Annotated in this window: 48 protein-coding genes, 2 tRNA genes and 1 pseudogene; 6 read left to right on the top strand and 45 right to left on the bottom strand. The window is 58.8% G+C overall.

Annotation, left to right across the window (positions count from 1 at the left end; genetic code table 11):
- From AC0969_RS18345 to AC0969_RS18310, 8 genes and pseudogenes are all read right to left on the bottom strand, one after another.
- Positions 1 to 115 (bottom strand): annotated as a pseudogene (locus AC0969_RS18345) (S-(hydroxymethyl)glutathione dehydrogenase); the annotation flags it as partial.
- Between the two features lie 166 nt (positions 116 to 281).
- Positions 282 to 497 (bottom strand): TOBE domain-containing protein, encoded by a 216-nt coding sequence (locus tag AC0969_RS18340; protein WP_479625592.1) that lies wholly within the window; start codon positions 495 to 497, stop codon positions 282 to 284.
- A gap of 26 nt (positions 498 to 523) precedes the next feature.
- Complete coding sequence (locus AC0969_RS18335; protein ID WP_479625591.1) at positions 524 to 1,345, bottom strand: ATP-binding cassette domain-containing protein; 822 nt, start codon at positions 1,343 to 1,345, stop codon at positions 524 to 526.
- 9 nt (positions 1,346 to 1,354) lie between these two features.
- Complete coding sequence (ssuC, locus tag AC0969_RS18330) at positions 1,355 to 2,209, bottom strand: aliphatic sulfonate ABC transporter permease SsuC (RefSeq protein ID WP_479625590.1); 855 nt, start codon at positions 2,207 to 2,209, stop codon at positions 1,355 to 1,357.
- A gap of 14 nt (positions 2,210 to 2,223) precedes the next feature.
- Entirely contained in the window at positions 2,224 to 3,408 is a 1,185-nt protein-coding gene (ssuD, locus tag AC0969_RS18325) for an FMNH2-dependent alkanesulfonate monooxygenase (RefSeq protein WP_479625589.1), read from the bottom strand.
- Between the two features lie 133 nt (positions 3,409 to 3,541).
- The gene (locus AC0969_RS18320) at positions 3,542 to 4,492 is read right to left on the bottom strand and encodes an aliphatic sulfonate ABC transporter substrate-binding protein (RefSeq protein ID WP_479625588.1); all 951 of its coding nucleotides are present in this window, start codon (positions 4,490 to 4,492) and stop codon (positions 3,542 to 3,544) included.
- An 88-nt stretch (positions 4,493 to 4,580) separates the two neighbouring features.
- Positions 4,581 to 5,159, bottom strand: a complete 579-nt coding sequence (gene ssuE, locus AC0969_RS18315; RefSeq protein WP_479625587.1) for an NADPH-dependent FMN reductase — start codon at positions 5,157 to 5,159, stop codon at positions 4,581 to 4,583.
- A gap of 10 nt (positions 5,160 to 5,169) precedes the next feature.
- On the bottom strand, positions 5,170 to 6,189 hold the full coding sequence (locus AC0969_RS18310; protein ID WP_479625586.1) for a sulfate ABC transporter substrate-binding protein: 1,020 nt from the start codon (positions 6,187 to 6,189) through the stop codon (positions 5,170 to 5,172).
- 343 nt (positions 6,190 to 6,532) lie between these two features.
- On the opposite strand from AC0969_RS18310, the gene AC0969_RS18305 reads away from it, so the two are divergent.
- Together AC0969_RS18305 and AC0969_RS18300 are read left to right on the top strand one after the other, a co-directional pair.
- Positions 6,533 to 7,084: a C40 family peptidase gene (locus AC0969_RS18305; RefSeq protein ID WP_479625585.1), complete on the top strand. Its 552-nt coding sequence runs from the start codon at positions 6,533 to 6,535 to the stop codon at positions 7,082 to 7,084.
- Positions 7,085 to 7,164: 80 nt separating this feature from the next.
- Entirely contained in the window at positions 7,165 to 8,055 is an 891-nt protein-coding gene (locus tag AC0969_RS18300) for a dienelactone hydrolase family protein (protein ID WP_479625584.1), read from the top strand.
- 85 nt (positions 8,056 to 8,140) lie between these two features.
- Here AC0969_RS18300 and AC0969_RS18295 read toward each other — a convergent pair.
- The 13 genes from AC0969_RS18295 to AC0969_RS18235 form a co-directional block, all read right to left on the bottom strand.
- Positions 8,141 to 8,217, bottom strand: a tRNA-Pro gene (locus tag AC0969_RS18295).
- A 26-nt stretch (positions 8,218 to 8,243) separates the two neighbouring features.
- On the bottom strand, positions 8,244 to 8,693 hold the full coding sequence (locus tag AC0969_RS18290) for a MerR family transcriptional regulator (RefSeq protein ID WP_479625583.1): 450 nt from the start codon (positions 8,691 to 8,693) through the stop codon (positions 8,244 to 8,246).
- A 141-nt stretch (positions 8,694 to 8,834) separates the two neighbouring features.
- On the bottom strand, positions 8,835 to 9,146 hold the full coding sequence (locus tag AC0969_RS18285; protein WP_295956877.1) for an integration host factor subunit alpha: 312 nt from the start codon (positions 9,144 to 9,146) through the stop codon (positions 8,835 to 8,837).
- 41 nt (positions 9,147 to 9,187) lie between these two features.
- Positions 9,188 to 11,629: a phenylalanine--tRNA ligase subunit beta gene (gene pheT / locus AC0969_RS18280; protein ID WP_479625582.1), complete on the bottom strand. Its 2,442-nt coding sequence runs from the start codon at positions 11,627 to 11,629 to the stop codon at positions 9,188 to 9,190.
- A 20-nt stretch (positions 11,630 to 11,649) separates the two neighbouring features.
- Positions 11,650 to 12,702: a phenylalanine--tRNA ligase subunit alpha gene (gene pheS, locus AC0969_RS18275; protein WP_479625581.1), complete on the bottom strand. Its 1,053-nt coding sequence runs from the start codon at positions 12,700 to 12,702 to the stop codon at positions 11,650 to 11,652.
- Positions 12,703 to 12,805: 103 nt separating this feature from the next.
- Positions 12,806 to 13,165, bottom strand: a complete 360-nt coding sequence (gene rplT / locus AC0969_RS18270; RefSeq protein WP_479625580.1) for a 50S ribosomal protein L20 — start codon at positions 13,163 to 13,165, stop codon at positions 12,806 to 12,808.
- A gap of 26 nt (positions 13,166 to 13,191) precedes the next feature.
- A complete protein-coding gene (gene rpmI, locus AC0969_RS18265; RefSeq protein ID WP_479625579.1) occupies positions 13,192 to 13,395 on the bottom strand; it encodes a 50S ribosomal protein L35 in 204 nt (67 codons plus the stop codon).
- 192 nt (positions 13,396 to 13,587) lie between these two features.
- The gene (gene infC, locus AC0969_RS18260) at positions 13,588 to 14,190 is read right to left on the bottom strand and encodes a translation initiation factor IF-3 (RefSeq protein WP_479625594.1); all 603 of its coding nucleotides are present in this window, start codon (positions 14,188 to 14,190) and stop codon (positions 13,588 to 13,590) included.
- Positions 14,191 to 14,279: 89 nt separating this feature from the next.
- Positions 14,280 to 16,187, bottom strand: coding sequence for a threonine--tRNA ligase (gene thrS, locus AC0969_RS18255; protein WP_479625578.1), 1,908 nt, complete (start codon positions 16,185 to 16,187; stop codon positions 14,280 to 14,282).
- A gap of 93 nt (positions 16,188 to 16,280) precedes the next feature.
- Positions 16,281 to 17,846 (bottom strand): DHA2 family efflux MFS transporter permease subunit, encoded by a 1,566-nt coding sequence (locus AC0969_RS18250; protein ID WP_479625577.1) that lies wholly within the window; start codon positions 17,844 to 17,846, stop codon positions 16,281 to 16,283.
- 7 nt (positions 17,847 to 17,853) lie between these two features.
- The gene (locus AC0969_RS18245; RefSeq protein WP_479625576.1) at positions 17,854 to 19,164 is read right to left on the bottom strand and encodes an EmrA/EmrK family multidrug efflux transporter periplasmic adaptor subunit; all 1,311 of its coding nucleotides are present in this window, start codon (positions 19,162 to 19,164) and stop codon (positions 17,854 to 17,856) included.
- A 49-nt stretch (positions 19,165 to 19,213) separates the two neighbouring features.
- A complete protein-coding gene (locus tag AC0969_RS18240; protein ID WP_479625575.1) occupies positions 19,214 to 20,653 on the bottom strand; it encodes an efflux transporter outer membrane subunit in 1,440 nt (479 codons plus the stop codon).
- Positions 20,643 to 21,176, bottom strand: coding sequence for a MarR family winged helix-turn-helix transcriptional regulator (locus AC0969_RS18235; RefSeq protein WP_479625574.1), 534 nt, complete (start codon positions 21,174 to 21,176; stop codon positions 20,643 to 20,645). The genes AC0969_RS18240 and AC0969_RS18235 overlap by 11 nt, the downstream gene beginning before the upstream one ends.
- Before the next feature lie 78 nt (positions 21,177 to 21,254).
- On the opposite strand from AC0969_RS18235, the gene AC0969_RS18230 reads away from it, so the two are divergent.
- The 3 genes from AC0969_RS18230 to AC0969_RS18220 all read left to right on the top strand — a co-directional run bounded on the left by AC0969_RS18230 (position 21,255) and on the right by AC0969_RS18220 (position 26,747).
- Entirely contained in the window at positions 21,255 to 23,069 is a 1,815-nt protein-coding gene (locus AC0969_RS18230) for an ABC transporter transmembrane domain-containing protein (RefSeq protein ID WP_479625573.1), read from the top strand.
- Between the two features lie 75 nt (positions 23,070 to 23,144).
- Positions 23,145 to 25,337 (top strand): YccS family putative transporter, encoded by a 2,193-nt coding sequence (gene yccS / locus AC0969_RS18225; protein WP_479625572.1) that lies wholly within the window; start codon positions 23,145 to 23,147, stop codon positions 25,335 to 25,337.
- A gap of 114 nt (positions 25,338 to 25,451) precedes the next feature.
- Positions 25,452 to 26,747 (top strand): Glu/Leu/Phe/Val family dehydrogenase, encoded by a 1,296-nt coding sequence (locus tag AC0969_RS18220; protein WP_479625571.1) that lies wholly within the window; start codon positions 25,452 to 25,454, stop codon positions 26,745 to 26,747.
- Positions 26,748 to 26,877: 130 nt separating this feature from the next.
- On the opposite strand, the gene AC0969_RS18215 is transcribed toward AC0969_RS18220, so the two are convergent.
- From AC0969_RS18215 to ypfJ, 24 genes are all read right to left on the bottom strand, one after another.
- Positions 26,878 to 27,345: a DUF1178 family protein gene (locus AC0969_RS18215; protein ID WP_479625570.1), complete on the bottom strand. Its 468-nt coding sequence runs from the start codon at positions 27,343 to 27,345 to the stop codon at positions 26,878 to 26,880.
- Positions 27,346 to 27,351: 6 nt separating this feature from the next.
- On the bottom strand, positions 27,352 to 27,954 hold the full coding sequence (locus AC0969_RS18210) for an NUDIX domain-containing protein (protein ID WP_479625569.1): 603 nt from the start codon (positions 27,952 to 27,954) through the stop codon (positions 27,352 to 27,354).
- 42 nt (positions 27,955 to 27,996) lie between these two features.
- Positions 27,997 to 28,308 carry a DUF2818 family protein gene (locus AC0969_RS18205; protein WP_479625568.1) on the bottom strand — a complete coding sequence of 104 codons (312 nt, stop codon included), beginning with the start codon at positions 28,306 to 28,308 and terminating at the stop codon, positions 27,997 to 27,999.
- Between the two features lie 23 nt (positions 28,309 to 28,331).
- Entirely contained in the window at positions 28,332 to 29,819 is a 1,488-nt protein-coding gene (gene nuoN, locus AC0969_RS18200; RefSeq protein WP_479625567.1) for an NADH-quinone oxidoreductase subunit NuoN, read from the bottom strand.
- 24 nt (positions 29,820 to 29,843) lie between these two features.
- A complete protein-coding gene (locus AC0969_RS18195; RefSeq protein ID WP_479625566.1) occupies positions 29,844 to 31,319 on the bottom strand; it encodes an NADH-quinone oxidoreductase subunit M in 1,476 nt (491 codons plus the stop codon).
- A 16-nt stretch (positions 31,320 to 31,335) separates the two neighbouring features.
- A complete protein-coding gene (gene nuoL, locus AC0969_RS18190; protein WP_479625565.1) occupies positions 31,336 to 33,360 on the bottom strand; it encodes an NADH-quinone oxidoreductase subunit L in 2,025 nt (674 codons plus the stop codon).
- A gap of 5 nt (positions 33,361 to 33,365) precedes the next feature.
- Positions 33,366 to 33,674, bottom strand: a complete 309-nt coding sequence (gene nuoK / locus AC0969_RS18185) for an NADH-quinone oxidoreductase subunit NuoK (protein ID WP_315185702.1) — start codon at positions 33,672 to 33,674, stop codon at positions 33,366 to 33,368.
- Positions 33,671 to 34,336, bottom strand: a complete 666-nt coding sequence (locus AC0969_RS18180; RefSeq protein ID WP_479625564.1) for an NADH-quinone oxidoreductase subunit J — start codon at positions 34,334 to 34,336, stop codon at positions 33,671 to 33,673. The genes nuoK and AC0969_RS18180 overlap by 4 nt, the downstream gene beginning before the upstream one ends.
- Before the next feature lie 56 nt (positions 34,337 to 34,392).
- Positions 34,393 to 34,902, bottom strand: a complete 510-nt coding sequence (nuoI, locus tag AC0969_RS18175) for an NADH-quinone oxidoreductase subunit NuoI (protein ID WP_479625563.1) — start codon at positions 34,900 to 34,902, stop codon at positions 34,393 to 34,395.
- Positions 34,903 to 34,914: 12 nt separating this feature from the next.
- Positions 34,915 to 35,997, bottom strand: coding sequence for an NADH-quinone oxidoreductase subunit NuoH (nuoH, locus tag AC0969_RS18170; RefSeq protein WP_479625562.1), 1,083 nt, complete (start codon positions 35,995 to 35,997; stop codon positions 34,915 to 34,917).
- Positions 35,994 to 38,141, bottom strand: a complete 2,148-nt coding sequence (gene nuoG, locus AC0969_RS18165; RefSeq protein WP_479625561.1) for an NADH-quinone oxidoreductase subunit NuoG — start codon at positions 38,139 to 38,141, stop codon at positions 35,994 to 35,996. Before nuoG ends, nuoH begins: the two co-directional genes overlap by 4 nt.
- Positions 38,142 to 38,156: 15 nt before the next feature.
- Complete coding sequence (gene nuoF, locus AC0969_RS18160) at positions 38,157 to 39,512, bottom strand: NADH-quinone oxidoreductase subunit NuoF (protein ID WP_479625593.1); 1,356 nt, start codon at positions 39,510 to 39,512, stop codon at positions 38,157 to 38,159.
- The gene (nuoE, locus tag AC0969_RS18155; RefSeq protein ID WP_479625560.1) at positions 39,509 to 40,012 is read right to left on the bottom strand and encodes an NADH-quinone oxidoreductase subunit NuoE; all 504 of its coding nucleotides are present in this window, start codon (positions 40,010 to 40,012) and stop codon (positions 39,509 to 39,511) included. Before nuoE ends, nuoF begins: the two co-directional genes overlap by 4 nt.
- 7 nt (positions 40,013 to 40,019) lie before the next feature.
- A complete protein-coding gene (locus tag AC0969_RS18150) occupies positions 40,020 to 41,273 on the bottom strand; it encodes an NADH-quinone oxidoreductase subunit D (RefSeq protein ID WP_479586253.1) in 1,254 nt (417 codons plus the stop codon).
- 14 nt (positions 41,274 to 41,287) lie between these two features.
- On the bottom strand, positions 41,288 to 41,896 hold the full coding sequence (locus AC0969_RS18145) for an NADH-quinone oxidoreductase subunit C (RefSeq protein ID WP_479625559.1): 609 nt from the start codon (positions 41,894 to 41,896) through the stop codon (positions 41,288 to 41,290).
- Between the two features lies 1 nt (position 41,897).
- Entirely contained in the window at positions 41,898 to 42,374 is a 477-nt protein-coding gene (locus AC0969_RS18140) for an NADH-quinone oxidoreductase subunit NuoB (protein ID WP_315185685.1), read from the bottom strand.
- Between the two features lie 4 nt (positions 42,375 to 42,378).
- Positions 42,379 to 42,738 carry an NADH-quinone oxidoreductase subunit A gene (locus tag AC0969_RS18135; RefSeq protein WP_479625558.1) on the bottom strand — a complete coding sequence of 120 codons (360 nt, stop codon included), beginning with the start codon at positions 42,736 to 42,738 and terminating at the stop codon, positions 42,379 to 42,381.
- Positions 42,739 to 42,796: 58 nt separating this feature from the next.
- Positions 42,797 to 42,881: transfer RNA gene (locus tag AC0969_RS18130), tRNA-Leu, on the bottom strand.
- A gap of 114 nt (positions 42,882 to 42,995) precedes the next feature.
- On the bottom strand, positions 42,996 to 43,394 hold the full coding sequence (gene secG / locus AC0969_RS18125; protein ID WP_479625557.1) for a preprotein translocase subunit SecG: 399 nt from the start codon (positions 43,392 to 43,394) through the stop codon (positions 42,996 to 42,998).
- A 52-nt stretch (positions 43,395 to 43,446) separates the two neighbouring features.
- Complete coding sequence (gene tpiA, locus AC0969_RS18120; RefSeq protein WP_479625556.1) at positions 43,447 to 44,190, bottom strand: triose-phosphate isomerase; 744 nt, start codon at positions 44,188 to 44,190, stop codon at positions 43,447 to 43,449.
- Between the two features lie 4 nt (positions 44,191 to 44,194).
- On the bottom strand, positions 44,195 to 45,184 hold the full coding sequence (locus tag AC0969_RS18115; protein WP_479625555.1) for an NAD(P)H-quinone oxidoreductase: 990 nt from the start codon (positions 45,182 to 45,184) through the stop codon (positions 44,195 to 44,197).
- Positions 45,185 to 45,244: 60 nt separating this feature from the next.
- Positions 45,245 to 47,365 carry a polyribonucleotide nucleotidyltransferase gene (gene pnp / locus AC0969_RS18110; protein ID WP_479625554.1) on the bottom strand — a complete coding sequence of 707 codons (2,121 nt, stop codon included), beginning with the start codon at positions 47,363 to 47,365 and terminating at the stop codon, positions 45,245 to 45,247.
- Between the two features lie 209 nt (positions 47,366 to 47,574).
- Positions 47,575 to 47,841: a 30S ribosomal protein S15 gene (gene rpsO / locus AC0969_RS18105; protein WP_315203918.1), complete on the bottom strand. Its 267-nt coding sequence runs from the start codon at positions 47,839 to 47,841 to the stop codon at positions 47,575 to 47,577.
- Positions 47,842 to 47,944: 103 nt separating this feature from the next.
- The gene (gene ypfJ, locus AC0969_RS18100) at positions 47,945 to 48,823 is read right to left on the bottom strand and encodes a KPN_02809 family neutral zinc metallopeptidase (protein WP_479625553.1); all 879 of its coding nucleotides are present in this window, start codon (positions 48,821 to 48,823) and stop codon (positions 47,945 to 47,947) included.
- Between the two features lie 146 nt (positions 48,824 to 48,969).
- On the opposite strand from ypfJ, the gene AC0969_RS18095 reads away from it, so the two are divergent.
- A complete protein-coding gene (locus AC0969_RS18095) occupies positions 48,970 to 50,184 on the top strand; it encodes an adenylate/guanylate cyclase domain-containing protein (RefSeq protein WP_479625552.1) in 1,215 nt (404 codons plus the stop codon).
- Positions 50,185 to 50,303: the final 119 nt, after the last annotated feature.

Raw genomic sequence — 50,303 nt, 5'->3', positions numbered from 1 at the left:
TGCCGGTGGCCTTGATTTCGACCAGCACTTCACCGAATTTGGGGCCTTGCAGGTCCACGGTTTCGATGGTCAGAGGCTGGCCTGCTTTCCAGGCGACGGCGGCTTTGGTTTTCATGGAGGGATCTCTCGCTTACGGTCAATGGACATGTTCGGGTTTGGCATGCTGTGCTGCCACCGCCGCGAATGTAATGCCGCATAGCCCCACGCCACGTTACAAGCGCCCTGCCCGGCCCGACTTGGCCGCCCTGGTGCGCAAGTTGGCCGAAATGAACCGCTGCGTTCTACAGCTTGGCAATCGACACTTCGGTCGATTTGACCAGCGCCACCACTTCGCTGCCAACCTTCAGCTCCAGATCAACGACCGAGCGGGTGGTGATGACCGAGGTGACGATGCCCCAGGGGGTTTCGACATCGATTTCGGAGACGACATCGCCCTGGATGATTTCTTTGATCTTGCCGCGAAACTGGTTGCGGACGTTGATGGCTTGGATGGTCATGGAAATACTCCTTGGTGGTTAAAAAATCAAATAGCCCAGTTCAGGCCAAATATGGGGATCAAATCGCCTCCCCGCGCATGTTCTATATGCGCAGGTAGCTCCTTTTTCTGTAGCACCCGGTCAAGAATGCGTTTTTCGATGCGGGCGAACTCCGGGTCGCCATGCCAGCGTGGGCGGGCCAAGGCGATGTTTTCATCCAGCGCGATGCGGCCGTCTTCGATCAGGATCACCCTGTCCGCTAGGGCCACCGCCTCTTGCACGTCGTGGGTGACCAGCAGCGCGGTGAAGCGGTGCTTCTCCCATAGGCCTTCGATTAGGCGGTGCATCTCGATGCGGGTCAGCGCATCCAGCGCGCCCAGGGGTTCGTCCAGCAGCAACAGGCGCGGGTTGTGCACGAGAGCGCGGGCCAGGGCCACGCGCTGGCGCTGGCCGCCGGAGAGCTTGGCGGGCCAGTCCTGCTGGCGGTCGGCCAAGCCCACCTGGGCCAGCACTTTGTGGCCCAGCGCCCGGGCCGACTTGGGCAGGCCAATCAGCACGTTGTCGATGACCTTGCGCCAGGGCAGCAGGCGCGCATCCTGGAACATGATGCGGGTGCTTATATGGGCATTTCGGCGGATGCCGTCGATAGCGTCTGCGTCCAGTTGCAGGCTGCCGCTGCTGGCCGCCTCCAGCCCGGCCACCAGCCGCAGCAAGGTGCTTTTGCCGCAGCCGCTGCGCCCGACGATGGCAACAAACTGGCCGGGGGCTATGGTGAGCTGGGTGTTGTGCAGCACCGTGCGGTCCCCGTAGCGCTTGGTTAGCGATTGCAGTTGCAGGCGTACGCCGTTGGACGATGTGGAATCAGACATGGTTTCCCCTCAATGGGTCGAGGCTTGGTAGCCTGGATGCCAACGTAAAAAGTAGCGCTCTAAACCGCGTGCAAACACGTCTGCAAACTTGCCCAGCAAGGCGTAGAGCAGGATGCCGACCAGCACAATATCGGTCTGCAAAAACTCGCGGGCGTTCATCGTCAGGTAGCCGATACCGGCCTGGGCCGAGATGGTTTCGGCCACGATCAGAATCACCCACATCAGCCCCAGCGAGAAGCGCAGGCCCACCAGGATGCTGGACAGCGCGCCCGGCAAGATGATGTCGCGGTACAGCTGCCAGCGCGTCAGGCCGTAGCTGCGGCCCATCTCGATCAGGGCCGGGTCCACATTGCGGATGCCGTGGAAGGTGTTCAGATAGATCGGAAAAAACACCGACACCGAGATCAAAAACAGCTTGGCCGTCTCGTCAATGCCAAACCACAGAATCACCAGCGGAATCAGTGACAGCGCCGGGATGTTGCGCACCATTTGCAGGCTGGAATCGAGCAGGGTTTCGAAGAACTTCACCGAGCCGGTCAGCAGACCCAGCAGCAGGCCCAGCCCGCCGCCGATGGCCAGACCGGTCAGCGCGCGCCAGGCGCTCACGCCCACGTGCTTGGCCAGCTCGCCCGAGGCAGCCAGGGTCCATGCGGCCTTGAACACGTCCAGCGGCGCGGGCAGGATGCGCGTGGCCAACCAGCCGCTGCTGCTGGCGATTTGCCAGGCCACCACCAGCACGATGGGCAGCAGCCAGGGCAGCAAGCCCTGGCCTACGCTGGCGGCAAAGGCTTTGAAAGGTAAGGCCGTGGTGTGTGCCGCACGCCCAAGGCGGCTGGACGGCAGTGGATGGAGTTTGACGTTCATCGCATCGCCTCGGTTCAGCTCTGTGCGGCACGGGGGTGGTAGCTGTTACCCACCACCTCGCCAAATCCGCCTATCGTCCGCTGTGCCCGCCGGTCGTCCTGTGGGTCTTGCAGCTTTTCCTGCAGCCGTAGTGGCAGCAGCGGAAACACCAGTTCGGCAAAGCGGTAGGCCTCTTCCAGGTGCGGGTAGCCCGACAGCACAAAGGTGTCCAGCCCGATGTCGGCGTACTCCTGCATGCGGGCGGCCACGGTTTGCGGGTCGCCCACCAAGGCCGTGCCCGCACCACCGCGCACCAGGCCCACACCGGCCCACAGGTTGGGGCTGATTTCCAGGTCGGCCCGGGACCGTTTGCTGCCCCCGGCGTGCAGGGCGGCCATGCGGCGCTGGCCTTGCGAATCCATCTGGGCGAATGCCGCCTGGGCGCGGATCACGGTGTCGTCGTCCAGCTTGCTGATCAGGCTGTCGGCGGCGGCCCAGGCTTGCGCTTCGGTTTCGCGCACGATGACGTGCAGGCGGATGCCGAACTTCACCGTGCGGCCATGCTTGGCAGCGCGGGCCCGCACATCGGCCACCTTTTTAGCCACCTCGGCCGGCGGCTCGCCCCAGGTCAGATAGGTATCGACCTGCTCGGCCGCCAGGTCGTGCGCCGCGTCGGATGAGCCGCCAAAGTACACGGGCGGATACGGTTTTTGCACCGGCGGATAGAGCAGCTTGGCCCCGGTCACGCTGAGGTTTTCGCCTTCAAAGTCGAAGGTCTCGCCCTTGTGGCTGCGGGCCAGAATCTCGCGCCAGATGCGGATGAACTCGGCCGACTGCTGGTAGCGCTGGGCGTGCTCCAGGTAGACCCCGTCGCCTTCCAGCTCGGCCTGGTCGCCGCCGGTCACCAGGTTGATCATCAGCCGCCCGCCAGACAAGCGGTCGAACGTGGCGGCCATGCGGGCCGCCAGACTGGGCTGGTGCAGGCCGGGGCGCACGGCCACCAGAAACTTCAGCCGCTGGGTCACCGGCAACAGGCTGGCTGCCACCACCCAGGGGTCTTCACACGAGCGGCCGGTGGGCAGTAGCACGCCTTCGTAGCCCAGGCTGTCTGCGGCCTGCGCGACTTGCCTCAGGTAGTCGTAGTCGATTTCGCGCGCGCCCTGCGCCGTGCCGAGGTAACGGCTGTCGCCGTGGGTGGGGATGAACCAGAAAATTTGCATAGGAACCTCGCTGCTTAGACGCTTCCCGTTTTTAGGAGCGTCATATTTACTATATTTTTAATAGCTGCTTACGCATATGGAATAAGCGCTAGATGGCTTAAATACTCTTATTTCTCAAAGGGCCCGAGATGGCTCAGGCCACGCCCGCCTGGGCGGCTTCCAAAATGTTGATCTTCTTGGGCAGCAGCTTGAGCGCGTAGAAGGTGTCGGCAATCTGCTGCTGCTCGGCCAGGATGGCTTTGGTGATGGGCACGGTGCCGATGGCGCGGCGTTGCAGGGTTTGCTCGGCCACGCTGCGGTCCAACCCCAGGATGGCGGCGTACTCGGTTGCGGCAGCGGCGCGGTCGGTGCCAAACCAGGCGTCGATGGCCCCCACCTCTTCCACCGCAATGCGCAGGATGTCGGCGTTCTGGTCGGCAAAGCTGCGCGAGCTGAAGTAGTAACCCCGGTTGTTGACGACACCCCGGGCATCGGCCAGCAGGCGTGCGTCCAGCGTTTTTTGCGCGGCGGCGAAGAACGGGTCCCAGATCACCCAGGCATCCACCGCGCCCTGCGTAAAAGCAGCGCGGGCATCGGCGGGAGCCAGGTGCACGTGCTGCACATCGGTGTAGGCCAGGCCGTTTTTTTCCAGCAGCTTGGCCAGGAAGAACTGCACGTTCGAGCCCTTGTTGTAGGCCACTTTTTTACCTTTGAGATCCGCAATCTTCTGGACTGTTGAGCCTTTGGGCAGGATCACGGCCTCGCTGCTAACCAGGGGCACGGTAGCCGCTACATAGACCAGCGGCGCACCGGCGGCCTGGGCAAAGATGGGCGGGGCTTCGCCCACATCGCCGAAGTCGATGGCACCGACGTTGAGCGCTTCGAGCTGCACCGGCCCGGCGTTGAACTCGGTCCAGGTGACGCTGACGCCCAGTGGGGCCAGGCGCTTTTCCAGCGTGCCACGGGCTTTCAAAAAGCTTAGTACGCCTTTCTGGTTGCCGATGCGCAGGGTGCGTGGGGCCTGGGCGAAGGCGTTGAAAGCGGGCACGGCCAGCGCGGCGGTGGCCAGGATGTGGCGGCGGGAAATCAGGTGCGATACGGTCATAAAAAGTCCTTGGGGTGGTGCGTAGGCAAGGCTTCGCCCTGCCGCGCTTGCAGCCCTATCAAAAAAGCGGAAAAACCGGAAGGCGCGTTTAAACGCTACAGCGCACGTGCGAGAAATGGATAGGCGCGTTGGCCGCATGTTTGCCCCAGTCCTTGGACACCGGTAGCAGGCCCGCCGCACGCTGCAGGCGCTGGGCCAGGTCGTCGTCCAGCTGGTGGCCGTCAGGCAGCAACACCACTTGGCCGTCGGTGGCAAACACGCCCGGCAAGATGTGGTCGGCCCCCAGCGCTTGCAGCACCGGCCGCAGCGCGTAATCCAGCGCCAGCATGTGGTTGGGGCTGCCGCCGGTAGCCAGAGGCAGCACGGTTTTGCCCTTGAAAGCAGTCTGTGGCAGCAGATCCAAAAACAGCTTCAGCACGCCGCTGTAGGCCGCCTTGTAAATGGGCGTGGCCACCACGATAGCCTGCGCCCGCGCCACCTTGGCCACCGCCTGCGCAATGCTGGGGTGGCCCACATCGGCCAGCACCAAGGCCTGGGGTGACAGGTCGCGGATCAACACCCGCTCCACCTGTGCGCCACGCAATTCGAGGTGCAGCTGCACCGCATCGAGCAAGGCGGCGGAGCGCGAGCGCTCAGACGGGCTACCGGCAATCAGAAGAATGGACATGCGGGGCTCCTTACTTCTTGCTATAGATTTGGTCGAACACGCCGCCATCGGCGAAATGGGTTTTCTGCGCCTGGGTCCAGCCGCCGAAGAGTTCGTCGATAGTGAACAGGTTCACATGGCCAAACTGCTTGGCGTATTTGGCGGCGGCCGCCTTGTCGCGCGGGCGGTAGAAGTTCTTGCCCGCCAAGTCCTGGCCCACCGGGCTGTACAGGTACTGCAAATACGCCTCGGCCACCTTGCGGGTGCCGCGCTTGTCCACCACTTTGTCCACCACGCTCACTGGCGGCTCGGCCAGGATGGACAGGCTGGGGGTGACGATCTCGAACTTGTCTTTGCCAAACTCTTGCAGCGCCAGGTAGGCTTCGTTCTCCCAGGCAATCAGCACGTCGCCCTGGCCACGTTCGGTGAAGCTGGTGGTGGCACCACGGGCGCCAGAATCCAGCGTCACCGCGTTGCTGTACAGGGCTTTGACGAAGTCGCGGGCATGGGCTGCGTCGGCACCGTTTTTCTTCACGGCGTAACCCCAGGCGGCCAGGTAGTTCCAGCGCGCACCGCCCGAGGTCTTGGGATTGGGCGTGACGATGCCGATGCCGGGGCGTACCAGGTCAGACCAATCGGCTATTTTTTTGGGGTTGCCCTTGCGCACCAGGAACACGATGGTGCTGGTGTAGGGCGCGGCGTTATGCGGCAGGCGTTTTTGCCAGTCGGCAGGAATCAGCTTGCCGAAAAGGTGGAGCGCGTCCACGTCGTAGGCCAGGGCCAGGGTGACCACATCGGCCTCCAGCCCGTCAATCACCGAGCGCGCCTGCTTGCCCGAGCCGCCGTGCGACTGCTTGATGGTGACTTCTTGCTTATTCTTGGCCAACCAGTCTTTGGCAAAAGCAGCGTTGAAGTCTTTGTAGAACTCGCGGGTCGGGTCGTAAGACACGTTCAGCAAGCTGATGGGTGCGGGGGCCTGGGCGTGGGCAAAACCAGCCACAGAAAGGGCCGCAGTAAACAGGGCTTGGGAGAGAGTGCGGCGGGTCAGCATAGAGATTCAGAGTTCCAGAGTTGTGCGATGGGTTGGATTCTGGAAGCGCATCGTCAAAACTGGAACGAATGAATTATTGATTGTTTATTACTTAAATGTCTCAACCATCCATCCTGGCACGTACGTGCACCGCAAATATGACGCTGTCGGACATAGTTGGCAGGCAGTGCAACAGCGCCGCTGGCACTTTCATGTCGGTGCCAGGTCGCATCACCCTTGGCACCCAATGGCCCGTCCGGTTGCCATAAATTTACCCGCCGCATGGTAAAGTTCATTACGAATCAACAGCTTACGAAGCCCCTCCAACTTGACTAAACGCTTCCCAGCCTCTAACCTTCGCCCGATGCAAAAATGGCTAGCAATATTCTTTCTGGTGTGTGCAACGGCACACGCCGAGCCCAATCCCCCCGGCACCGATGACATGGACAAATTACTGGCCGAGCGCAGCCTGCTAAGCCACACCATTGGCCAGCTCGCGCAGGTACGCCAAAACGTCAGCAGCAAGGCCTCCGATCTGGTGGTCAACGCGATGGGTTTTCTGGGTGTGCCGTACAAACGAGGAGGCACCTCGGCCGAGACCGGCTTTGATTGCAGCGGCTTTGTCCGCGCCATGTACGAGCAAACCGTCGGCATGGTGCTGCCGCGCCGCGCCAACGAGCAAGCCGCCGCCACCGACCGCATCGACAAAAGCGAGTTGCGCCCCGGCGATCTGGTGTTCTTCAACACCATGAAGCGCGCCTTCAGCCATGTGGGCATCTACCTGGGCGACGGTAAATTCATCCACTCGCCCCGCACCGGCTCCGAGGTGCGCGTAGACGATATGCGCGCCGCCTACTGGCAACGCCGTTTCGACGGAGCACGCCGCGTCACGCCCAGCGCCGAAACCAATCCCTAAAAACATCGAAGACCCGCACCATCTGACGGTCTTTGCGGAAATCTGGCCAGCCGATATGCTCCTATTTTTAGGAGACCACCATGCAACGCAAAACGGCCCAAGATTTTGACCAAGAACTGCTGATACTGTTCGATGCCTACGTACACGGCACGCTGGACCGCCGGGGATTTCTAGAGCGGGCCCAAAAATTTGCCGTCGGCGGGGTCACCGCCACCATGCTGCTCGGCGCGCTCAGCCCCAACTTCGCAGCCGCCCAGCAAGTCGCCCCCACCGACCCACGCATCGCCACCGAAACCCTCTCCTTCCCCTCGCCCACCGGCTCTGGCACGGTCAAAGGCTATCTGGCCCGGCCCGCCAAAGCCTCCGGCCCCTTGCCCGCCATTTTGGTAGTCCATGAAAACCGAGGCCTGAACCCCCACATCGAAGACATCGCCCGGCGTCTCGCACTAGACAACTTTGTGGCCTTTGCCCCGGATGCACTCACGCCCCTGGGTGGCTACCCTGGCGATGAAGAAAAAGCCCGCGAGCTGTTCGCCAAACTCGACCAAGCCAAAACCACCGAAGACTTTATTGCCGCAGCCGCCTTCCTCAAAGCACATCCGGCCGTCACCGGCAAGATAGGTGTGGTCGGCTTCTGCTATGGCGGCGGTGTCGCCCACATGCTGTCCACCCGCCTGCCTGACCTGGGAGCCGCAGTTCCCTTTTATGGCAACCACCCCGCCCCCACAGAAGCCGCCAAAGTCAAAGCCCCGCTGCTGATCCACTTTGCCGCCGTAGATGAACGTATCAACGCCGCCTGGCCCACCTACGAAGCCGCCCTGAAAGCCGCCGCCGTGCGCTACACCGCCCACCAGTACCCTGGCGCACAACACGGCTTCAATAACGACACAACCCCCCGCTTTGACGCAGCCGCAGCGAAGTTGGCCTGGGACCGCACACTGGCATTCTTCAACCAAAACTTGCGAGCCTAATGGCCCCAAATATCCGCAGCAGGCTTTTTCAGACGTGAAAAAGCCCTCTAAGAAATGACTTCTTAGAGGGCTTTTTGAAATTAAATGGTCGGTGTGAAAGGATTCGAACCTTCGACCCCTTGCACCCCATGCAAGTGCGCTACCAGGCTGCGCCACACACCGATCAAGCCTCGTATTATAGCCTGCGCTTAGAGTACTTCTGAAAGCAGGTCACGAATTTCAAATAATTCTTGGCGAACAGATAAAAGCTGCTGGACCGCAGCCTCGTCATAGTCGAGTGTGACTACATCTTCCAGCCGCTCAAAAGACATATCGCCTTCGTCCAGGCTGTCCATGCCGTCCAACACCAGCCCACTGCTGCGCTGTTTGTCACGTTCGCCCTGCACCAGTTCTTGCAACTTGTTGCGGGCGCCGCTGATCGTAAAACCCTGGTCGTACAACAGGTCACGGATGCGGCGGATCATCAGCACTTCATGGTGCTGGTAATAACGCCGATTCCCACGCCGCTTCATGGGGCGCAACTGGGTAAATTCTTGCTCCCAGTACCGCAGCACGTGCGGCTTGACACCACATAACTCCGCCACTTCCCCGATGGTGAAATAGCGTTTGGCAGGGATGGACGGGAGGTAATTCCCCATAAAAATCAACCAGGTTGTTTCAAGTACAAGAACAGCCGAAGAGGTTAACCCAAGTCACAGATGGACAGAAAACTACTTGGCATGCAGCGTGACCATTCTCACGCCAGCCCAGGCCACTCCCCTCTGAGCCAGATATGGCGTTCAGCCCTGGATTTGCTCTTTGAGCTTGTGGCTGGCGTGGAAGGTGACAACCCGGCGTGCATCGATGGGGATGGCCTCGCCGGTACGCGGGTTGCGCCCTGGCCGGGGGGCTTTGATGCGGATTTGGAAGTTGCCAAAACCGGAAATCTTGACATCCGTTCCCTCGACCAAGCTGGTACTCACCAAGTCAAAAAAAGCATCCACCATGTCTTTGGACTCGCGCTTGTTCAAGCCGATTTGCTCAAACAGCAAGTCGGCCAGTTGGGCTTTGGTCAGGGCTGGGGTTTCCAGACTTTCAACCGCAATTTCCACGGCTCTCTCCAGGTTGTCGTGTGGGGTCAAAACCGTTCTGCTCAGGCACGCAACCGCGCGCCGCATTGCGTGGACAACTGCGCCAGCACCGCTTGCACAGCGGACTCAATTTGCGGTTCGGTCAACGTGGCATCTAGGCTATTGAGCGTCAGGCGCAGTGCCACACTCTTCTCGCCCTGCGCCAGGCCGCCTGTAGAGACCGGCTCAGCAGCTTTGGGAGCAGGCTTGGGGCGATAGATGTCAAATACCACGGCGTCGCGCAGCAAACCGTTGGTGGCCGCAGCGTGAGTTGCCGCGAGCAACGCGCCATGCCCCACCGCCTCATTCACGATCACGGCAATATCGCGCTCGACCGCCTGGTGCTTGGCAACCGGTGCAAACACCGGTACTGGGCGTTGTAATACTGGATCCAACTCCAGTTCAAACAGCATCGGGGCCTGCGCCAAGTCATAGGCTTGGCGCCATTGCGGATGCAACTCACCAATAAAGCCAATCGCCTGCCCGCCCAGCAACACCCGGGCGCAACGGCCAGGGTGCAGAGCGGGGTGTTCAGCGGCCTCAAACTGGACGGACAAAGGCGCCAGCAGCGCCTCCACGTCGCCCTTCATGTCGAAGAAGTCAGCAGCCTGCTCGCTGCGCCCCCATTGCAGGCGGTCCGCCGCACCGAAGCTAATGCCCGCCACCCGCATGGGCTGGTGAAAGCCTGCGACAGTGGTGTCGGAGTTGACCACGCTGGCATCGCGCAGAAACACCCGACCCAGCTCGAACACCCGCACCCGCTCCGCCTTGCGGTCCAGGTTGAACTTCAAAACTTGTAGCAAAGATCCCATCAAGGACGAGCGCATAACGCTCATTTGGCTTGTAATCGGATTCAGCAGCTGGATCGGGTTGGGGTTGCCCGCCAATTCGTGCTCCCAGCGCGCCTCCACGAAGCTGAAGTTGATGGTTTCCTGGTAGCCCAAACCTGCCAACGCACGGCGTACCGCGAAAGGGCTGCGCTGTGCTTCAGAGCGGATTTTGGCGGTGATCGGGGCCAACGGTGGCGTGGTGGGCAACTGGTTGTAGCCCACCATGCGCACCACTTCTTCGATCAGGTCTTCTTCGATGGCCAGGTCAAAACGGTAAGACGGTGGGGTAACGGTCAGCACGCCATCGCCCTCCACCACCGGCAAACCGAGACGGGTCAACGCGTCGGCGCACTGCGCCTGGGTCAATGGCATACCGATGACTTTGACCGCCCGCGCCACGCGCAAAGTGACGGGCGTAGCTTGCGGCACATTGACCTGCGTGTCGTCCATCGGACCGGCTTCGCCACCGCAGATATCCAGAATCAACTGGGTGATGCGCTCCAGATGTTCCACGGTATGGCTGGCATCCACGCCGCGTTCGAAGCGGTGACCGGCATCCGTCGAGAAGTTATAGCGGCGCGAACGACCGGCAATGGACTTGGGCCACCAGAAGGCCGCTTCGGCATAGATGTTGACCGTATCGTCCGACACGGCCGTCGCATCGCCACCCATGATGCCAGCGAGCGATTCCACCTGTTGGTCATCGGCAATCACACCAACTTTTTCATCGACGGTGACGGTGTTGCCATTCAACAGTTTGAGCTGCTCGCCGGGCTGGCCCCATCGCACATCGAGTCCGCCGTGGATTTTGTCCAGGTCAAAGATGTGCGACGGGCGGCCCAACTCGAACATCACGTAATTGGAGATGTCCACCAGTGCTGTCACGCTGCGCTGTCCACAACGCGCCAAGCGGTCCACCATCCACTGCGGGGTGCTGGCTTTGGGGTTGACGTTGCGCACCACACGGCCCGAAAAACGACCGCACAGGTCAGGGGCACTAATTGCGACCGGCAGGCGGTCGGCGATTTGCACCGCCACCACCGGGAAGCTGGGCTGTAGCAAGGGTGCACCGGTCAGCGCGGCGACTTCGCGGGCCACCCCAAACACGCTCAGGCAGTGCGCCAGATTGGGCGTGAGTTTGAGGGTGAACAAGGTGTCGTCCAGCGCCAAATGTTCGCGGATGTTCTGACCCAGAGGCGCATCGGCCGCCAGCTCCAGCAGGCCGCCTTGGTCGTCAGACAGCTTAAGTTCACGCGCCGAGCACAGCATGCCCTGGCTTTCCACACCGCGCAGCTTGCCAACCTTGATCAGGAAGGGTTTTCCATCTTCACCGGGGGGCAACTCGGCGCCCACCAGTGCGCAAGGCACGCGGATGCCGACGCGGGCATTTGGTGCGCCGCAAACGATATTCAGCAACTCGGCCTGGCCCACATCCACGGTGCAGACGCGCAGACGGTCGGCATTGGGGTGTTGTTCGGCCGTTTTGATTTCGCCCACGACGATGCCGGTGAACGGCGGAGCAACGGGTTTAAGCTCTTCGACTTCCAGCCCGGCCATGGTCAAGGTGTCGGCCAATTGCTCAGTGGTCAGGTCGGGGTTGCAGAAGGCGCGCAACCAGGATTCAGGAAATTGCATGTTCGGTACTCGTGAATGGGTTATTGGAACTGGCTCAGAAAGCGAATATCGCCATCAAAAAACAGTCGCAAGTCGTTCACGCCGTAGCGCAGCATGGTCAGACGGTCGGGGCCCATGCCGAAGGCAAAGCCGATGTATTTTTCGGGATCCAGGCCCATATTGCGCACCACGTTCGGGTGCACCTGCCCGGAGCCTGCCACTTCCAGCCAACGGCCCGACAGCGGGCCGCTCTGGAACTGGATGTCGATTTCGGCGCTGGGCTCGGTGAACGGAAAAAAGCTGGGGCGGAAGCGCAGCACCAAGTCATCTGATTCAAAGAAAGTGCGGCAGAAATCGGTAAAAACCACTTTCAGGTCTTTAAAGCTGACGTTTTCGCCAATCCACAGGCCTTCGCACTGGTGGAACATTGGGGAATGGGTGGCATCGCTATCGACACGGTAGGTGCGGCCGGGCGCGATCACGCGGATCTCGGGCATCACCTGCCCTGCATCGATGGCCGCACGATGTTTCTTGACATGCGTGACGGCATGGCGGATCTGCATCGGACTGGTGTGGGTGCGCAGCAGGTTGGGCGCGGTGGCGGTGCCGCCTTCGACATAAAACGTGTCGTGCATGGACCGTGCAGGATGGTCTTCGGGCGTATTCAGCGCGGTGAAATTGAACCAGTCGGATTCGATCTCGGGGCCCTGGGCAACTTCAAAACCCATTGAACCAAAAATGGCCTCAATGCGTTCCAGCGTCAAGGACACAGGGTGCAAACCTCCCTGCCCACGCTGGCGGCCCGGCAAGGTCACGTCGAGCGCTTCGGCCTTGAGTTGCTGCTCCAGCTCGGCATCCGCCAAGGCTTTGCGGCGCGCAGTCAAGGCGGCTTCGATGGCTTGTTTGGCCAAGTTGATGGAAGCACCGCGTGATTTTTTTTCTTCTACGCTCAAGGCCCCCATGCCCTTCATCAGCTCGGTGATGCGGCCGGATTTACCCAAAAACAGGGCTTTGGCATTCTCCAGATCGGCGGGCGTGCTAGCCCCCTGGAAACTGCTGTGTGCTGCACTGACAATCGCGTCCAACTCGTTCATAAGATCTCTTGGAAATGACAAAGGGCTAGTGCCTTTTCAAGCTCTAGCCCTTGGTTTACTTGCACAGAATGCTACTCAAAGAATAGCAAACTAGCGTGGGGAATCAAGCAGCCAGACGGGCCTTGACTTGCTCCACGATGCTGGCAAAAGCTGCCTTGTCGTGCACAGCGATATCGGACAGCACTTTGCGGTCGATCTCGATGGCTGCCTTCTTCAGGCCATTGGCGAACTGGCTGTAGGTCAGACCGCATTCACGCGCAGCGGCGTTAATACGGGCAATCCACAGCTGACGGAACACCCGCTTGCGGGTCCGACGGTCACGGTAGGCATATTGCCCAGCCTTCATTACCGCTTGCTTGGCAACACGGTAAACATTACCACGGCGACCGCGGAAACCTTTTGCAAGGGCGAGAACTTTTTTGTGGCGGGCGCGAGCCGTTACACCACGTTTGACGCGAGGCATGTATTTACTCCTTGTTCGTCGTTAAATTAAATACCACGGCCGGGCAGCATCTGCGCCATGTGACCCATATTGGTCTCATGCACTGCAGCAGAACCGCGCAACTGGCGTTTATTTTTGGTGGTCTTCTTGGTCAAGATGTGACGTTTGAAGGCGTGGCCGCGTTTAACGGTACCACCTGGACGAACGCGAAAGCGTTTTTTCGCCGCGCTCTTGGTCTTCATTTTGGGCATTTCAATGCTCCTGTTCATTGTGCTCGTGAGGCGCTGGAAACCGATCCCAGACTTGTTGGCCCCGAGCCACTTTTAGTGGTGGATTTGCATCCCCCACTGCGAGCGGTGAGTTTTCACTCTCCACTCCATGCAGAGAAAAATACATTTCTCTGCATTTACAACCTGCAAGCCGAAACCGGCAGGTTGAAATTCTTACGATGCGACTGCGGGCGCTGGTGCAACCTCTGCCGCAGGCTTGCTGGACGCTGGCTTTTTCTTGCCGGGCGCGATCATCATGATCATCTGGCGGCCTTCCAACTTGGGAAACTGCTCCACGATGATCAGATCTTGCAAGTCGTTGCGGATGCGTTGCAGCAAGGCCATACCGATTTCCTGGTGGGTGATTTCTCGCCCCCGAAAACGCAAAGTGATCTTGCACTTGTCGCCATCGGCCAGGAAACGCTTGATATTGCGCATCTTGATGTTGTAGTCGCCATCGTCGGTACCGGGACGGAATTTGATTTCCTTGATCTCGATCACCGTTTGCTTGGACTTCGCGTCGGCCGCTTTCTTTTGTTCCTGGTACTTGAACTTGCCGTAGTCCATCAAACGACAGACGGGCGGGTTCGCCGTGGCAACAATTTCAACCAGATCAACGTCATATTCACCGGCTAAGCGCAAAGCCTCCATCAGGCTGACGATGCCCAAGGGTTCATTTTCAGGGCCGGAAAGACGGACTTCCGGGGCCATGATTTCACGGTTCAGACGGTGTTTGCGTTCTTCGCGGTGACGGCGGTCACGAAATTCAGTAGCGATGGCTCAAATCCTTCAAAATTAGAATGCTATATTTTAAATAGCAATTACCGTAAGCAGGGCGTGCACTAAAGCCTAGGTTTATTTAAAAACTACAGTTTTAGAGCGATGTCGCTGGCAATTTTGGACTGGAAGTCCTTTAGCGACATCACACCGAGGTCAATATTGCCCCGGGCGCGCACTGCGACGGACCCAGCTTCTTTTTCCTTGTCGCCAACGACCAGGATGTAGGGAAGCTTTTGCATCGAATGCTCACGTATTTTACGCGTAATTTTTTCGTTGCGTAAATCGAGTTGGACCCTAAGCCCTTGATCTTGCAGCGTTTTGGCAATTTCGCGACAGTAATCGTCCTGCGCCTCGGAAATATTGAGGATGGAAACCTGTGCCGGGGCCAGCCAGGTGGGCAACGCACCCGCGTGTTGCTCGATCAAAATACCGATGAAACGCTCCAGACTTCCGACGATGGCGCGGTGCAGCATGATGGGGTGGTGGCGTGCGCCATCTTCCCCCACGAACTCGGCATCCAGCCGCTCGGGCATATTGGGATCCACCTGGATCGTGCCGCACTGCCACGGACGGCCCAGTGCATCTTTGAGGGTGTACTCGATCTTGGGGCCGTAGAAAGCCCCCTCGCCGGGCAGGTATTCAAAGTCACAGCCGGAAGCGCGCAAGCCCTCAGCCAATGCCTGCTCGGCACGGTCCCAGCTCTCCTCAGAACCAATGCGTTTTTCAGGCCGGGTCGAGAGCTTGTAGATGATGTCGGTAAAGCCGAAATCCTTGTAGGTCTTCTGCAACAGCGCGGTAAAGGCAATCACTTCCGCCTGGATCTGGTCTTCGGTGCAGAAAATATGGCCATCGTCCTGGGTGAACGCGCGCACCCGCATGATGCCGTGCAGGCCGCCTGTGGGCTCGTTGCGGTGGCATTGGCCGAATTCGCCAAAACGCAGCGGCAAATCACGGTAGCTTTTGATGCCTTGCTTGAAGATCAGGATGTGGCCGGGGCAGTTCATCGGCTTCAGCGCGTAGTCGCGCTTTTCCGATTCGGTGACAAACATGTTTTCGCGGTATTTGTCCCAGTGGCCGGTTTTCTCCCACAGGCCCTGGTCCAGAATCTGCGGGCCTTTGACCTCTTGATAGCCGTTGTCGCGGTAGACGCGGCGCATGTACTGCTCCACCTCCTGCCACAGCGTCCAGCCCTTGGGGTGCCAGAACACGGTACCGGGCGCATGCTCGTCGATATGGAACAGGTCCAGCTCGCGGCCCAGCTTGCGGTGGTCGCGCTTCTCGGCTTCTTCCAACTGGGTCAGGTAGTTTTGCAGATCGTCTTTGCTGGCCCAGGCCGTGCCGTAGACGCGTTGCAGCATTTCGTTGTTGTGGTCGCCGCGCCAGTAGGCACCGGCCAGCTTCATCAGCTTGAAGAACTTGAGCTTGCCGGTGCTGGGCACGTGGGGGCCGCGGCACAGGTCTTCAAACGCGCCTTCGCGGTACAGCGATACATCTTGGTCGGCCGGGATGCTGGCGATGATCTCGGCCTTGTAGTGTTCACCCAGGCTTTTGAAGTAGGCCACAGCCTCGTCGCGCGGCAGCACGCGGCGGGTCACGGGCTCGTCCTTGGCGGCCAGGGCGGTCATCTTTTTCTCGATGGCCACCAGGTCGTCCGGCGTGAACGGGCGCTTGTACGAAAAGTCGTAGAAGAAGCCGTTTTCGATCACCGGGCCGATGGTGACCTGCGCGTCGGGAAACAGGTCTTTGACGGCGTAAGCCAGCAAGTGGGCGGTGGAGTGGCGGATCACGTCCAGGCCGTCGGCATCTTTGGCGGTGACGATGGCCAGCGGGCTGTCCTGGGTGATCAGGTAGCTGGTGTCCACCACGGTCCCATTGATCTTGCCGGCCAGCGCGGCCTTGGCCAGGCCGGTGCCGATGGAGGCGGCTACTTCGGCCACCGTCACTGGTGCAGGAAATTCGCGAACGGAACCATCGGGGAGCGTGATGTGGATCATGGGTGTCTGGAGTTAGAAAGCAAAAAGCGCGGTGGATAACGTAAAAGTTAGACCGCGCCTGGCTGTTGCGCAACAGCGGATTTTAGCCGTGCTTCAATGCGCGCCTGCAGCTGCCTCGGCAGCTGCTTTGCCCATCGCTGCGGGGCGCCTGGTGATCCACACCAGCGGGATCAGCGCTACGAACAGCACCGACGAGGCGAAGAACACGTCGTTGGCGGCCAAGGTGGCTGCTTGCTGGCCGATCAGCAGGTTGACCTGGGCCAAAGCCTGCTGCGGGTCCAACCCGGCGCTGGCCAGGCCGCCCAAAGTGTTGCTGGCCACCTGGCGGCCCGGGGTGATGTACTCGACCAGCTGGGCATGGTGCAGCGCGGTGCGGCTTTCCCACACGGTGGTGACCAGCGAAGTGCCCATAGCACCGGCGGTGATGCGCACAAAGTTAGTCAGGCCCGAGGCGGCGGGGATGCGGTCGGGCGGCAGGCCACTCAGCGTCAGGATGCTCAGCGGGATGAAGAAAAACGCCATCGCAATGCCTTGCACGATGGTGGGCACCATCAGCGTGGCCTCATCGGCCTGCACATTGAAGCGCGAGCGCATCCACAGCACCACGCCGAAGACGATGAAGGCCAGGGTGGCGAACAGGCGCGGATCGAACTTGGCGATGTTCTTGCCCACCAACGGCGACAACACGATGGCCAGCAGCCCCACCGGGGCCAGCACAAAGCCGGCCTGGGTGGCGGTGTAGCCCATGTACTGTTGCAGCCACAGCGGCAGCAGCACCACGTTGCCAAAGAACAGGCCGTAGCCCACCGATGTAGCCACCGTACCGGCCCAGAAATTGCGCCGGGCGAACAGGCTTAGGTCCACTACCGGGTGCTTTTCGGTCAGCTCCCAGGCCAAGAAGAACAGGAAGCCAACCACGGCCACGGCGGCCATGATCTGCACCTCGGTGGAGTGGAACCAGTCCAGCTCTTTGCCTTTGTCGAGCATGATTTGCAGCGCGCCCACCCACACCACCAGCAGGGCCAGGCCCACGCTGTCGATGGGGAGTTGTTTGGTGGGTGTCTCACGTTTGCGGTACAGGCTCCAGGCGGCGGCGGCGGCCAGCAGGCCCACCGGGATATTGATGTAAAAAATCCACGGCCAAGAGATGTTGTCGGTGATCCAGCCGCCCAGCAGCGGGCCCATTACCGGGGCGACCAGGGTGGTCATGGCCCACATCGCCATCGCCGTGCCCGCCAGCGCCTTGGGGTAGCTGGACAGCAGCAGCGCCTGCGACAGCGGGATCATCGGCCCGGCCACAAAGCCTTGCAGGATGCGGAAGGCGATCAGCGTGCCCATGTTGGGGGCCAGCCCGCACAGCCACGAGGCCAGCACGAACAGCACGATGCTCAACACAAACAGCCGCACCTGGCCAAAGCGCTGCGACAGCCAGCCGGTAAGCGGCACCGAGATGGCGTTGGCCACGGCAAAGCTGGTGATGACCCAGGTGCCCTGGTTGGGGCTGACACCCAGGTCGCCCGCGATGGCCGATAACGACACGTTGGCGATGGAGGTGTCCAGCACGTTCATGAACGTGGCGGTAGACAGGGCAATGGTGCCCCACATGCGGGCCGAACCTTCCAGCGGCGGCGGTGGCGTGTAGGTGAAAGCGGTGGCCATGGCGGGTTTATTGCACCTGTGCGGCAGAGGCATTGGGCACGGCGGCCAGCTTGACCGGGGGATGCGCAACCGCACTGCTACGACCCAGGTTAGCGGCGATCACGCGCTGCACATCCGTCTCGGCGGCTTTGTCGAGCGTGGGGCCGACCTGCATGGTGGCCTGGGCGGGGCTGCGCGGGGCATCGGCCAGCATCTTGCCGTCTTGCTGGCGCACGTCCACCGTGGCCACCATCGACAGGCCGACACGCAGCGGGTGGGCCGCCACCTGGGCCGGGTCCAGCGCGATGCGCACTGGCACGCGCTGCACCACCTTGATCCAGTTGCCGGTGGCGTTCTGCGCGGGCAGCAAGGCAAAGGCGGCGCCGGTGCCGACACCCAGGCCCTGCACGCTGCCGGTGTACTCCATCTTTTTGCCGTACAGGTCGGCGGTCAGGGTGACCGGCTGGCCGATGCGGATGTTGCGCAGCTGCACTTCCTTGAAGTTGGCATCCACCCACACCTGGCTCAGGGGAATAATGGACATCATGGTCGTACCGGCGGCGATGCGCTGGCCGAGCTGGATGGTGCGCTTGGCCACATAGCCATCCACCGGGGCCAGCACGGCGGCGCGCTGGCTGGCCAAAAAGGCCTCGCGCAGCTTGGCGGCGGCGGCCAGCACATTCGGGTGCTGGGCGATGCTGGTGCCGTCGGTCATGGCCTGGTTGCTGGCCAGCTGCTCTTTGGCGGCCACCACACCGGCCTGGGCGGCGGCAATGCTGGCCTGCACGCCGGACAGGCCGCTTTGGGCGGTGGCCAGCTGGGTTTGGGCGTGGCTGAGTTCTTCTTTCGACACGGCGCCGTTACCGCTCAGGGCCTGGCGGCGGCGCAGGTCGTCCTGGGCGCGGGCAACTTCGCTCTGGGCGCGGGCAGTGTCGGTTTGCGAGCGGGCCACATCGGCGCTGCGCAGGGCCACCTGGGCGGCCAGGGTGGTGTTGTTGGCGTACAGGGTGCGCACCTGGCGCACGGTCTGGGCCAGGTTGGCCTCGGCCTGGTCCAGCGCCAGTTTGGAGTCGGCGGGGTCGAGCTGCACCAGCGGCTGGCCGGCGCGCACGAAGTCGGTGTCGTCGGCCAGGATGGCCATCACCGTGCCGCCGATTTGCGGGGTGATCTGCACCACATTGCCCTGCACGTAGGCGTTGTCGGTGTCCTCATAGTGGCTGGCCACCACCAGGTCGTAGGTGGCCCAGCCCAGCCCGGCCAACACCACCACGGCGGCGATGGTGATGAGGGACTTTTTGCGGTTGGGGTTGGCAGCGGCGGCGTTGGTCGAGTCGGTCATGGTATTTACTTTAGAAAAAATTTATAAGAAATAGGGCTCTAGCGCTTATTTAATATGCGCTAGTAGCTATTGATTCAGTAGCAGATGCGACATAGCCACCACCCAGTGCACGGGTCAGCGCCACCTGGGTGTCGAGCGCACGGGCGGCCAGATCGACCTGCAAGCGGCGCTGCGCCAGCACGGCGGTCTCAGATGCCAGCACTTGCAGGTAGTTGCCCAGCCCGGCCTGGTAGCGCTGCACCGCAATCTCAAAAGCGGCCTCGGCGGCGGCCTGGGCATCGCGCTGCTGGGTTTGCTGGCGGGCGATGGACTGCTGCGAGGCCAGCTGGTCGGCCACGTCACGCACGGCATCCAGCAAGGCGGTGTTGTAGCTGTCTACTGCGGCATCGAGGTCGGCGGTTTTGGTTTTCAGCCCGGCACGCAGGCGGCCTGCGTCAAAGATCGGCAGATGGATCGCCGGGCCGATGCCCCATTGCTGGCTGCTGGCTTGCAGCAGGTTGCCCAGGCCGATGCTGGAGAACCCGGCAAAGCCGGTCAGGCTGACGTTGGGGTAGAACTGGGCTTTGGCGCTGGCGGTATCGGCCCCGGCAGCTTGCACACGCCAGCGGGCGGCGGCGATGTCGGCGCGGCGGCCCAACAGGTCGGCCGGGATGGCCTGGGCGGGTGCTGCGGTTTTGATAGCTGCCAGCGCAGGTAATACAAGCGCATCCGCCGCATTGGACTGCCCAACCAGGGCCGACAAGGCATTGCGGGCCAGGGCCATTTGCTCGTGCAGGGCTTCGATCTGCTGGCGGGCTTCGGGCAGGCTGCCTTCGCTTTGCTTAAGCTCCAGGCGGGTGTCCAGCCCGGCTTCCACCCGGTCGCGCACCAGTTGCAGCAGCTCGCTGCGCTGGGCCAGGGTGCGGTTGGCCAATTCCAACTGGCCGTTCAGGCGCAGCAGCTGGAAGTAGCTGCGCGCCACCTGGCTGACCAGCAGCACGCGGGCGGCCTGGGCATCGGCCTGGGCGGCTTGTGTCTGGCCCAGCGCGGCATCCAGGGCGGCGCGGTTTTTGCCGAAAAAGTCCAGCTCCCAGCTGGCGGCCAGCTGGAGCGTGCCGGTGTCGCGGATCGACCCGGCCAGGGGCGCGGGCACGGCCCCGTTGGCGGTGTACTTTTGGTGGGTGGCGTTCAGGTCGGCCGCCAGGCTGGGGCGGGTGGCGGCATCGGCCCCATCGGCCAGGGCCTGGGCGCGGCGCAGGCGGGCCTGGGCGAGTTGCAGGCTGGGGCTATCGGCCAGGGCCTGGGCCACCAGCTGGTTGAGCTGCGGGTCGGCAAAGCCCTGCCACCAGGCGGCATCGACCGGGGCTGCGTCGGACGAACCGGACGCGCCCACCACGGTGGCGGGGCGCAGGTTGGATTGCGGGGCGATGCCCGAGAAGTTGGCGCAGGCGGCCAGACTGGCCAGGGCAACGGCGGCCAAGGCCAGACGGGGCAAGGTTTTAAGAGGCATTTTTTTCTCCGGCAGCAGCGGCGGTGGTGGATTGGGCTTGTTGGGCTTGTTGGATGTCATTGGCGTTGTCGAGCATGCGGCGCAGGTAGCTTTTCAGGGTCTGCCACTCCTCATGCGAGAAGCCTGCGAGGTAGGCGTTTTGCACGCGGCTCAGCACTTCGGGAATGCATTCGGCGGACTGGCGGCCAGCGTCCGTCAGGGCCAGGTTGACCACGCGGCGGTCTTCGCTGGAGCGCTCGCGCTGGCACAGGCCTTTGGCCTCCAGCCGGTCCAGCAGGCGGGTCATGCCGCCTGCGTCCAACGTGCAGGCGCGGGCCAGCTCGGCCACGGTGGAGACCTCGCCGGTAAAAAGCTTGAACAGCGGTTTCCACTGCGCGTTGGTCAGGCCGCTGGGCTCGAACTGGCGTTCCAGCTCTTGCACCATCGCGGTGGTGACGCGGTGCATCAGGTAGCCGACGCTGCCGTTTTCGGCGACGTAGCTGTCGGGGGCATAGAAGTTGGGGTGACTGGTAGGCTGTTGCATGGGCTGGATTATTAATTGCCTAGACAATTACTGTCAAGTCTTTGTTTGTTTATGCATTTGTTTTGGCTACACTCGGGCATGGCTACACCCTCCTCCACTTCTTCTACTGCTGCCGCCGCCAAGGGCTCGCCGCGTTCGCTGTCTGGTTTGCTGCCTTTTTTAAGGCCGTACCGGGGGCGCATAGCGCTGGCCATTGTGTTTTTGGTGCTGGCCGCCGCCGCCACGCTGGCGTTTCCGCTGGCGCTGCGGGCGCTGATCGACCAGGGGCTGGTGCAGACCGGGGCCGACGGCGGCGTGGACCGGGGCGCGCAGGTGCTGGCGCTGCGCGACCATTTCTTCGAGCTGTTTGCGGTGGCCGCCGCGCTGGGCCTGTTCTCGGCGGCACGCTTCTATACCGTGAGCTGGTTGGGCGAACGGGTGACCGCCGACATCCGCAATGCGGTGTACGCCCACGTGCTGCGCCAGAGCCCAGAGTTTTTTGAAACCACCCAGACCGGCGAGGTGCTGTCGCGCCTGACGGTGGACACCACGCTGGTGCAAACTGTGGTGGGTTCATCGCTGAGCATGGGCCTGCGCAATGCGGTGATGGGCCTGGGCGCGTTGGGCGTGCTGGTGTGGACCAACCCGGTGGTAATGACCCAGGTGTTTGGCATCTTGGTGCTGATCGTGCTGCCCAGCGCCTGGTTTGGCCGCCGGGTGCGCAAGCTCTCAAGGGCCAGCCAAGACCGCGTGGCCGACAGCAGCGCCATCGCCGCCGAGGTGCTGAACGCTGTTTCCCTGGTGCAAAGCTACACCGCCGAGGGCCGCGAGGCGGCCCGCTTCAACGCATCCACCGCCGCCGCTTTCCAAACTGCCGTGGGGCGCAGCAAGGCGCGCTCGGTGCTGGTGGCGTTCATCATCATCGCCACATCCGCCGCCCTGCTGTGGGGCCTGTACCAGGGCACACAGGCGGTGTTGCAGGGCAGCATCAGCGCCGGACATTTGGGGCAGACGGTTGTTTACGTGATTATTTTGGCCAGCGCCACCGCCGTGCTGGGCGAGGTGTATGGCGACGTGCTGCGGGCGGCCGGTGCCAGCGAGCGGCTGATGGAGCTGCTGGCCACCGAGTCGCCGATTAAATCGGCATCCAATCCGACTCCAGCGCTTATTACATCTGCTGGGAGTGCTATTGTTTTTGACAATATCCATTTCAACTACCCGTCGCGTCCCTTGCAAGCCGCGTTGGCCGATTTCAGCCTGAGCGTGGCCCCCGGCGAAACCGTGGCCCTGGTGGGGGCCAGCGGCGCGGGCAAGAGCACGGTTTTCCAGCTGCTGCTGCGCTTTTACGACCCGCAGAGCGGCAGCATCCGGCTGGACGGCGTAGCCACGCCCGACCTGGCGCTGAAGGACCTGCGTCAGCACATCGGCATCGTGCCGCAGGATGCGGTGATGTTCTCGACCAGTGCGATGGAAAACATCCGCTATGGCCGCCCCGATGCCACCGATGCCGAGGTGGTGGCCGCCGCCGAATCGGCCTTTGCCCACGCCTTCATCACCGCCCTGCCCGAGGGCTACAACACCTTTTTGGGCGAGCGCGGTGTGCGCCTCAGCGGCGGCCAGCGCCAGCGCGTGGCCATCGCCCGCGCGATGCTGAAAAACGCCCCGCTGCTGCTGCTGGACGAAGCCACCAGCGCGCTGGATGCGGAGAGCGAACGCATGGTGCAGGCGGCGTTGGAATCGGCCATGCGGGGCCGCACCACGCTGGTGATTGCCCACCGCCTGGCCACCGTGCAGCAGGCCAACCGCATCGTGGTGCTGGAGCATGGGCGCATCGTCGAGCAAGGCACGCACGCCGAGCTGGTGGCGCAGGACGGGGTGTACGCCCGGCTGGCAGCGCTGCAATTTACGGCATAGTTTTTACATAGAATAGGGCTATAGCGCATATTCCACCTGCGCTAGCAGCTATATTTTTAATAGTAAATCACCCGCATGCCCTTTTTTCCGCTCTCCCAGTCTCTGCGCCGCCTGTGGGCGCTGGACACCTTTCCGTACAGCCTGCGCATCTTCATCGCCCTGAGCACCACCATGGCGCTGGGCTGGGTGAACGACCAGATGGCGCTGGTGATGCCGGTGTTTTTGGGCACCATCGCCAGCGCGCTGGCCGAGACGGACGACAACTGGCGCGGGCGGCTGCGGGCGCTGCTGGTGACGCTGCTGTGCTTTGCGCTGGCGGCGTTTGCGGTGCAGGCGCTGTTTGCGCACCGCTGGTGGTTTGTGCTGGCGATGGTGTTGTCTAGCTTTTGCCTGACGATGCTGGGCGCCATCAGCCCGCGCTACCAGGCCATTGCCTATGGCACGCTGATTTTGTCTATCTACACCACCATCGGCATGGACCAGCGCAGCGGCTTGGGCCACGCCGAATGGCTGGAGCCCGCGCTGCTGCTGGCCGGGGCGGCGTGGTACGGGCTGCTGTCGGTGCTATGGAGCGCGCTGTTTACCCACCAGCCGGTGCAGCAAAATCTGGCGGCCTTGTACCGGGTGCTGGGCGGTTACTTGACCCTGAAAGCCTCGCTGTTTGAACCCGTGCGCGGGGTGGACCAAGAGGTCAAGCGGCTGGCCCTGGCGCAGCGCAACGGCGCGGTGGTGACGGCGCTGAACACCACCAAAGAGAGCATCCTGAACCGGCTGGAGGCCGTGCCGAGCCACCGCATGCAGTACTACCTGCGGCTGTATTTCATCGCCCAAGAGGTGCACGAGCGGGCCAGCTCCTCCCATTCGCCCTACGGCGAGCTGACCGAGACGTTCTTCCACAGCGATGTGCTGTTTCGCTGCCAGCGGCTGCTCAAGCTGCAAGGCCATGCCTGCGAGCGGCTGGCGCGGGCGATTTTGCTGCGCGTGGCGGTGATTCCCGACACCGTGAGCGCCCAGGCGCAGCAAGATTTGCAAGACGCGCTGACGCACCTGGAGGGCTTGCAGCAACCGCAGTGGCCACCCCAGCGACACAAGCTGCTGGCCACCTTGACGGCGCTGGCCAAAAACCTGGGCACGCTGCAAACCCGCCTGACCAGCGCCAGCCTGCCCGCACCGGAAGCTGAGGTGCAAGACCACGCCCTGCTGGACCGCTCGCCCCAGTCGCTGCGCGACGCGTTCGACCGGGTGTGGCGGCAGCTGACCCCGGCCACGCCGCTGTTTCGCCACGCGGTGCGCTTGGGGCTGGCGCTGGCCGTGGGCTACGGGCTGCTGCACTGGCTGCATGCGCGCCAGGGCTACTGGATTTTGCTGACCACGGTGTTTGTGTGCCAGCAGAGCTTTGGCGCCACCCGCAGGCGCATGGTGCAGCGGGTGGTGGGCACGATGGTCGGGCTGGTGCTGGGCTGGGCGCTGTTCCGCTTGTTCCCCAGCCTGCTGTTGCAGGCCATGTTTGCGGTGGCGGCGGGGGTGGTGTTTTTTGGCAACCGCACCCGGCATTACACGCTGGCCACGGGTGCCATGACGCTGGTGGTGTTGCTCTGCTTCAACCAGATTGGCGACGGCTACGGCCTCATCGTGCCGCGCCTGGTGGACACGGTGCTGGGCAGCCTGATCGCCGGGCTGGCAGTGTTTTTCATCCTGCCCGACTGGCAAGGCCGCCGCATGCACGAAGTGGCGGCGCGCACTTTGGCCACCTGCCGCCTGTACCTGCGCGAGATCATGGCGCAGTACAAGGGGGCGCAGGGCGGCCAGCGCGACGATCTGGCCTACCGCACGGCCCGTCGCAATGCGCACAACGCGGATGCAGCGCTGTCTACCGCGCTGTCCAACCTGTTCCAGGAGCCCGGCTTTTTGCAGGGCCGCAGCGACAGCGGGCTGCGGTTTTTGCTGCTCTCGCACACTTTGCTGAACTATTTGTCGGGCCTGGGCGCGCACCGCCAGACATTGTTTGAAGCGCCCAGCGATGCATCCACCGAACAGGCCGCCGAGCTGGTGGACCAGGTGCTGGACGGCCTGGCTACCAGCCTGGCCAGCAGCCAGCCCGTGCCGCCCGCCAGTGCCGACGAGCTGGCGGTGCTGGAGGCCCTGAGTGCCGCAGCCACCGATACCGCCCACCGGGTGGTGCAGAGCCAGCTGGTGCTGATCGGCCAACTGTTGCCGCTGCTGCGGGTGCAGGCGGGCAGGCTGCTGGGGCAGGAAACTGCCACCTGACGGGCCACCTCCAATCTATGCGTTTAGTGCATAGATGGCATTAAGACTGGCCTTGGACAGATGCAGGCGCAGGTTTTAAGCTTGGCTTCTCTGTTTAAACAAGGGATTGATTCCATGTCCAACCAAGCGCCAACCGTACACGCCCTGCCCTCGTACCTGAACCCCGACCATGTGGGGCCGTGGGGCATTTTTCTCCAGCAAGTAGACCGGGTAGAGCCCTACCTGGGTGATCTGGCGCGTTGGGTGGAAACCCTGAAGCGCCCGAAACGCATTTTGGTGGTGGATGTGCCGATCCACCTGGACGACGGCTCCATTGCCCACTTTGAAGGCTACCGAGTGCAGCACAACACCTCGCGTGGCCCGGGCAAGGGCGGTGTGCGCTTCCACCAGGACGTAACCCTGTCAGAAGTGATGGCGCTGTCGGCCTGGATGTCGATCAAGAACGCCGCCGTCAACGTGCCTTACGGCGGTGCCAAGGGCGGCATCCGCGTCGATCCGAAAACCCTGTCGCGCGGCGAGCTGGAACGCATGACGCGCCGTTACACCAGCGAGATCGGCATCATCATCGGCCCCAACAAAGACATTCCGGCCCCCGACGTGAACACCAACGAGCAAATCATGGCCTGGATGATGGACACCTATTCCATGAACCAGGGCTCCACCGCTACGGGCGTGGTCACCGGCAAGCCGGTCGATCTGGGCGGCTCGCTGGGCCGCCGTGAAGCCACGGGCCGTGGCGTGTTCACCGTAGGCGTGCAGGCGGCCCAGCATATCGGTCTGGACGTGTCCACGGCCCGTATCGCGGTGCAGGGTTTTGGCAATGTGGGTGGCGTGGCGGGCAAGCTGTTTGCCGAAGCCGGTGCCCGCGTGGTGGCGGTGCAAGACCACAGCGGCACCATCTACTGTGAAGCCGGTTTCAACGTGCCGGCCCTGCTACAACACGTAAAGAACGCCGGTGGCGTAGGCGGTTTTGCCGGTGCTGAGGTGATTGCCAAAGATGCGTTCTGGGACGTGCCCTGCGACATCCTGATTCCCGCCGCGCTGGAACAGCAAATCACCAAAGAAAATGCCGGGCGCATTACCGCCCGCATGGTGATCGAGGGCGCGAACGGCCCCACCACCCCCGAGGCCGACGACATCCTGCAAGAGCGCAACATCCTGGTGCTGCCCGACGTGATCGCCAATGCAGGCGGCGTGACGGTGAGCTACTTTGAATGGGTGCAGGACTTTTCCAGCTTCTTCTGGGACGAAGACGAAATCAACGCCCGCCTGGTGCGCATCATGAAAGAGGCCTTCAATGCCGTCTGGCAGGTGGCGCAAGACAACAAGGTGACCCTGCGCACGGCCACCTTCATCGTGGCCTGCAAACGGATTCTGCATACCCGCGAGCTGCGCGGTTTGTACCCCTGAAGTTGCTCGCCCCCGCGCTACGCTGGGCGGGGGATGTTTTAGGCATTCAATCGACTGCCAGCCCAATACTGATAAGCGCAAAGTGCTATCTTTATTTAATCTACGAAGATAGCAATTTACGCGGTATGGGCTACTGCAACGGCCGTTTGAGCGCAGCAGGTATCGGCAGCGGCAGCACGTCAATGCCTTCGTCTAGCAAGGCTTCGGTTTCTTCCGCTGTCGCCTCGCCCCGGATATTGCGTTCTTTGCGCTCGCCGTAGTGGATTTTGCGGGCCTCTTCGGCAAACTGGCTGCCGACATCTTCGGTGTTGGCGATCACGTGGCGGACCATCTTCAGCCAGGCGGCTTGCAATTCTGAGGCAAGTGGTGCCACGGTCGCGGGACTGGTCTCGGCTATAGGTGCCGCATCGGCCTTGACGGGGACTTGCAGCGCACCAAAATTCAGGCGCGGGGCACTGGGTTTTTTGAGAATATCGCTGCTGCCGCACAGCGGGCACTCCACCAGCCCACGGGCCAATTGGCTCTGGAAATCATCCTCTGACCCAAACCAGCCTTCAAAGGTGTGCTGGTGGGCGCACTGGAGATCCAGAACTTTCATAGTGGCTTACGCGGTGACGGAGGCGGTTGGTTGCCAATCCAGCGACCAGGCACCCGAGGCCAGGTTTTGCAGCCAGAGGGCGGCCGCCAGGGTTTTGCTGTCGGTCACCTGGCCATCGCGGCACCATTCCAGCAGCTCGGGCAGGGTGGCGGTGAACACGTCCAGAAATTCACCGGCATCCAGCTTGCGCGCACCCAAGCTCAGACCCCGGGCGAACCAGATGTCGATAAATTCGGTGGAGTAGGCAATCACCGGGTGCAACACGCCGGCCCGCGCCCATTCGGTAGCGGAGTAACCGGTTTCTTCCAACAATTCGCGCTGGGCGCAGGCAAATGTGGATTCACCTGCATCCAACTTGCCCGCTGGGAATTCGACCATCACCCGGTGCAGCGGATAGCGGAACTGGCGCTCCAGCACCAAGCGGCCATCGTCCAGCAGGGGGACGACCATCACCGCACCGGGGTGCTCGATGTATTCACGGGTGGAGGTGCTGCCATCGGGCAGTTGTACGGTGTCGCGAAAGGCATGCAGAAAGCGGCCTTTGAGCAACTCTTCACTGCCGGTCTTGTGCTCAATCAGGTGCTGGTCGGGGGATGGCGTGGTGGGCATAGGTAAGAGCCACCAGCAAGTCTGGCGGTAATTCAGCGAAGACTACAGGGTTGAAGGACGTTGCTTGAGCAAGTAACGGGCAATAAAACCCGGAAAAGCCAAGGTGATGAACAAGGTGCCGGTAATCGCATAGAACTCCCAGCCTTGGGGGGCGATCTGCCCGGCATGGTTCTCTAGCAGTAAACCCAGGCCACCCACCGCAAAGTAGTACGCCACCAACTCACCCAAACGGATCGCCAAAGACTTAGGCTTTGCCAACGGAAAGACCAACAACAAGCGCTGGCCCATAAACGGCAAATTGGCGGCACAGATGGCCGCCAACAATACCAAGCCAACAGAAACAGTTTGGCCCACCTAAATCGTCCTGAGCGTACGCATCAGGTGCCCAGCGTCAGCACGATCGCCTGTGCGCACAGAGTCATCAGGCCGCCAGGCACAATACCCAAAATCAGCACCAATGCGCCGTTAACCGACAACACGGCCCGTACGTCCAGCGGAGCCGATACGGTGGTGGCGGTGATAGGCGCATCGAAATACATGACCTTAACCACCCGCAGGTAGTAGAAAGCACCAATCAGCGACATCATGACGGCAAACACGGCCAACGCAATGTAGCCAGCGTAGCCCGAGGCGATCAATGCCTGCAGTACCGACAGCTTGGCGTAAAAGCCGACCATCGGTGGAATACCGGCCATGGAAAACAGGCAAATTGCCATCACGGCTGCGTACAAGGGGCTGCGTTCGTTCAAACCGGCCAGATCGGAGATTTCTTCGCTCTCAAAGCCTTCACGGGCCAGCAGCAAAATCACCCCAAAACCGGCCAAGGTGGTCAGCACGTAGGTGATGACATAGAACATGGACGAACTGTAGGCATTGGCAGCCAGCAAGGTGTTGCCGTTGACGACGCCGGACAACAAACCCAGCAGCACAAAGCCCATCTGCGAAATGGTGGAATACGCCAGCATGCGCTTGAGATTGGTTTGGGCAATAGCCGCCAAATTACCCAGCGCCAGCGAGCCCACCGACAAGACCACCAGCATTTGCTGCCAGTCGAACGCCAGTGGAAGCATGCCCTCTACCAGCAAGCGGATGCAAATAGCGAATGCGGCCAACTTGGGCGCTCCACCAATCATCAGAGTCACTGCGGTAGGAGCACCTTGGTATACGTCAGGAATCCACATGTGGAAGGGCACAACACCCAGCTTGAAGGCCAAGCCAGCCACCACAAATACCAAACCAAACACCAACACCTGGTGCTTGACCTGGCCAGAAGCGATGACCTTGAAGACCTGGCCCACTTCCAGCGTGCCGGTCGCGCCATACATCATGGACAAGCCGTACAACAAGAAGCCCGAGGCCAAGGCACCCAGCACAAAGTACTTCATGGCGGCTTCGCTGGCGGTGGCGTTGTCGCGGCGCAGCGCCACCAGGGCGTAGCTAGATAGCGTCAACAGCTCCAGGCCCATGTAGATGACCAAGAAGTTATTGCCCGAAATCATCACCGACATGCCCAGCAGTGCAAACATGCTCAGGGTGAACATTTCGCCGCCATGCAACATGCCACGGTCGCCCGCATACGGGCGGGCATACACCAAGGTAACCATCACGGCGATGGTGGCGAAGCACTTCAGCCAATTGCCCATGGGGTCGCTGACCACCATATTGCCAAAACCGTACAAGGTGGTGTTGCCGCTGGCGTACAAGCCTTGCAGAACCGCCACAACGGCAAGCGACAACAAGGTCAATACATAGGTGCCGGTGCGGCGTGGGCTTTTTACACCCAGGTCTACCAGCGCAATGGTGCAGGCCATCGCCAACAGCACGATTTCAGGGTAAACCGTGATCCAACTGATTGTGTCAATCATCTTTTCGTTCTCAATCCAGTGGGGTCAGTTGAGCTTGGATGCTGCAACGTGTTTGATCAAATCGGTCACCGAGGCATCCATTACATCGGTGAAAGGCTTGGGGTATAGGCCCATGCCCAGTATCGCGATGGCCAGCAGCAGCAGCATGAAGAATTCGCGGGCGTTGATGTCCTTCAGTTCCTTCACATGGTCGTTGGCGATGGGGCCCAGGTAGACACGCTTGAACATCCACAAGGTGTAGGCGGCACCAAAGATCAGCGCGGTTGCCGCAGCGAAACCCACCCAGAAGTTGAACTGCACTGCGCCCAAAATGACCATCCACTCGCCCACAAAGCCTGCGGTGGCGGGTAGACCGCAATTGGCCATAGCAAACAGCAAGGCAAAGGCGGAAAACTTGGGCATGGTGTTGACCACTCCGCCGTAGCTGGCAATTTCACGCGAATGCATCCGGTCGTACAGCACACCAATCGACAAGAACATGGCGGCGGACACAAAGCCGTGGGCAATCATCTGCACAATGCCGCCCGCTATACCCAGCGGGTTAAAAATGAAGAAGCCCAGAGTCACAAAACCCATGTGCGCAACAGAAGAATAGGCCACCAGTTTCTTCATGTCCTCCTGCACCATGGCCACCAAGCCGACATACACGACGGCGGTGAGCGACAGGCCAATCATCAAGCCAGACCACTCGTGGGCTGCATCAGGTGCAATCGGCAAAGAAAAGCGCAAGAAACCATACGCGCCCAACTTCAGCATGATGGCTGCCAGCACGGCCGAACCACCGGTAGGCGCTTCCACGTGTACATCGGGCAGCCAGGTATGCACAGGCCACATGGGAACCTTGACAGCAAACGCAGACAAGAAACCAAAGAACAGCAAGGTCTGGGTACGGCCATCCAACGGCAGCTGGTGCCAAGTGGCAATATCAAAACTACCGCCCGACTTGACGTACAGAAAAATCAGCGCAACCAGCATCAACAAGGAACCCAGCAGCGTGTACAAGAAAAACTTGAAGGCCGCATAGATCTTGTTGGGGCCGCCCCAGATACCGATGATCAGATACATCGGAATCAGCGTCGCTTCAAAGAACACGTAGAACAAGATGCCGTCCAACGCACAAAACACACCAATCATCAACCCGCTAAGGATCAAAAAGGCCCCCATGTACTGGTTGACCTTCTTGGTAATGGCCTCCCAACCTGCGATTACAACGATGACGTTGATAAACGCCGTCAGGATCACAAACCACACAGATATGCCATCCACGCCCAGGTGGTAGTTCACATTGAAGCGCTCAATCCAGCTGGTGTTCTCCACAAACTGCATCGCAGAAGTACCAAGCTTGAAACCACTGTAAAGCGGCAGTGTCACAAGAAGACTTACCACAGAACCAACCAAGGCGACCCAGCGGACAACCCCAGCCTGTTCATCACGGCCCAAGGCCAAAAGTACAACGCCAAAAAAGATAGGTATCCAGATGGCAAGGCTCAACAATCCCATTTTTCTTATTCCTCTTCTAGCTGAGCCAAACGAAATACGTCATTAGTGCAAAAACACCCAAGATCATGGCAAACGCATAGTCATAGATGAATCCGGTTTGTACCCAGCGGACCAAGCCGGAAATCCAAGCAACTATTTTCCAAGATCCATTCACGACACCACCGTCAATGATGGTGCGGTCTCCAACCTGCCACAGGCCGGTGCCCAAACCACGGGCACCCCGTGCCAATATCTTTTCATTGAACCAGTCGAGGTAATACTTGTTTTCTAACAAGGTGTAAATCGGCTGGCATGTGCGCTTGATGGCCGCTGGCAAAGCCGGATTAACCATGTACATGTAGTAGGACGTAGCCACACCGGCAGCCGCCAAAATGAACGGCATGGTTGTCAGGGCATGGACAGCCATCGCCCAGGCTCCGTGAAACTCATGCGCCAGCTCTTCCATCGCAGCATGTTTTTCCAGGTTAATGAAAATCGCATCCTTGAAAAAATCGCCGTAAAGCATCGGTTGGATCGTGAAGTAGCCCAATACGACCGATGGAATTGCCAACAAAACCAATGGCAACGTCACCACCCAAGGCGATTCATGGGGCTTGCTATCGCTATGACCGTGGTCACCGTGGTGGTCATCATGGCCGTGGTGCGCATCGGGATTTTGGTCAAATCGCTCTTTCCCATGAAACACCAGAAAGTACATGCGGAACGAGTAGAACGCGGTGACAAACACACCAGCCAACACTGCAAAGTTTGCAAAACCTGCTGCTGGCAAGTTGCTCAAATGCACTGCTTCGATAATGCTGTCTTTGGAGTAAAAACCTGAAAACAAAGGTGTCCCAATCAAGGCCAGCGAACCTAGCAATGAAGTAATCCAGGTAATAGGCATGTATTTTCGCAGGCCACCCATCCAGCGAATGTCTTGATTGTGGTGAACGCCCATGATCACCGAACCCGCAGCAAGAAACAGCAAGGCTTTGAAGAATGCGTGGGTCATCAGGTGGAATACCGCGACTGAGTAGGCAGAGGCACCCAAGGCCACCGTCATGTAACCCAATTGCGACAGCGTTGAATAAGCAACCACACGTTTGATATCGTTTTGAATGATGCCCAAGAAACCCATGAACAATGCAGTGATGGCACCAATGACCATAATGAAATTCAAGGCAACTTCGCTCAATTCAAACAAGGGCGACATACGTGCCACCATAAAGATACCGGCAGTTACCATGGTGGCCGCATGGATCAAAGCCGAGATGGGTGTCGGGCCTTCCATGGAGTCAGGCAGCCACACATGCAACGGAAACTGGGCCGACTTACCCATAGCACCGATGAACAGACAGATGCAAATCACGGTAACCAACATCCAGTTAGTACCTGGAAGCACCAGTTGCGCCAGCTCTTCTTTCTTTGCAAACGCTTCGGTGTAGTTCAAAGTACCGGCATACGCTGCAATCAAGCCAATACCCAGAATGAAGCCGAAGTCGCCCACACGATTGACCAAAAAAGCCTTCATATTGGCGAAAATGGCAGTCGGACGGTTAAACCAAAAACCGATCAGCAAATAAGAAACCAAACCAACGGCCTCCCAGCCGAAAAACAACTGGAGCATGTTGTTGCTCATTACCAACATCAGCATCGAGAATGTAAACAACGAGATGTACGCGAAGAAGCGGTTGTAGCCCGCGTCTTCTTCCATGTAGCCAATGGTGTAAATGTGAACCATCAACGACACAAAAGTCACCACGCACATCATCATGGCGGTCAAGCCGTCCACCATGAAACCGATCTCCATGCGCAAGCCGCCTACATCCATCCAGGTGTAAAGCGTTTCATTGAAGCGAGCACCGTCATTCACCACGCTATTGAGCGTCATGGCCGACAAAACAAAGGCAATGAATACACCCAAAATAGTGAGCGTATGGCTAGCCCGACGGCCAATCACATTCCCGCCAAAGGCGGTGCCTAATACACCGGCCAACAAAGCGCCCGCCAAAGGTGCCAACGGGACGGCTAACAAAGTAGAAGCTACGAGGGTTTGACTCATTTTTATTAACCCTTAAGCGTATTAAGTTCATCCACATTGATGCTGGATTTATTACGAAATAGCAACACCAAGATAGCCAGACCAATGGCAGATTCAGCCGCAGCCACGGTAAGGATAAAGAAGACGAAAATCTGACCACGCATATCGTTCAAGTAGTACGAAAAGGCGACAAAGTTCATATTCACCGCCAACAGCATCAGCTCAATTGCCATTAACAAGACAATCAAGTTTTTACGGTTGAGAAAAATACCAATCACCGAAAGGGCAAACAAAATAGCCCCGAGTGAAAGAAAGTGTCCAAGCGTTAGCGTCATACCTTTTTCTCCGGACTTGTCGTGGCCGTCACAACAACAGAATTTTCCACCGCCGGCTGGGTTACTTTCATTTTGATGATCTCTACGCGATCGCGTGCTTTGATGCGAACCTGATCAGATGGATTGGTATGCTTGCTATCTTTGCGCTGGCGAAGTGTTAGCGCGATTGCCGCAATGATCGCCACTAGCAAAATCACGGCAGCAATTTCGAGCGGATATAGATACTCGGTATAAAGCAGCTTGCCCAACTCTTTGGTGTTCGATACCTGGGCACCAATATCTGCGCCTCCTGTCAAATTACGTGTTTCTTCATTGGTACGAAACCCGCCCATAAGCACCATAGCCATTTCAAGGGCGAGTAAGACTCCACCACCAGCGGCCATCGGAAAATGTTTCCAGAAGCCCTTGCGCATGGCATCGACATTAATGTCCAACATCATCACCACGAACAAGAAAAGCACCATCACAGCGCCAACATAAACCAGTACGAGCGTGATCGCCAAAAACTCTGCTTTGAGCAAAATCCAAATAGCGGCAGCTTGAAAAAATGCGAGTACCAGATACAGCGCAGCGTACACAGGATTGCGTGAAGTTATCACCCGAAAGCCCGCAAACAGCAAGACTGTCGCGAAGAGATAAAAGAGGCCTGTCTTAACGTCCATGGAGCAGTTCTTGTTTTGTAAGTTCGGAGGCAAGAGCCAATAATTGGGAAGTAGATTTAGCGGTACTTGGCATCGGCTGCACGGGCTGCCGCAATTTCTGTTTCGTACCGGTCACCCACTGCGAGTAACATCTCTTTTGTGAAATACAAATCACCGCGTTTTTCACCGTGGTACTCAAAAATATGGGTTTCCACAATGGAGTCAACTGGACAGCTTTCTTCGCAAAATCCACAAAAAATGCATTTTGTCAGGTCAATGTCATAGCGACTGGTGCGGCGTGAGCCATCAGCGCGCACATCCGACTCGATCGTGATCGCCATGGCAGGACATACAGCCTCGCACAATTTACAGGCGATACAACGCTCTTCGCCATTCTCATAGCGACGCAGGGCATGCAGGCCGCGAAAACGGGGGGACAACGGTGTTTTTTCTTCAGGAAACTGCACTGTAATCTTGCGTCGGAACGCGTGCTTACCAGTCAGCGCCAAACCCTTGAACAACTCTGCCAACATAAAGCTGGAGAGAAAGTCCTTGAGCGAAAAGGCAGGAGTAGCCAATGTGGACATATGTGACTCTCTTTACTTCCAGATATTAAACGGGGTCTGCATCCAGCCACCCACTACCACCAGCCACACCAGGGTGACGGGGATAAAAATCTTCCAACCCAGACGCATGATCTGGTCATAACGGAAGCGTGGGAAGCTTGCACGCACCCACAAGAACATGGTCACGACGGCGAAGGTTTTGATGCCGAGCCAGATCCAACCTGGAATCCAGTTGAACAGCACACTGTCGATCGGTGACAACCAGCCACCAAGGAACATCAGCACCGTCATTATCGATACGAGCCACATGTTGGCGTATTCGGCCAAGAAGAACATCGCAAAGCTCATGCCGGAATACTCCACCATGTGGCCGGCCACAATTTCCGACTCACCTTCCACCACGTCAAACGGGTGGCGGTTGGTCTCGGCAAGACCCGAGATGAAATAGACCAGGAACACGGGCAACAAAGGCAGCCAGTTCCAGGACAAAAAGGTCAACCCCTTTTCAGCAAACATACCCTTGGCCTGGCCCATAACGATATCCGTCAGGTTCAAACTGGCGGACACCATCAGCACAATCACAAGGCAAAAGCCCATTGCAATTTCATAGCTAACCATTTGCGCAGAGGCCCGCAGAGCACCCAAGAAAGCGTATTTGGAGTTCGATGCCCAACCCGCGATGATGACCCCGTAGACTTCCATCGACGTGATCGCCATCAAGAACAGCAGGCCTGCGTTGATGTTGGAGAGCGCAATCTCGGGGCCAAAAGGAATAACAGCCCATGCCGCCAAGGCGGGCATGATGGTCATGATCGGACCTAGAAAGAACAACCCTTTATTAGCTACCGTGGGAAGAATGATTTCCTTGGTCAGTAACTTCAATGCGTCAGCAATAGGTTGCAGTAAACCCATTGGCCCTACCCGGTTAGGACCAATACGGATTTGGGTCCAACCAATAGCTTTTCGCTCCCACAAAGTTAGATAGGCGACACAGCCCATCAAGGGTAAAAGCACCAGCACAATCTTGATTAAATTCCAGATCACTGGCCAAGCACCGCCGGACCACCAGCTAGCACCCACAAGACCTTGTCCGAAGGCGAAAATTGCATCGATCATGCGGCCACCTCTTGCACTGCATTCGCTTGGCGCGCATCTGCCGTCATCTGCAAAGCGCTGGCACGGCGCACTATGCCATCCAACTGGTACAGGCTTGCCACTACAGGCGCCGCCGAAGCATGTGCTCCCGTATCGATGCCTGCTTGGGTCTTGTTGCCCAACTTCTCAGCCAGCACGTGTGTCGCCCCTTCAGACAAATCCGCGTGCAAAGTTGCCAGTACGTCTTGCGAAGACTCAAAGTCGAAACCAGGCAGACCCAGCACATTGGCCAGCACGCGCAACACCTTCCACGCGGGACGCGTATCGCCCAAGGGCTTTACGACCGCATGGAAGCCTTGCACACGGCCTTCGGCATTGACAAAGCTACCGGAAGTTTCCGAGAACGGTGCAATCGGCAGCAGTACATCGCTGAACGCCATGTTGGACTTGAATGGGCTCATGGTCACCACCATTTCAGCGCGTCCCACGCTGTGTGCAGCACCCGCCACAGAATCAAACTCCGGCTCGTTGTTCAGCAGCAAAACGGCCTTGAGTCCACCGGCCAGCATCTGCCCGGCATTCAAGCCGCCTTGGGCTGGCTGGGCATGCGCAAGTTGCGCGCCTACCGTATTGGCAGCTTCGCTCAGGTAACCGACCGTAGCACCCGTTTGCTCGCCAATCCAGTTCACCAATGCCAGCAGACTGGAGGCCTGGGCGTGGTGCGCAGCCGCATTCCCCAACAAAATCGCTTTGCGTTCACCGCCCAGCAACGACTTGGCAATCGCCTTTGCCGCATCCGTGGCAGAACCTGCGACCGGAGCAGCAGCCAACGTAGCTTCCGCCACTGCAGCAGCCACATCTGCCAAGGTCTGCAACCATTGGTCTGCCGGGCTTTGTACAAAGTTTGCAACAGGAATGGCCCAGGCATCGGCCTTTGCCAATTCCACCACAGAATTAATAGCACTCACCGCACAACCCTTGCGCGCAGCCTGCCGAATACGTTGTGCAAACAAGGGATGGTCTTTTCGCAAATTCGAGCCGACCACCAGCACACGCTGCAGTTGGCTCAAAGCAGCAATAGACGAACCCAAGTAACGGATGCCTTCAGCTTGCGGGAACTCCGCATTGCGCAACCGGTAGTCAATGTTTTCACTGCCCAGGCCGCGCACCAGTGCTCCCACCAAAACCAGCTCTTCGAGCGTGCTGTGCGGGCTGACCAAAGCGCCAATACTGGCAGCGCCATGCTGGGTCTTGATCTGCTTCAGTCCATTGGCAATGTATTCAAGCGCAACCTGCCAATCAACGGCTTTCCACTCTCCACCCTGCTTGAGCATAGGACTGGTCAAACGCTCAGGGCTGTTCAGTGCTTCGTAGGAAAAACGATCGCGGTCGGCAATCCAGCACTCATTGACCGCTTCGTTTTCGAGCGGTACCACGCGCATGACTTTATTGTTCTTGACCTGCACCACCAGATTCGCACCGGTCGAGTCGTGCGGGCTGACGGATTTACGGCGCGACAGCTCCCAGGTGCGGGCGCTATATCGGAAAGGCTTGCTGGTCAACGCGCCCACGGGGCAAATGTCGATCATGTTACCCGAGAGCTCGGAATCAATCGTTTCGCCCAACACCGTAGTGATCTCGGAATGCTCACCGCGGTGGATCATGCCGAGTTCCATCACGCCGGCCACCTCTTGGCCAAAACGGACGCAGCGCGTGCAGTGTATGCAACGGCTCATTTCTTCCATGGACACCAGAGGACCCACGTCCTTGTGGAAAACAACCCGCTTTTCTTCCTCGTAGCGTGAAGAACCACCACCGTAACCCACAGCCAAATCCTGCAACTGGCATTCACCGCCCTGGTCGCAAATCGGGCAGTCCAGCGGGTGGTTGATGAGCAGAAACTCCATCACCGACTGCTGGGCCTTGATGGCTTTTTCGCTCTTGGTGCGAACAATCATGCCTTGCGTGACTGGCGTAGCACATGCGGGCATGGGCTTGGGCGCCTTTTCCACATCCACCAAGCACATACGGCAGTTGGCCGCGATGCTGAGCTTCTTGTGGTAACAAAAATGGGGAATATAGGTTCCCGCCTTTTCAGCCGCATGCATGATCATGCTGCCTTCAAGAATGTCAACCTTCTTACCGTCGAGTTCGATTTCTACCATGTGCTCTTACCTCAATCAGGCGTGCGCCGCAGCCTGGGGTTTTTTGTTCTGGATCAACGCCTCGAATTCAGGGCGGAAATGCTTGATCATGGCGCGCACGGGCATGGCCGCTGCGTCACCGAGGGCACAAATGGTGCGACCCTGTATATTGTCTGCAACCGAGTTCAGCAAGTCTAAATCTGTTGCTCGGCCATCACCACGCCAAATGCGGTCAATCACCCGCCACATCCAGCCCGTGCCTTCGCGGCAAGGCGTGCATTGCCCGCAAGACTCATGCGAATAAAAATAGGACAAACGCAACAGACTCTCGACCATATTGCGCGAATCGTCCATGACGATCACTGCCCCGGAGCCCAGCATGGAACCAGCCTTGGCAATCGAGTCATAGTCCATAGTGCATTGCATCATGGTATCTGCGGGTAGCACTGGGGCAGAGGAGCCACCAGGAATCACCGCCTTGAGGGTGCGCCCGGTGCGTACGCCACCAGCCAATTCAAGCAACTTGGAGAACGGCGTACCCATGGGTATCTCGTAATTACCAGGTCGCTCTACATCACCGCTGACTGAGTAGATCTTGGTGCCACCGTTATTGGGCTTACCGCATTCCAGATACGCCAATCCACCATTGCGGATGATCCACGGTACAGCCGCAAAGGTTTCCGTATTGTTGATGGTGGTTGGTTTGCCATACAAACCGAAGCTAGCCGGAAATGGCGGCTTGAAACGCGGCTGGCCTTTTTTGCCTTCCAGCGATTCCAGTAAGGCAGTTTCTTCACCGCAGATATAGGCCCCAAACCCATGGGACGCATGCAGTTGGAACGAATAGTTGCTGCCCAGAATGTTGTTACCCAACAAACCTGCTGCGCGGGCCTCTTCCAGCGCCTCTTCAAAACGCTCGTAGGTTCCGAAAATCTCGCCATGAATGTAGTTGTAACCCACCGAAATACCCATGGCATACGCTGCAATCGCCATACCTTCAATCACGATATGCGGGTTGTACTGCATGATGTCGCGGTCTTTGCAAGTGCCCGGCTCGCCTTCGTCCGAATTGCAGACTAAGTACTTTTGTCCAGGAAACTGCCGAGGCATGAAGCTCCACTTCAAACCCGTTGGAAAGCCTGCACCACCTCGGCCACGCAACGCAGATTCTTTGACCGTAGCAATAACTTGGTCTTGGGTGAGGCCTTCGCCGCCGTCTTTACCCAAAATTTTGCGTAACGCTTGGTAGCCACCGCGGGCTTCGTAAGCCTTGATCTGCCAGTTCGTACCATCTAGATCCGCCATGATTTGCGGATTAATATGGCGGCCATGAAAACTGGTTTGAACCCCAGTCGCCTTGAATTGGGAGAGTATTTGTTCTGCCGACATTATTTAACCTCCGCAGAAGTGGTGGCAGATGCACGCAGTCCATCCACCAACTGGTCCAATTTTTCGTTGCTCATAAAACTGCACATGGTGCGGTCATTCACCAGCATCACGGGGGAATCCGCGCAGGCTCCCAAGCATTCGCTCTGCTGCAAGGTGAACAGGCCATCTATCGTGGTTTCATTCATTGAAATGCCCAGCTTATCCTCAAGATGTTTCAAAGCCTTGGCACCGTCGCGCAGTTGGCATGGCAAATTGGTGCACACGTTCAATTTAAAACGCCCTACCGGAGCCTGGTTGTACATGTTGTAGAAGGTCGTGACTTCATGCACCGCAATCGGGGGCATGCCCAAGTACTCCGCAACGACATTTTCACTCTCTGCACTCACGTATCCCAGTTCTTGCTGCACGATAGAGAGGCATGCCATAACGGCAGATTGCTTCTGGTCGGCTGGAAACTTGGCCACTTCGCGGGCGAAACGAATTTTGGTGGATTCAGAAATCATGCGTGCATTACCTGTCAATTTCGCCAAACACGATATCCATCGTGCCGATGACGGCTACGGCATCCGCAATCATGTGGCCGCGAGACAACTCGTCCATTGCAGCCAAATGTGCAAACCCTGGAGCCCGAATCTTTAAACGGTAAGGCTTGTTGGCCCCATCACTGACCAAATAAATACCGAACTCACCTTTAGGGTGCTCGACCGCTGCATAAGCCTCCCCAAGCGGCACATGGAAGCCTTCCGTGAAGAGCTTGAAATGGTGGATCAACTCCTCCATATTCGCCTTCATCGACTCACGTGCCGGTGCAGCCACTTTGTGGTTATCGGTAATGACAGGACCTGGGTTCACGCGCAGCCAATCGACGCACTGCTTGATGATGCGATTGGATTCACGCATTTCTTGCACACGGACCAAATATCGGTCGTAGCAATCACCGGTTTTACCCACCGGGATATCAAAATCCATCTTGTCGTAAGCATCGTAGGGCTGCTTCTTGCGCAAGTCCCAAGCAATGCCGGAGCCCCTCAGCATCGGCCCCGTGAAACCCAGATTCAAAGCCCGCTCGGGCGTAACCACTGCAATCCCTACAGTGCGCTGCTTCCAAATACGGTTTTCCGTAAGAAGAGTTTCATATTCATCTACGCATTTAGGAAAGCGGGTAGAAAAATCATCAATGAAATCCAACAAGCTGCCTTGGCGGTTTTCATTCAACTGCGCCATAGCTTTTGCATTCTTGATGCGGCTGACTTTGTACTGCGGCATCGCATCAGGCAGGTCACGGTATACGCCACCAGGACGGAAATAAGCAGCATGCATGCGCGCGCCACTCACCGCTTCATACATGTCAAACAGATCTTCCCGCTCACGGAAGCAATAAATCAAGACATTCATCGCACCGCAATCAAGCCCGTGCGCGCCCAACCACAGCAAATGGTTTAGTAAACGGGTAATTTCCGCAAACATCACGCGGATGTACTGGGCACGTATCGGCACCTCAATACCCATCATTTTTTCAATGGCGAGGCAATAAGCCTGCTCATTTGCCATCATGGACACGTAGTCCAAACGATCCATATAAGGCAATGACTGGATGAAAGTCTTGGTTTCTGCCAATTTCTCCGTAGCACGGTGCAGCAAACCGATATGCGGATCGGCCCGTTGGATGACTTCGCCATCGAGCTCAAGCACCAGACGCAAAACACCGTGTGCAGCAGGATGCTGCGGCCCAAAATTGAGCGTGTAGTTTTTAATTTCAGCCATGAGACATCTTGTGCTTAATGCAAGCCCCCGTAATTGTCTTCCCGGATGATGCGGGGTGTAATTTCGCGCGGTTCAATCGATACAGGCTGGTAAATGACACGTTTTTGCTCTGGGTCATAACGCATTTCGACATGGCCCGAAGTCGGGAAATCTTTGCGAAACGGATGGCCAATAAAGCCGTAATCTGTCAGGATGCGGCGCAGATCGTTATGGCCTTCAAAGATGATCCCGAAAAGGTCAAAAGCTTCACGTTCAAACCAGTTGGCGGAATTCCAGACACCATTAATGGAATCGACCACTGGGAAATCGTCATCGGGGCAAAGCACTTTAAGCCGTACGCGCTGATTTAAGCTAACCGACAGCAACTGCAGTACAACACCATAACGAGGGCCCTCATAAGCACCATCTTGGAATGACGAATAATCCATACCGCACAGGTCAATCAGCTGCTCAAACTTGCATCCTGGTGCATCGCGTAAAAGCGTTGCAACTGCCATGTAATCAGGCGCCCGCACTAGCACTTCGACTTCACCCAGCGAGACACTAACACGGCTCGCCTGAGCAGCCAGAATCTGAACCAAAGTATCTTTTAAAGCCTCGGGGTGGACAGCAAATACAGTCATCTCAAGCCCTCGCAATCGTGTTGGTGCGACGGATTTTTTGCTGCAACTGAATTACGCCATACAGCAACGCTTCTGCCGTAGGTGGGCAACCTGGCACATACACATCGACCGGTACGATACGGTCACAGCCGCGCACCACGGAGTAACTGTAGTGATAGTAGCCGCCACCGTTAGCACACGAACCCATGGACAAAACCCAACGCGGCTCGGGCATTTGGTCATATACCTTGCGCAAAGCCGGGGCCATTTTGTTGCACAGCGTACCAGCAACGATCATCAAATCGCTTTGGCGCGGGCTAGGGCGAAACAACATACCAAAACGGTCCATGTCGTAACGTGCAGCACCAGCATGCATCATCTCGACTGCGCAACAGGCCAAGCCAAACGTCATTGGCCACAGCGAACCGGTCTTCGCCCAATTCACCACCGAGTCGTAAGACGTGGTGACAAACCCTTCTTTCATGACACCTTCAATCATCGTGCTACTCCCAATCAAGGGCCCCTTTTTTCCACTCGTAGACAAAGCCCACAACAAGAATACCCAGAAAAATAATGACTGCCCAGAAGCCAACGATGCCTACCTCTTTGAGCGCTACCGCCCAAGGGAAAAGGAATGCTATTTCCAGGTCGAACAAGATAAAAAGAATGGCCACAAGGTAGTAACGCACGTCAAATTTCATGCGTGCATCTTCAAATGCTTCAAAGCCACATTCGTAAGGGGAGTTTTTGGCCGCATCGGGCCTGTTGGGGCCAAAAATATGGCCGAGCACTTGGGGTACTACGCCGACACCTATGCCGACTAAGATGAACAAAAGGACTGGGAGGTACTGATCTAAGTTCATCTTGAGGTTCTGATCACCGCTATGACCTGCCGAGCACAGGCTCGGCAGGTCTTTTTGTTGGTGCCGTCGGCGAGACTCGAACTCGCACAGCTTTCGCCACTACCCCCTCAAGATAGCGTGTCTACCAATTTCACCACGACGGCGGTTTTTCTGTACAGATGGCATGAGGAACCTTGCGGTTTGTGGCTTTCTGCACAGCTATGAATTTTACTCGATTACCCTGACGTTCTTAGGGTGACTGAGAAATTCAACCCATATTATTTAGTCGGAATTTGCCCAGCACCAGAGGCGGCAACAGCGGGTGCGACTGGCATTGCACCGGGGGTAGAGCCCGGTATCGCTCCTGCGACACCCGAGGCAGCCGACTCAGGGGTAATGACCACCGCGCGCTCCAGCACACTGCCGGAACTGACGGTACGCGCACTGTTGAAATATGCCAAAGCCAAAGTGCAGGCAAAAAATACTGCAGCCAAAATTCCCGTCGTACGCGATAAAAAATTAGCGCTGCCGCTAGCACCGAACAAGCTTCCAGAACTACCACTGCCAAATGCTGCCCCCATGTCTGCTCCCTTGCCATGCTGGACCAAAATCAAGCCGATCATGCCGATCGCAGCCAACATCTGGACCGCCAGCAAAAGGGTCAACAAAAAATTCATCTCAATACTCCTAAATCAAACTCGTAAATATGAATACACCGTATCGCACAGCCTACTGGGCCGCCGACACAATCGCTAAAAAGTCTGCCGCCTTGAGCGATGCACCGCCCACCAAACCACCATCTATATCTGCCTGGGCCAGCAATTGCGCAGCATTGGCCGCGTTCATGCTGCCACCGTACAAAATCTGAATACGATCGGCCTGGTTGGTGGCCGCATGAAGCTGGGCGCGCAACAAAGCATGTACTTGCTGCGCCTGCTCAGGCGTAGCCGTCAGGCCTGTGCCAATGGCCCACACTGGCTCGTATGCCAACACAATTTCACTAATGCAATGGCCATTGGTATGCACTACTGCCGCCAGTTGGCGCTTCACCACTTCTTCGGTTTTACCCGCCTGCCGCTCGGCCAGGGTTTCACCCACACAGACAATGGGCGTTATACCTGCAGCCAAAGCACTTTGGGTTTTCAATGCCACTACGGCATCGGTTTCGCCGTGGTACTGGCGACGTTCAGAATGACCGACGATGGCATAACGCACACCAAACTCTTTCAACATGGCAGGCGAGATTTCACCGGTGAATGCCCCCAGCGCATGCTGCGAAACGTCTTGCGCTCCTAAATAAATAGCACCAGACGCAAGTATTACCTGCGCTTGAGCCAAATAAGGCGATGAAATACAAACCGCCACGCCGCATGTTGGCTGACCCACACCCGCCAATAATGCTTGCAGCAAAGCCTGGTTCGCAGCCAGGCTGCCGTTCATCTTCCAATTACCAACAATCAGTTTTTTCTTCATAGCATCACCATGTCAAAACGATTTTTCCAATGTTTGCACCTGACTCCATCAGCGCATGCGCTTGGGGACCCCCATCCGCTGCGGGAAATACCCGGTAGACCACGGGCTTGATGCGGCCACTGGCCAGCATGGGCCAGACCTGTTGCTGCAAAGCCTGTGCAATGGCAGCCTTGAAAGCCACAGAGCGGATACGCAAGGTAGACCCAGTGATAGTCAGGCGCTTGCGCAGCACCAAACCCGCATGGATCTCACTCTTGAGCCCGCCTTGCACCGCAATAATGACCAGACGGCCGTCTTCGGCCAAGCACTGGATCTCGCGGGCCACATAGCTGCCGGCCACCATGTCGAGGACCACGTCCACACCACACCCTTGGGTGATGCGCTGAACTTCTTCCACGAAATCATGGGTCTTATAGTTGATCGCATAGTCCGCACCCAAGGCTAGGCAGGCGGCGCATTTTGCATCGCTTCCCGCTGTCACCAACACCGTAGCACCCATTGCCTTGGCGAGCTGGATGGCCGTGATGCCAATACCGCTGGAACCACCTTGCACCAACAGGATTTCGCCTTTTTGCAAGCGAGCCCGGTCAAACACATTGCTCCACACCGTGAAGAAGGTCTCAGGCAGGGATGCCGCCTCGACATCGGTCAAGCCTTGCGGAATAGGCAAACACTGCGCCACCGGAGCGACGCACATCTGCGCATATCCGCCACCCGCCACCAGCGCACAGACGCGGTCGCCGATCTGCAAGCCTACCTGCGCCATGGCCTCCACATCGCCGGACACCACCACACCCGCCACCTCCAGACCAGGAATATCCGAAGCCCCCGCAGGCACGGGGTAGTTGCCCATTCGCTGGAGTACATCAGGCCGGTTCACACCGCTGGCAGATACGCGAATCAGCAACTCACCGGCCCCGGCCACAGGCACAGGGCGCTCTGCTATACGCAGGACATCCGGCGCGCCGTAGGCTGTGATTTCAATGGCTTTCATGGTTGGAGGGGATCTCTTCGAGGCTCGCAACTGCGTTGCCACAGCTGCGAGACGCTAGATTTAGCGCTGGGCTTCCGGACTGTAAGCAGGACGCTCCAGCAAAGCCTTCATGGACAGCTTGATACGGCCTTTTTCATCCGTCTCCATGACCTTGACCTTGACGATCTGGCCTTCGGACAGGTAGTCAGTGACCTTTTCCACACGCTCGTGGGCGATCTGGCTGATGTGCAGCAAACCGTCTTTGCCGGGCAGCAGATTGACCAGTGCACCGAAGTCCAGAATTTTGGTAATGGCACCTTCGTAGACCTTGCCGATTTCGACTTCAGCGGTAATCTGCTCGATGCGGCGCTTGGCTTCTTCGGCCTTGGCTGGATCGCTGGAAGCGATGGTGATGGTGCCGTCTTCTTCGATGTTGATCTGCGTGCCGGTTTCTTCGGTCAACGCACGGATGACTGCGCCGCCCTTGCCGATCACGTCACGGATTTTTTCCGGATTGATCTTCATGGTGAACAGGCGGGGGGCGAAGGTAGACACTTCGGTCTTGGCTTCAGACATGGCTTCCATCATCTTGTCGAGGATGTGCAAGCGGGCTTCCTTGGCCTGGGCCAGTGCAACCTGCATGATCTCTTTGGTGATGCCCTGGATTTTGATGTCCATTTGCAGCGCGGTAATACCGTTGGTGGTACCGGCAACCTTGAAGTCCATGTCACCCAGGTGGTCTTCGTCACCCAAAATGTCGGTCAAAACGGCAAAACGGTTGCCGTCCTTGATCAGGCCCATGGCGATACCGGCCACGTGGGCTTTCATCGGCACGCCAGCGTCCATCAGCGACAGGCAGCCGCCGCAGACCGAAGCCATCGACGAGGAGCCATTCGATTCGGTGATTTCCGACACCACACGCATGGTGTAGGGGAAGTCTTCCTTGCTAGGCAAAACAGCCACCAAAGCGCGCTTGGCCAGACGGCCGTGGCCGATTTCACGGCGCTTGGGTGTACCCACGCGACCGGTTTCGCCGGTGGCGAACGGAGGCATGTTGTAGTGCAGCATGAAGCGGTCTTCGTACTCGCCAGCCAGTGCGTCAATACGCTGGGCATCGCGCTCGGTGCCCAGCGTGGTGACCACCAAAGCCTGGGTTTCGCCACGGGTAAACAAGGCAGAACCGTGGGTACGGGGCAGTACGCTGTTGCGGATTTCGATGGCGCGCACAGTACGGGTGTCGCGGCCGTCGATACGGGGCTCGCCGGCCAGAATCTGGCTGCGCACGATCTTGGCTTCGATGTCGAACAGCATGCCTTCGACGGTCACGCTATCAAACGCTGCGCCATCGGCCTTCAAAGCGACCATGACTTCGGCGTACGCGGCACGACACGCCTGGGTACGGGCTTGCTTGTTACGGATTTGGTAAGCGGCAACCAGTTTTTCCTGGGCCAATTCACCGACCTTGGCGATCAGTGGTTCGTCCTTGGCGGGGGCGGTCCAATCCCAGACAGGCTTGCCTGCGTCACGCACCAGTTCGTGGATGGCGTTGATGGCGATTACGCCTTGCTCGTGGCCAAACATGACACCGCCGAGCATGATTTCTTCGGACAGTTGCTGGGCTTCGGACTCGACCATCAGCACAGCGGTTTCGGTGCCGGCAACGACCAAGTCCATGATCGATCCCTTGCGGGCGGTCTGGCCGGGGTTCAGTACGTATTCACCATTGATGTAACCCACGCGGGCCGCACCGATGGGGCCGCTGAATGGAATGCCACTGACCGACAAAGCGGCGCTGGTGGCGATCAAGGCGGCGATGTCGGCATCGACTTCTGGGTTCAGCGACAGGGTGTGGATGACCACATGCACTTCGTTGAAAAAGCCTTCGGGGAACAGCGGGCGGATCGGACGGTCGATCAAGCGGCTGGTCAGGGTTTCAAACTCGCTGGGGCGGCCTTCGCGCTTGAAAAAGCTACCGGGGATCTTGCCTGCAGCGTAGGTCTTTTCGAGGTAATCGACGGTCAGTGGGAAGAAGTCTTGGCCGGGTTTGCCAACGGTTTTGGCAACCACGGTGGCCAGCACCACGGTGCCGTCCATGTCCAGCAACACAGCGCCGGTAGATTGGCGGGCCATTTCGCCGGTTTCCATCGTGACGGTGTTGGCACCCCACTGAAAGGTTTTGCTTACTTTATTGAACATAGTCATTTCGGGTCTCCTGGGAGGGTTTGCAGTCCACACGGACTGGCGAGGAACAAAGAGGGTTCGGCCATACGATGCCATTCCATAAACCGCCACCGAGTGGACTCAGGCTTATGGAATGACACAGCGCGCATGGGGTAAATCGCCTCTTAAGGACAAACAAAAACGCCTGAGCTAGTGAACTAACTCAGGCGCTTGTGCATTGGGAACTGGGATTACTTACGCAGGCCGAGTTTCGCGATCAGAGCGACATAACGCTCGTGGTCTTTGGAGTTCAGGTAGTCCAACAGCTTGCGGCGACGGCTCACCATACGCAGCAGGCCACGACGACCGTGGTGGTCTTTGGCGTGGAGCTTGAAGTGGGGGGTGAGTTCGTTGATACGTGCGGTCAGCAGTGCAACTTGCACTTCTGGACTGCCGGTGTCGGTGGCGCTGCGCGCGTTAGCCTTGACGACTTCGGCCTTGATAGAGGATGCGATCATGTTTTATCCGTTAAATGTGACTTGCGTTGATAGATGGAGTTTCAGTCAACGTGCGCTTTGCACCGTGCAAAGCCTGTAAATTATAGCCCGAACGTCTCAGCGCTCAGAGCTGGCGCGCGCTGAAGGTGTCGCAGGACTTCACCACGCCCGTCTGGTAGCCCGTATTGAACCAGCGCTGGCGCTGGGCGCTGGTGCCGTGGGTGAAGCTGTCGGGCACTACTTCGCCGCCGCTAGCGCGCTGCAAAGCGTCGTCGCCAATCTTGGCGGCGGCATTCATGGCCGACTCGATATCGCCGTTTTCCAGAATCTGGCGCGCATTCTGCGCATGCTTGGTCCACAAACCCGCAAAGCAGTCGGCTTGCAACTCCAGGCGCACGCTCAGGGCGTTGTACTGGGTTTTACTGACCCGGCTGCGCATGGCATCGACTTTTTCGCTGATACCCATCAGGTTTTGCACGTGGTGGCCGACTTCATGGGCAATCACGTAGGCCTGGGCAAACTCACCCGGAGCACCCAGCTGATTTTTAAGAGTTTCATAGAAACCCAGGTCGATATAGACCTTCTGGTCGCCAGGGCAATAAAACGGCCCCATCGCCGCCTGGCCCTGGCCGCATGCGGTACGCGTCGCCCCGCGAAACAGCACCAGGGCGGGCTCCCGGTAGGTACCGCCCGCCTTGGCAAACACATCACGCCAGACATCTTCGGTATCGGCCAGCACGGTAGAGACAAACTTGGCCAACGGGTCGTCTTTGGGTGGCCGCTGGGCAGGTGCCTGCTGCTGGATCTGGGGCGCGCTGCCGCCGCCCATCAGGCTGATGATGGTCATCGGGTTGATGCCGAATATCCAGCTACCGAGCAAGGCCACCACGATGGTGCCAATGCCGATGCTGCGCCCGCCCAACATGCCGCCGCCAGAGCCGCCCTCCCCGCCATCCCGCCGGTCTTCGACGTTACTGGATTCGCGATTGCCTTCCCATTTCATATGCCTGCTCCTGTGATCGATGGCGGCATGGTACAGCGCGGCCCAAACATGCAAAATGTCACATTCAGCACGGTCTGCGGTGTACGATTCTTTGCGCCACCGGCCCGCGTGTTGTATGCGTGCAGGCAGGCGTGGGATGACACTGTATGAAAATGTTGGGCTTCGCCGAAAAACCTACCGTCTTGGTGGTGGACGACACTGCCGACAACCTGACCCTGATGGCGGCACTGCTCAAGGACACCTACCGTGTCAAGGTAGTCAACCACGGCGAAAAAGGGCTAGCGGTGGCGGCATCGGCCCCCCCCCCCGATTTGATCTTGCTCGACATCATGATGCCGCAGATCGACGGCTACGAGGTGTGTCGCCGCCTCAAAGAAAATCCGGCCACTCGGGATATTCCGGTGATCTTTCTCACCGCCAAGTCCGACAACGATTCTGAAGAAAAAGGCTTTGAGATGGGGGCTGTGGACTTCATCACAAAACCCATCTGCCCGCCCATCCTGCTAGCCCGCGTGCACAACCACATTGCCCTGAACGTGCGCACAGCGATGCTGCATTCGCTGTCGAACAAACTCTCGCGCTACCTGTCGCCACAGGTGTACAAAACGATTTTCGAAGGCGATCAGGACGTGTCTATCCAGGCGGTGCGTAAGAAGTTGACGATTTTTTTCTCGGATATTAAGGACTTCACTAAAACCTCCGAGGGCATGCAGCCCGAAGATTTGACCTACTTTTTGAACAGCTACTTCTCGGAAATGTCGAAGATTGCACTGGAGTTTGGAGCCACCATCGACAAGTTTGTCGGCGATGCCATCCTGATCTTTTTTGGCGACCCCGAAACGCGCGGCGTGCAAGAGGATGCCTTGCAGTGCGTGCGCATGGCCGTGGCAATGCAACGGCGCATGCACGCGCTGCGCGAGATTTGGCGCGACAAGGGCGACCGGCACCCGTTCCAGATCCGCATCGGCATCAACACCGGTTTTTGCCACGTGGGCAACTTTGGCAGCGACCAGCGCATGGACTACACCGTGATCGGCAGCGAGGTGAACCTGGCCGCCCGGCTGGAGCAAAACGGCGAACCTGACGGCATCATCATGTCGTACGAAACCTACGCGCTGGTGAAAGACGAGTTCGATGCCCACGAGCGCGAGCCGCTCACGGCCAAGGGCGTGTCGCGTGAAATTCGCTGCTTTGTGCTGCGCGACATCCATAACCCCGAGACCCCGCCCGACAGCCTGAACCAGCGCTACCCCGGCCTGCGCTTGTCGGTAGACCTGGACAAACTCTCGGGTGAAAACCGGGATCGAGCCGTAGCCGATCTGCAAAAAGTCATTGACAGCATCCAGTCTCAGCCCCAGTAGATGCTATTAAATAGAGCCACTTGCACAATTCTGCGGATGACCAAGCGGCCAATGTGCCAGCGACAAAAATCAAGACGAAGCGAAGGGATTTAGCGGGTTGCGTGGTTGAGGTGCATCGA

The sequence above is a fragment of the Rhodoferax sp. LB1P47 genome, from assembly GCF_056521445.1.
This window is presented reverse-complemented; position numbering and strand designations above follow the sequence as displayed.

Bases quoted from the DNA above. Each gene is read 5' to 3' on its own strand.
- AC0969_RS18145 (WP_479625559.1), bottom strand. From the start codon at position 41,896: ATGACTGTATTTGCTGTCCACCCCGAGGCTTTAAAAGATACTTTGGTT.
- nuoI (WP_479625563.1), bottom strand. From the start codon at position 34,902: ATGTCCACATTGGCTACTCCTGCCTTTTCGCTCAAGGACTTTCTCTCC.
- AC0969_RS18095 (WP_479625552.1), top strand. From the start codon at position 48,970: ATGAAAATGTTGGGCTTCGCCGAAAAACCTACCGTCTTGGTGGTGGAC.
- rpsO (WP_315203918.1), bottom strand. From the start codon at position 47,841: ATGATCGCATCCTCTATCAAGGCCGAAGTCGTCAAGGCTAACGCGCGC.
- AC0969_RS18150 (WP_479586253.1), bottom strand. From the start codon at position 41,273: ATGGCTGAAATTAAAAACTACACGCTCAATTTTGGGCCGCAGCATCCT.
- AC0969_RS18180 (WP_479625564.1), bottom strand. From the start codon at position 34,336: ATGGACGTTAAGACAGGCCTCTTTTATCTCTTCGCGACAGTCTTGCTG.
- pheT (WP_479625582.1), bottom strand. From the start codon at position 11,629: ATGCAATTTCCTGAATCCTGGTTGCGCGCCTTCTGCAACCCCGACCTG.
- AC0969_RS18210 (WP_479625569.1), bottom strand. From the start codon at position 27,954: ATGCCCACCACGCCATCCCCCGACCAGCACCTGATTGAGCACAAGACC.
- AC0969_RS18250 (WP_479625577.1), bottom strand. From the start codon at position 17,846: ATGGCCACCGCTTTCACCTACACGCCACCGCCGCCGCTGGAAGGTTCG.
- nuoH (WP_479625562.1), bottom strand. From the start codon at position 35,997: ATGATCGATGCAATTTTCGCCTTCGGACAAGGTCTTGTGGGTGCTAGC.
- AC0969_RS18230 (WP_479625573.1), top strand. From the start codon at position 21,255: ATGGCTACACCCTCCTCCACTTCTTCTACTGCTGCCGCCGCCAAGGGC.
- yccS (WP_479625572.1), top strand. From the start codon at position 23,145: ATGCCCTTTTTTCCGCTCTCCCAGTCTCTGCGCCGCCTGTGGGCGCTG.
- AC0969_RS18320 (WP_479625588.1), bottom strand. From the start codon at position 4,492: ATGACCGTATCGCACCTGATTTCCCGCCGCCACATCCTGGCCACCGCC.
- rplT (WP_479625580.1), bottom strand. From the start codon at position 13,165: ATGCCTCGCGTCAAACGTGGTGTAACGGCTCGCGCCCGCCACAAAAAA.
- AC0969_RS18300 (WP_479625584.1), top strand. From the start codon at position 7,165: ATGCAACGCAAAACGGCCCAAGATTTTGACCAAGAACTGCTGATACTG.
- tpiA (WP_479625556.1), bottom strand. From the start codon at position 44,190: ATGAAGAAAAAACTGATTGTTGGTAATTGGAAGATGAACGGCAGCCTG.
- AC0969_RS18215 (WP_479625570.1), bottom strand. From the start codon at position 27,345: ATGAAAGTTCTGGATCTCCAGTGCGCCCACCAGCACACCTTTGAAGGC.
- pheS (WP_479625581.1), bottom strand. From the start codon at position 12,702: ATGAACGAGTTGGACGCGATTGTCAGTGCAGCACACAGCAGTTTCCAG.
- AC0969_RS18290 (WP_479625583.1), bottom strand. From the start codon at position 8,693: ATGGGGAATTACCTCCCGTCCATCCCTGCCAAACGCTATTTCACCATC.
- nuoK (WP_315185702.1), bottom strand. From the start codon at position 33,674: ATGACGCTAACGCTTGGACACTTTCTTTCACTCGGGGCTATTTTGTTT.
- ssuE (WP_479625587.1), bottom strand. From the start codon at position 5,159: ATGTCCATTCTTCTGATTGCCGGTAGCCCGTCTGAGCGCTCGCGCTCC.
- pnp (WP_479625554.1), bottom strand. From the start codon at position 47,365: ATGACTATGTTCAATAAAGTAAGCAAAACCTTTCAGTGGGGTGCCAAC.
- ypfJ (WP_479625553.1), bottom strand. From the start codon at position 48,823: ATGAAATGGGAAGGCAATCGCGAATCCAGTAACGTCGAAGACCGGCGG.
- AC0969_RS18115 (WP_479625555.1), bottom strand. From the start codon at position 45,184: ATGAAAGCCATTGAAATCACAGCCTACGGCGCGCCGGATGTCCTGCGT.
- AC0969_RS18245 (WP_479625576.1), bottom strand. From the start codon at position 19,164: ATGACCGACTCGACCAACGCCGCCGCTGCCAACCCCAACCGCAAAAAG.
- AC0969_RS18235 (WP_479625574.1), bottom strand. From the start codon at position 21,176: ATGCAACAGCCTACCAGTCACCCCAACTTCTATGCCCCCGACAGCTAC.
- ssuD (WP_479625589.1), bottom strand. From the start codon at position 3,408: ATGCAAATTTTCTGGTTCATCCCCACCCACGGCGACAGCCGTTACCTC.
- nuoE (WP_479625560.1), bottom strand. From the start codon at position 40,012: ATGATTTCTGAATCCACCAAAATTCGTTTCGCCCGCGAAGTGGCCAAG.
- AC0969_RS18220 (WP_479625571.1), top strand. From the start codon at position 25,452: ATGTCCAACCAAGCGCCAACCGTACACGCCCTGCCCTCGTACCTGAAC.
- nuoG (WP_479625561.1), bottom strand. From the start codon at position 38,141: ATGGTAGAAATCGAACTCGACGGTAAGAAGGTTGACATTCTTGAAGGC.
- AC0969_RS18310 (WP_479625586.1), bottom strand. From the start codon at position 6,189: ATGCTGACCCGCCGCACTCTCTCCCAAGCCCTGTTTACTGCGGCCCTT.
- rpmI (WP_479625579.1), bottom strand. From the start codon at position 13,395: ATGCCCAAAATGAAGACCAAGAGCGCGGCGAAAAAACGCTTTCGCGTT.
- AC0969_RS18305 (WP_479625585.1), top strand. From the start codon at position 6,533: ATGCAAAAATGGCTAGCAATATTCTTTCTGGTGTGTGCAACGGCACAC.
- thrS (WP_479625578.1), bottom strand. From the start codon at position 16,187: ATGATCCACATCACGCTCCCCGATGGTTCCGTTCGCGAATTTCCTGCA.
- nuoN (WP_479625567.1), bottom strand. From the start codon at position 29,819: ATGATTGACACAATCAGTTGGATCACGGTTTACCCTGAAATCGTGCTG.
- AC0969_RS18340 (WP_479625592.1), bottom strand. From the start codon at position 497: ATGACCATCCAAGCCATCAACGTCCGCAACCAGTTTCGCGGCAAGATC.
- AC0969_RS18240 (WP_479625575.1), bottom strand. From the start codon at position 20,653: ATGCCTCTTAAAACCTTGCCCCGTCTGGCCTTGGCCGCCGTTGCCCTG.
- AC0969_RS18135 (WP_479625558.1), bottom strand. From the start codon at position 42,738: ATGAACTTAGATCAGTACCTCCCAGTCCTTTTGTTCATCTTAGTCGGC.
- AC0969_RS18335 (WP_479625591.1), bottom strand. From the start codon at position 1,345: ATGTCTGATTCCACATCGTCCAACGGCGTACGCCTGCAACTGCAATCG.
- nuoL (WP_479625565.1), bottom strand. From the start codon at position 33,360: ATGAGTCAAACCCTCGTAGCTTCTACTTTGTTAGCCGTCCCGTTGGCA.
- AC0969_RS18195 (WP_479625566.1), bottom strand. From the start codon at position 31,319: ATGGGATTGTTGAGCCTTGCCATCTGGATACCTATCTTTTTTGGCGTT.
- AC0969_RS18140 (WP_315185685.1), bottom strand. From the start codon at position 42,374: ATGATTGAAGGTGTCATGAAAGAAGGGTTTGTCACCACGTCTTACGAC.
- ssuC (WP_479625590.1), bottom strand. From the start codon at position 2,209: ATGAACGTCAAACTCCATCCACTGCCGTCCAGCCGCCTTGGGCGTGCG.
- secG (WP_479625557.1), bottom strand. From the start codon at position 43,394: ATGAATTTTTTGTTGACCCTTTTGCTGGCGGTCCAGATGTTGGCTGCG.